The organism is Streptomyces sp. NPDC057623 (assembly GCF_042800355.1).
Taxonomy (GTDB): domain Bacteria; phylum Actinomycetota; class Actinomycetes; order Streptomycetales; family Streptomycetaceae; genus Streptomyces.
In genome coordinates this window covers 1-55,920 of the sequence record NZ_JBHVGZ010000048.1, presented here as the reverse complement: position 1 = coordinate 55,920, position 55,920 = coordinate 1, and the positions used below count along the sequence as shown (strand labels likewise).

Genomic DNA, 55,920 nt, shown 5'->3' with positions numbered 1-55,920 from the left:
ACGAGGGCACCGCAGCCCGCTGGGCCGCGGCCTCCATGGAGCTCGGCGCGCTGGTGTGCACCGCGAAGAACGAGGCGTGCCACCGCTGCCCGATCACCGCGCGGTGCGCCTGGCAGCTGGCGGGCAAGCCGGAGCACGAGGGCCCGCCGCGCCGGGGCCAGACGTACGCCGGAACCGACCGTCAGGTGCGCGGCAAGCTGCTCGCCGTCCTCCGCGACGCCCATGTGCCCGTCCCGCAGGCGGCCCTGGACCGGGTGTGGCACGAGCCGGTGCAGCGCGCCCGCGCCCTGGACGGCCTGGTCGCGGACGGGCTGGTGGAGCCGCTGCCGGGCGGGATGTACCGGCTGCCGCTGAGCTGAGCGCGCGAGCTGACGCTCAGACACATCACAGCGGCAGGGCCTCCGCAACACACGAGGCACAGCCGCCACAGAGTTACAACACGGACAAATCATCCCATAGCCACCTCAACTCCTCTGTCGTTTAGTCCGTTTCCTTCTTCCGTTACACAACCGACGGACAGCCGAGCGCTAGCCGAAGGCTGCTTCGGACAGCCCCGTGACAACGCCTCCGTAGCTTCATTTCCGTACCCGGCAGACGGGGACGACTACGAACCACAGGCAGTCACACCGACGGCGAACAAGCCGATCGGGAACGGGGAATCGGGAGGCGGTCAACATGGCGCAGGGAGAGGTGCTCGAGTTCGAGGAGTACGTTCGCACCCGGCAGGACGCGCTGCTGCGCAGTGCCCGCCGACTGGTCCCGGACCCGGTGGACGCCCAGGATCTGCTGCAGACGGCGCTGGTGCGGACGTACCACCGCTGGGACGGCATAGCGGACAAGCGACTCGCCGACGCCTACCTGCGCCGCGTGATGATCAACACGCGGACCGAGTGGTGGCGGGCGCGCAAGCTGGAGGAAGTGCCGACCGAGCAGCTCCCGGACGCCTGCGTCGACGACTCCACCGAGCAGCACGCGGACCGCGCCCTGCTGATGGACATCATGAAGGTTCTGGCGCCGAAGCAGCGCAGCGTCGTGGTGCTGCGACACTGGGAGCAGATGTCCACGGAGGAGACGGCCGCCGCCCTCGGCATGTCGGCCGGAACGGTCAAGAGCACGCTGCACCGGGCGCTCGCCCGGCTCCGCGAGGAGCTGGAGAGCCGCGATCTGGACGCACGCGCGCTGGAGCGTGAGGAGCGGGAGCGTTGCGCGGCCTAGGCACGACGACGGGCGGCACCGGGCACACGGACAGGGGCGACAGGGACACGGACGAGGACTCCGGGTCCGCGGACATGGGCCCCGCCCAACCCGGACCCGCGCAGGTCCGGGGCATTTTTCAGGCGGCGTTCACGGCGGTGGCCGTGGTCGTCGCCCTCGCCCTTTTCGCCTCCGCGTGCGCCACCGGCGGCACCGGCGCCCGCGACGAGGGCCCCGCCCACGCCGACTCGGTGAGCGGCGCGGACGTCTCGTCGTCCTTCGCTCCCACGCCCGCCGCCTCGGCCCCGGCCTCGGCGGTCCCGGACCGGACGGAGGCCGTCCGCCTGGTCAAGGCGGACCCCGTGGTCTCGACGGAGGTCAAGCGCGATCTGAAGCCGTGTGTGGCGGACGAGTACCCCGTCGACGTGTCGTACGGCGATCTGACCGGCGGACCGGCGGACGACATCGTGGTCAACGTCCTGTCCTGCGGCGACGCGGTCGGCATCGCCTCGTACGTGTACCGGGAGCAGGGCGGCGCGTACCACAATGTGTTCAAGACCGAGGAGCCTCCGGTCTACGCGGAGATCGACCGCGGCTACCTGGTGGTGACAAAGCAGGTCTATGCCAAGGATGATGCGCTGTCGAACCCGTCCCGCGAGAACGTGCTCTCGTACCAGTGGGTCTCCGGCGGCTTCGTCCAGCGGTTCGACACGCGCACCGACTACGGCAACCTCGGCGGCGGTGACGAGTCGGCGGCGCCCGACGGCTGAGAGCCGGCCGCGGCGGCAGTGAACGCATCGCCCGATCCACGCGTCCCTCAAGTGGACACCTCCGACACACCCCTGACAAAGACGCACCCCCAGCAGAACACGAGGACTGAGAGCACCGGGATGGCAGACCAGACCCATGTCCTGTTCGTCGAGGACGACGACGTCATCCGCGAGGCCACCCAGCTCGCCCTGGAGCGGGACGGCTTCGCGGTCACCGCCATGCCCGACGGGGTCTCGGGCCTGGAGGCGTTCCGGACGAACCAGCCGGACATCGCGTTGCTCGACGTCATGGTCCCGGGCATGGACGGCGTCAGCCTGTGCCGCCGTATCCGCGACGAGTCGACGGTGCCGGTGATCATGCTGTCGGCGCGCGCGGACTCGATCGACGTGGTGCTGGGCCTGGAGGCGGGCGCGGACGACTATGTGACCAAGCCGTTCGACGGTGCCGTGCTGGTCGCGCGGATCCGTGCGGTGCTGCGCCGGTTCGGGCACGCGAGCGGCGGCGAGCGCGGCGTGGACGACGCCGGTTCGGCCGCCACCGGCGGGGTGCTGGCCTTCGGGGACCTGGAGGTCGACACCGAGGGCATGGAGGTGCGCAAGGCCGGGCAGCCGGTCGCGCTCACGCCGACCGAGATGCGGCTGCTGCTGGAGTTCTCCTCGGCGCCGGGCACGGTGCTGTCGCGGGACAAACTGCTGGAGCGGGTGTGGGACTACGGCTGGGGCGGGGACACCCGCGTCGTCGACGTCCATGTGCAGCGGCTGCGGCAGAAGATCGGCCAGGACCGCATCGAGACGGTCCGCGGCTTCGGCTACAAGTTGAAGGCCTGAGCGGGGCGGGCATGCGGGGGATGTTCAGACGCCCGGCTCCGTCCGGGGTGGCACGCGCGGCGGGCCTCGCGGACGCGACCGACGTCGCGGCCGTGGGCCGGGGATCAGGTGTCCGTGGGGGACCGGGTACGGGCGGTGGCATGGGTGACCGTACGGGCGGGGGCCCGGGCAGGCGGGGGCGCACCGGCATGCGCGTGCTCCGGCGCGCGGGCAGCCGCGTGAGCAGTCGCATGGCCATCCGCACGGGCCTGCGCTGGAAGCTGAGCGCGGCGATCGCGCTGGTCGGCGCGCTGGTGGCGATCGTGCTGAGCCTGGTGGTGCACAACGCGGCCCGGGTCTCGATGCTGGACAACGCGCGCGACCTCGCCGACGAGCGGATCCAGATCGCCCAGCGCAACTACGAGCAGTCCAAGCGGCTGAACTTCCCGAACGCCACGATCGACGACCCGGAGCTGCCGGCGGCGCTGCGGGAGAAGGTCGAGGAGGGCCGCCGGGCCACCTATGTGACCGACACGGCGAGCGGCACGCCCGACATCTGGGCGGCCGTGCCGCTCAACAACGGGCGGGTCATGTCCCTGCACACCGGGTTCACCGACCGCAGCGAGGACATCCTCGACGACCTCGACCAGGCCCTGCTCATCGGCTCCATCGCGGTGGTCCTCGGCGGCAGCGCGCTCGGTGTCCTCGTCGGCGGGCAGCTCTCACGCCGGCTGCGCAAGGCGGCGGCCGCGGCGCACCAGGTCGCGAGCGGGGAGCCGGACGTCCGGGTGCGGGACGCCATCGGGGGTGTCGTACGGGACGAGACCGACGATCTGGCGAGCGCGGTGGACGCCATGGCGGACGCGCTGCAACAGCGGCTGGAGGCGGAGCGGCGGGTGACGGCGGACATCGCGCACGAACTGCGCACGCCCGTGACGGGTCTGCTGACGGCGGCGGAACTCCTTCCCCCCGGCCGGCCCACCGAACTGGTCCTGGACCGGGCCAAGGCCATGCGCACGCTCGTCGAGGACGTCCTGGAGGTGGCCCGCCTGGACAGCGCCTCGGAGCGGGCCGAGTTGCAGGGCATCATGCTGGGCGAGTTCGTCAGCCGGCGGGTCGCGGTGAAGGATCCCGCCATCGAGGTGCGGGTCGTCCACGAGTCGGAGGTCACCACCGACCCGCGGCGCCTGGAGCGGGTGCTGTTCAACCTGCTGACGAACGCCGCGCGGCACGGCAGGCCGCCGATCGAGGTCACGGTCGAGGGCCGGGTCATCCGGGTCCGCGACCACGGCCCCGGCTTCCCCGAGGGCCTGCTCGCGGACGGGCCCAGCCGGTTCCGCACGGGCAGCAGCGACCGGTCGGGCCGCGGCCACGGCCTCGGCCTGACGATCGCGGCAGGTCAGGCCCGGGTCCTGGGCGCCCGTCTGACCTTCCGCAACGTCCGCCCGGCCGGCGCCGCGGACCACGTCCCGGCGGAAGGCGCGGTAGCCGTCCTCTGGCTCCCTGAGCACGCGCCGACGAACACGGGGAGCTACCCGATGCTGCCGTAGCGGCGCCGGGCTCACTCGAACGACTTGGAGAAGTCCAGCTCCTCACTGCGCTCGGTCAGCGAGTACCAGTTGCCGTTGTCGTCGCGGAAGATCGCCTCGATGCCGTACGGCCGCTCCTGCGGCTCCTGGATGAACTCCACCCCGCGCGCCCTGAAGGTCTCGTAGTCGCCCCGGCAGTCGTCCGTCCGGAACGCCCCGGCGCCGATGACCCCCTTCCCGACCAGCGTCTTCAGCGCTTCGGAGGATTCGGGATCGAGCCCCGGCCCGTCCAGGCTCATCAATGCGAGCTCGACATCCGGCTGGTCCTTCGCGCCCACGGTGACCCACCGCATATCGCCCATCGAAAGATCGTTCCGCACCTCGAAGCCGATCTTCTCGGTGAAGAACGCCTTGGTGCGCTGCTGGTCAAACGTCCATACGGTGGTGATGCCGAGACCCTTGATCATGACCTGTTCTCCCGTGTTCCGGCTCTGTTCCCTGCCGTCACGGTAGGCGCAGGCTCCTTCACGGCGCTTCTCCAGAGTTGCTCTCCTGCGCCTGCTCCGCCGCCTCCCGACGCATGAAGCCCCCGGCCCACAACATCGCGTAGCACCCCGGTATCAACGCCGCCCCGCGCCCGACGTGCTTCTCCCGGTACTCGGTCGGCGTCAGCCCGGTCCGCGCCTTGAACTTCGCCGAGAACGTCCCGAGGCTGCTGAAGCCGACCAGATGACAGATCTCCGTCACGCTCAGATCGGCGCCCCGCAGATACTCCTCGGCCCGCTCGATCCGCCGATGCGTCAGATACTGCCCCGGCGTCTGCCCGTACGCCGCCTTGAACGCCCGTACGAAGTGATGGCGCGAATACCCGGCGTGCGCGGCGACACCCTCCAGATCGAGCCCGGGATCAGCCCAGTCCCGATCCATGGCGTCCTTGGCCAGCCGCAGCAGCCGCACCTTGTCCATGGAGCCGATGGTGGCACGCCCCACGCATTCTCAGCCCGTCCGGCGTTTGAGGACGAGGCCCTTCGGGCCGACAGCGGGGGTCCAGGGGGCGGCAGCCCCTCGGCGGGGTCGAAGGGGCGGAGACCCTTCAAGGGATGGGACGGGTAGGGGCGGCGGGGGCGAGAAAAAACGCGAAGCCCCCGGGCGCGACACCCGAGGGCTCCGACAAGCTCCGCCCGCTCAGACGGCCTCCACCACGGCGACCTGGGCCGACGCACCGTCGTCGGCTTCAGCGTCCCCCTTCGGCCCCGCGCCCCTGAGCGGCACCTCCTTGACGAACACCGCCGCCACCAACGCCACCACGGCGACCGCGGCCCCCAGCAGAAACGCCGAGTGCGTCCCCGCCGACACCGCGTGCTGGTACGCCTCCCGCACAGCCGTCGGCAGCTGCGCCAGGCTCGCCGCGTCCAACTGCGCCGACTGCTCGGTCACCTTCGCCCCCAGCTGCCCGCCCCGCTCGGCCATGACGTCCTGGACCCGGCTGTTGAACAGCGCGCCCATGATCGCGACACCGAACGAGGAGCCGAGCGTACGGAAGAGCGTGGTGGACGAGGAGGCGACTCCCATGTCCTTCATCTCGACGCTGTTCTGCGCGACCAGCATGGTGATCTGCATCAGACAGCCCATGCCGAACCCGACCACGGCCATGTACAGCCCGGACGTGAGCCGGCTCGTGTCGGTGTCCATCAGCGACAGCAGATACAGCCCGACGACCATCAGCACGCTGCCGATCACCGGGAACACCTTGTACCGCCCGCTGTTCGTGGTCACCCGCCCCGCGACCATCGAGGTGACCAGCATCGCGCCGAGCATCGGCAGCAACAGCAGCCCGGAGTTCGTGGCGGAAGCCCCCTGCACCGACTGCTGGTACAGCGGCAGGAACAGCGTCGCACCGAACATCACGAACCCGGTGATGAACCCGATCACGGACATCAGCGTGAAGTTCCGGCTGCGGAATATGTGCAACGGAACCACCGGCTCCGCCGCCTTGGTCTGCCAGAACACGAACCCTACGAGCGCCGTGACCCCGATCCCGATGAGCTCCATGATCATCGCGGAGGTCCACGCGTACTCCGTACCGCCCCACGTGGTCACGAGCACGATCGCGGTGATGCCGACCGTCAGCAGGGCCGCGCCCAGATAGTCGATCCGCGCCTGTGCCCGCTTCTTCGGCAGATGCAGGACGACACTGATCGCGGCGAGCGCCACGACCCCGAGCGGCAGGTTGATGTAGAACGCCCAGCGCCAGCCCCAGTGGTCGGTGATGGTGCCACCGACCAGCGGCCCGGCGATCATCGCGAGCGCCATCACGCCGGCCATCATGCCCTGGTACTTGCCGCGCTCCCGCGGCGGAATCAGATCACCGATGATCGCCATGACGCCGACCATCAGACCGCCGGCGCCCAGTCCCTGCACGGCCCGGAACGCGATCAGCTGCCCCATGTCCTGGGCCATACCGCTCAGCGCGGACCCGATCAGGAACAGCACGATGGACGCCATGAAGACGCCCTTGCGCCCGTACATGTCACCGAGCTTGCCCCACAGCGGAGTGGAGGCCGCGGTCGCCAGGGTGTAGGACGTCACGACCCAGGACAGATGCTCCAGCCCGCCCAGCTCACCCACGATCGTCGGCATCGCGGTGCCCACGATCATGTTGTCGAGCATCGCGAGCATCATCGTGATCATCAGCGCGAGCAGGACGACCCGTACGCTCTTCGGCTGTTTCTTGTCGTCGGGCTCCGCCGCCCCTGAACCGACTGTCTTCGCGTCCGCCATGGTTCCCACTCCCCCGGCCACTCCCCGGCCACTTGCTTTCACTTACTTGCCGCCCGGCTAGTTGTCTACACTCGGGAAGGTAGGCGCGTAACTAGCCGGGCGTCAAGTAAGTTTTATGGAAAGCCGAGGAGTACGAGGATGGGCGGCACCATGGACGGCACCAAGCAGCGGCGCCGCGGGAACACCCGCCAGCGCATCCAGGACGTGGCCCTCGAACTCTTCGCCGAGCAGGGCTACGAGAAGACCTCACTGCGCGAGATCGCCGAGCGCCTGGAGGTCACGAAGGCGGCCCTGTACTACCACTTCAAGACCAAGGAAGAGATCATCGTCAGCCTCTTCGAGGACCTGACGAAGCCGATCGAGGACCTGATCGACTGGGGCAGGCGGCAGCCGCACTCACTCGAGACCAAGCAGGAGATCGTACGCCGCTACAGCCAGGCCCTGATCGACGCGGAACCGCTGTTCCGCTTCATGCAGGAGAACCAGGCGACGGTCCGCGAACTGAGCATCGGCGAGATGTTCAAGAACCGCATGCTCGGCATGCGCGACATCGTCATCGATCCGGACGCCGACCTGGTCGACCAGGTCCGCTGCATCAGCGCCCTGTTCACGATGCACGCCGGCATGTTCGTGATGAAGGACGTCGAAGGCGACCCCGAGGAGAAGCGCAAGGCCATCCTCGAGGTCGCCATCGACTTGATCACCCAGGCGCACAAGGGCGCCTGAACGGCTCGGTGTCTCAGATCTTCAGGCCCTTGGCACGAAGGAAGGACACCGGGTCGACCGCGGAACCGTAGTTGGCGGTCTTGCGGATCTCGAAGTGCAGGTGCGGCCCGCTGGAGTTGCCGGTGTTGCCGGACCTGGCTATGTCCTGACCGGTCTTGACGACCTGGCCGGCCTTCACGTCGATGCGCGACAGGTGGGCGTACTGGGAGTACGTCCCGTTGCCGTGCTTGATGACGATGGCATTGCCGTACGCGGGGCCGTCACCGGCGCCGTTGCCGCCGGCCTTGACGACGGTGCCGCCGTGCGCGGCCACGACCTGGGTGCCGCTCGGGACGGCGAAGTCCTGCCCGCTGTGGGTGGACTGCCACATGCCGCCGGCCTGCGCGAAGCTGGCGGACTTCGTGTACTTCTTCACCGGGCTGACCCAGGAGGCGGCCTTCTTGGCGGCGGCCTTCTTCACGGCGGCGCTCTGCGCCTGCACGGCGGTGGAGGTGCCGGGGGCGGAGCTCATCTCGGCGGCGACCGCGCCTCCGGCGCCCAGCACGACCGAGGCCCCCAGGCCGGCGGCCAGCACAGCGGCACGGGTGCGGAACGTGGACGTACGGGACGAACGGAAGGAGAAGCGCGGGGACATACGAAACCTCATGGGGAAGACGACAAGGAAATCCACCCGACGCTCAGGCATTCGCCGGATGGCCATCCCTTGGTAACCCCGGTACCGCCGCTGACCAAAACCCTCCAACTACGACGGACGCTAGTACTCCCCCATAAAAATCACCGCATCTTGACAGAGCGGCCATTCCGGACGAACCAGCACGGATACCGAAACCTACGCATGATTTCGGCGAAGAACGTCCCTTTTGTCCACCAGGTCGTTTCCACTATTCCCACTAGTAACGGACAAATCGCCTGTGCGGCATGTCACCGCTGAGCGCAATCGCGGGACCTCGGAATGTGACGGGCGCTACGCCGCGATTCCGCCGGACCGGCGGCCGAATGGATGCGGCCTGCCGCGCCCCGGGCGAATCCGCACGGCGTCATGTGACGCACGTCTCTGGCCACTTACCACCCAGTAACCCTATCTTTCCCCTCACGCCATCCCCACCCACGAACATGCACGCGACAACAACACAGCGCACGTGACGTGAGAGGACCCCCCACATGACGCTTCGCCGCCCCTGGGCACGCCGTATAGCGGTCAGCACCGTCTCCGCGGCCGCCCTCGTGGCCCTCGCGGTCCCCGCCGATGCCGCGACCACGGCCACCGCGACGAGCACCTCCACCGCCACGGCAGCCGCCGAGGACGTCAGCTACGACACCTGGCAGAAGGACTGCCAGGCGGTGATGGACCAGGCGCTGCCCTATCTGAAGCAGCGGATCGCCAACACCAAGCCGGGTGAGAAGCAGGCGATCGTCTTCGACATCGACAACACCACCCTGGAGACGGACTTCGGCTTCAGCTACCCGCAGCCGGCCAACAAGCCGGTCCTGGAGGTCGCCGAGTACGCCCAGCAGCACGGCGTCTCCCTGTTCTTCGTGACCGCCCGCCCGGGCATCATCGCCTCAGTGACCGACTACAACCTCAAGCACGTCGGCTACCAGGTCTCCGGCCTCTACGTCCGCAGCTTCGGCGACCTGTTCAAGGATGTCGCCGAGTACAAGACGGCCCAGCGCGTCGGCATCGAGAACAAGGGCTACACGATCATCGCGAACGTCGGCAACAGCGCCACCGACCTGTCGGGCGGCCACGCCGAGAAGACGTACAAGCTGCCTGACTACGACGGCCAGTTGTCGTAGTCCGACGGCATGCCGAAGGGGCCGGTGCTCGAAAGCACCGGCCCCTTCAGTGGTTGACGCTTACGCGTCCTTGCTCAGGTTCGGGCCGCCCGGCCCGGCCGCCTGCTCGATCGGCGGGACGTCCGGCAGCGCCGACTTCTCCTCACCCCGGAAGGTGAAGGTCTTGGCGTCGCCCTCGCCCTCGGTGTCCACGACCACGATGTGACCGGGACGCAGCTCGCCGAAGAGGATCTTCTCCGACAGCGAGTCCTCGATCTCGCGCTGGATGGTCCGGCGCAGCGGCCGGGCGCCCAGCACGGGGTCGTAACCCTTCTTGGACAGTAGCTCCTTGGCGGACTGGGAGAGCTCGATGCCCATGTCCCGGTCCTTCAGGCGCTCGTCCACCTTGCCGATCATCAGGTCGACGATCCGCAGGATGTCGTCCTGGGTCAGCTGCGGGAAGACCACCACGTCGTCGACGCGGTTGAGGAACTCGGGACGGAAGTGCTGCTTGAGCTCGTCCGAGACCTTGTTCTTCATGCGCTCGTAGTTGGTCTTCGTGTCACCCGAGGCCGCGAAGCCCAGGTTGAAGCCCTTGGAGATGTCCCGGGTGCCGAGGTTGGTCGTCATGATGATGACCGTGTTCTTGAAGTCCACGACCCGGCCCTGGGAGTCGGTCAGGCGACCGTCCTCCAGGATCTGCAGCAGCGAGTTGAAGATGTCCGGGTGGGCCTTCTCGACCTCGTCGAAGAGGACGACGGAGAACGGCTTGCGGCGGACCTTCTCGGTCAGCTGGCCGCCCTCTTCGTAGCCCACGTAGCCGGGGGGCGAACCGAAGAGACGCGAGACCGTGTGCTTCTCGCTGAACTCCGACATGTCGAGGGAGATCAGCGCGTCCTCGTCACCGAAGAGGAACTCGGCGAGGGCCTTGGACAGCTCCGTCTTACCGACACCGGACGGGCCCGCGAAGATGAACGAACCACCCGGACGCTTCGGGTCCTTCAGACCGGCACGCGTACGACGGATCGCCTTCGACAGCGCCTTGACGGCGTCGACCTGGCCGATGACCCGCTTGTGGAGCTCGTCCTCCATGCGCAGCAGACGCGAGGACTCCTCCTCGGTCAGCTTGAAGACCGGGATGCCGGTGGCGGTCGCGAGGACCTCGGCGATCAGCTCGCCGTCGACCTCGGCGACGACGTCCATGTCGCCGGCCTTCCACTCCTTCTCCCGCTTGGCCTTGGCGGCCAGGAGCTGCTTCTCCTTGTCGCGGAGGGAGGCGGCCTTCTCGAAGTCCTGCGAGTCGATCGCGGACTCCTTGTCGCGGCGCACGCCCGCGATCTTCTCGTCGAACTCACGCAGGTCCGGCGGCGCGGTCATCCGGCGGATGCGCATCCGGGAACCGGCCTCGTCGATCAGGTCGATCGCCTTGTCCGGCAGGAAGCGGTCCGAGATGTACCGGTCGGCCAGAGTGGCGGCCTGGACCAGCGCCTCGTCGGTGATGGAGACCCGGTGGTGGGCCTCGTACCGGTCGCGCAGACCCTTGAGGATCTCGATCGTGTGCGGCAGGGACGGCTCGGCGACCTGGATGGGCTGGAAGCGGCGCTCGAGGGCCGCGTCCTTCTCCAGGTGCTTGCGGTACTCGTCCAGCGTGGTCGCACCGATGGTCTGCAGCTCACCACGGGCCAGCATCGGCTTCAGGATGGAGGCCGCGTCGATGGCGCCCTCGGCGGCACCCGCACCGACCAGCGTGTGGAGCTCGTCGATGAACAGGATGATGTCGCCGCGGGTGCGGATCTCCTTGAGCACCTTCTTCAGGCGCTCCTCGAAGTCACCGCGGTAGCGGGAGCCGGCGACCAGCGCGCCGAGGTCCAGGGTGTAGAGGTGCTTGTCCTTGAGGGTCTCGGGCACCTCGCCCTTGACGATGGCCTGGGCGAGGCCCTCGACGACGGCGGTCTTGCCGACGCCGGGCTCACCGATCAGGACCGGGTTGTTCTTGGTACGGCGGGACAGCACCTGCATGACCCGCTCGATCTCCTTCTCGCGCCCGATGACCGGGTCGAGCTTGGACTCACGAGCGGCCTGGGTGAGGTTCCGGCCGAACTGGTCGAGGACCAGGGACGTCGAGGGGGTGCCCTCGGCAGGCCCGCCGGCGGTGGCGGTCTCCTTGCCCTGGTAGCCGGAGAGCAGCTGGATGACCTGCTGCCGCACCCGGTTGAGATCAGCGCCCAGCTTGACCAGGACCTGGGCGGCGACGCCCTCGCCCTCACGGATCAGGCCGAGCAGGATGTGCTCCGTGCCGATGTAGTTGTGGCCCAGCTGAAGGGCCTCGCGGAGCGACAGCTCCAGGACCTTCTTGGCACGGGGGGTGAAGGGGATGTGCCCGGACGGGGCCTGCTGCCCCTGCCCGATGATCTCCTCCACCTGCTGGCGGACCGCCTCGAGCGAAATCCCGAGGCTCTCAAGGGCCTTGGCGGCGACACCCTCACCCTCGTGGATCAGGCCCAGGAGGATGTGCTCGGTGCCGATGTAGTTGTGGTTGAGCATCCGGGCTTCTTCCTGAGCCAGGACGACAACCCGCCGCGCGCGGTCGGTGAACCTCTCGAACATCGTTAATCGCTCCTCAGAGCGGTCAGGCAGTGGGGGGAACTTCCCCTCCCTGTCCTTCCGCAGCTTAGTCCCGCAAGCGGGGACCGCTCATTCCAACTGCCGACACCGTCGATGGCCTCCTGACCCCGAACGCCGACATCTGCTCCAACCCGATGGTGCGAGACGATGTTCCCGCAGGCCAGGTGGTTACCCTCACCATCACTACGCCGATGGCGAACGTGAGACCCACTGTCCTGCGTGTCGCCCCCTCCCACTAGGGATGTCTTACCCGCTGGGACTGACACTCCATGCCGCGCCCCCCGGTTCCCTCCGCTACGGGCGAACAACCTTGCGCCACCTCACACCCCCGCACGCCCCCGCCTTCGGCACTCTGCGCATTCAGGAGAGCACCCAGCGTAACCAGTAGGCCTTTTCAGTGGTTCCCTTGGCATGGCTGGCACACGCCCCGCGTTCGTCACGGACTCCGCCACGATCCCCCTCCCCCGTCGGCCGCTCGATCCGAGCGATCAGGTCCGCCGGTGGTACGAGAACGAACTGGGCTGGCCGACGGTGCCCGGGACACCCGGATCCCCGCTGCGCCTTCGCGTCGGTCCGCGCTTCGACGTCCTGGACGTCCCGGCCGGGGCGGGCCACGCGGCTCTGCGCCATCTGACGCCGGCCTCTCCGGTGGCCGTCCAGGGCGACCGGATGCGGCTGCTCATGGCAGCGGGCAGCGCGGAGGAGGTGCCGGGGGTGCTGGACTGGCTGGAGTGGGGCGCACTGCCCCTGGACCTGACGGCACTCGGCGAAGGCGACCTCATGGAGGCTCCCCTGCCACCCGAGCCGGGGTCGGTCACAGCCGTACGGCGCCCTGTCGATCCGATGCCGAGGGGGGCCGTACGACGTCCTGGCCCGCAGGACACCTGCGGAACGCGGCCGCTCCCCCTGGACCGCTCCGCTTCAGTGCAGGGGGCCGCCGTGTGGCTGCGGCCCCCCGAGCCCGATGGCGAGGTCGAGGCCTCGCTGCCGACACTGTCGGCTTTGGGGGGCGGTGGGGGCGCCCCCGATCTCGTGCGGGTTCTGAACACGGTGGCAACGCAGTGCCACCGCCTGTGGCTGCGGCGCGTGTGCGCCCAGTCGTCGGCTGCCTGTCCGTAGATCAGGCGTTGGCCTTCTCGTATGCCTCGCGAATGGTCGCCGGGACGCGGCCGCGGTCGTTGACCTCGTAACCGTTCTCCTTGGCCCACGCGCGGATCTGCGCGGTGTCCTGGCTGCCACCGGAAGCGGCGCGCGCCTTTCCACGCCCACCCGAAGCGCGACCTCCGGTACGACGGCCACCCTTCACGTAAGGCTCGAGAAGGCCACGGAGCTTGTCCGCATTGCCAGTCGTGAGATCGATCTCGTACGTCTTGCCGTCCAGCGCGAACGTCACGGTCTCGTCCGCCTCGCCACCGTCGAGGTCGTCGACAAGAAGGACCTGAACCTTCTGTGCCACCGGATTTCCTTTCATCGATAACTTGAGGGCCGGGGGTCTGCGGCATCCGCCGTTTCCCGCCCCCTGTTATATGCAGTACAGCAGTACGTCGGAAAGCAAACCGCTTTTGCCGGAAAAACACAAACCCTCGGGAGAGACCACTGTCAGACTGCGGTCCGGAAACGTGCGCGTTTCGGACATAGGGCACCTGGGCATGGACTGTCCGACGGAATACGCCTCCGGGAAGCCGATCCTCGGCGATCACAGATGCAGAAGCATCCGGCTGTTGCCCAAGGTGTTCGGTTTCACTCGTTCGAGGCCGAGGAACTCCGCCACACCCTCGTCATAGGAACGCAGCAGCTCCGCGTAGACATCGGTGTCCACCGGTGTCTCACCGATCTCGACGAAGCCGTGCTTGCCGAAGAAGTCCACTTCGAAGGTCAGACAGAAAACTTTGCGAACGCCGAGCCAGCGCGCGGTGTGCAGCAACTTCTCCAGCAACTGATGACCGACACCGACACCCTTCAGGCCGGGCTTCACGGCGAGAGTGCGGACTTCCGCCAGGTCTTCCCACATCACGTGCAGGGCACCGCAGCCGACGAGCTCGCCGTTGTCGTCCCGTTCCGCGACCCAGAACTCCTGGATGTCCTCGTAAAGCGTCACCGTGGCTTTGTCGAGCAGGATGCGGCGCCGGACGTACTCGTCAAGGAGACGACGCACCGCCGGGACATCGCCGGTACGGGCCCGCCGGACGGTGATGGCTTTAGCGGTGACTTCCGGGCTCTCCGCCGCGGGGCTCTCGGCCGAGTGACTCTCTGCTGACATGTGCGGACGCTATCGTCCGCCAGGCTGCTGCGCCGAGCCGGGGTTCTCACGGGCGGTATCGGGGCGGGTATCCGGGCCGGTATCGACGCTGGTATGAGGGGACGTATCGGTGCCGGTATCGGCGCGGTCGGTATCGACGCCGCTGGTATCCGTACTGTTGGTATCGGTGCTGTTGGTATCCGTGTTCGTAACGCGGCGCGTATCGGGCGGTTCCGTGGGTTCGGGCGTTTCCGGGCCCTGGACGATGCGTACGGCGTCCCGGAGGGCCTGGCGCTGCTCGTCGCTCATCATGCCGAAGAAGGCGACGAGCGCGGCGGCGGGGTTGTCGCTCTGGGACCAGGCGTCGTTCATCAGGGCCGCGGCGTAGGCGGCTCGGGTGGAGACCGCCTCATATCGATAGGCCCGGCCTTCCGCTTCGCGGCGTACCCAACCCTTCTGATGGAGATTGTCCAAAACGGTCATCACCGTGGTGTACGCGATGGACCGTTCCTGCTGGAGATCTTCCAGGACTTCTCGAACGGTCACCGGGCGGTTCCACTTCCACACCCGCGTCATGACCGCGTCTTCGAGTTCTCCCAATGGGCGAGGCACAACTCAGCACAATAGTGGGAGATCTGGGTGTTGGCGTGCCGGACGGGCACTTTCTCCGGAAAACAGGAACAAAAAGGGCGTACGACTCGGAAAGCGTTGCGGCTTGGAGTCGTACGCCGGGTTCAGGCCTCCGGGCCTGGCGTCCGGGGTCTAGGCGTCCGGATTCGGGGAGGCCTGGCGGGGGGCCTCCACGCGCGCGAGGGCGGCGTCCACGGCCGCGTCCTCCTTGGCCTTGTTGGCTCCGCCCTGGGTCTTCACGATCACCCTGATCACACCGATGAAGAACACGGCCATGACGACCGGGGGGAGGAGTGCGGAGACGTAGTCCATGCGTCCAGGGTAGCCAGGGGGCGGGGTGCGGTACCGCGCGGGTCTCAGCCCGCGGCCAGCTGCTGGGGCGGGTTCCCGGGTGGCGGTGTCGGTTTGCGCCGGGGGAAGACCTCGCCGGGGGTGGGGATGGGGCGGTGCGGCTTGGGGGCGGCGGGGGTGGGCTCGGGGCCGGGGGCCGGGGCGGGCTTGGGGGCGGCCGGCCTTTCTGCGGGCTTCTTGCGGGGCTGCCCCGGGGGAGTCTGGCCGGCGGCCTGGGCTGGGAGGTCGACCGGGGTGCGGGGGGTGCCGCCGGAGAGGCCTCCGGGCAGGGCCAGCAGGCGCGTACGGGACGCGGGGATGGCCGGCTTGGCAGGCGTGGCCGGGCGGGTGGCGCCGGGCGCGAGGCGGGCTTGCACGTCCTGGAGGAGGGCGGCCGCGGCGGGGTCGCCGCGCAGGGTCCGCAGGGCGGTGAGGTCGTCGGGGTCGGGGTGGTACCCGGCGCCCAGGGCGTCCTCCAGGAGGGCGAGGTAGCCGGCTGCGGTGCCGGGGAGCGCGGCGCGGTAGCGGGCGAGGTCGGCCACCAGGAAGGCACGCAGTCGGGCACCCTCGCGGATCGCCTCGTCGAGGGACTCGGCGAGGCGGAGACAGGCCCGGACCTCCTCGGGTGAGGCGGGGCGGGGGTGAAGGGCGAGGGCGAGAGCGCGGCGGAGCACACGCAGCTCCTCCGCGCCGAACGCCATGGCGCCGCGGGATCCGTATGGCGTGGGCATGCGGCGACGATACGCGCTAATCAGACAAACGCGACATAGGGGGTGGGTGTGGCGTGGGGTGCCACTCGGGTGGGGGTGCGCGTCTGTGCCTGCGGCGCGTGCGGCTTCGGGGGGTGCGCGTTTATTCCTGCGGCGCCTGTGCGGGTTCGGTGGGGGCTCGTGGAGCGCGGGGGCGTGAGGTTGTGGGTCGGGAACGCGTCGGGGGGTGTCCGTCCTCGGTCCGGTGCGTTGGGCTTTTGCCAGGAGGTGCCGTGTCTTGACACCGGACTCTGCGGGCGGACACCCCCCGACACGTCTCCTTGCCGCCGTACGCGGCCGCCGGGCCCGTGGGTGGCATGCGCCATCCCCCGACGCTGCCCCTCGCCGCCGTCGGCGTGTGCGGGTCGGCCCCTGGGTATGCGCCGTCCACCGGCGCGTTCCCACGCCGCCGGTGTCTCCTTCGCCGATGCCGGCACCACCCGCTGCGGGCGGCGTCGGCGAAGGGGATGGCCGGCGGGGTCACATACGGGAGACGTTGCGTTCGTAGACCAGGCGGAGGCCGATCAAGGTCAGCCAGGGCTCGTGTTCGTCGATGACCGAGGATTCGCCGAGGACCATGGGGGCCAGGCCGCCCGTGGCGATGACGGTGACCTCGTCGGGGTCGTCGGCGAGTTCGCGGGCCATGCGGCTGACGACTCCGTCGACCTGGCCCGCGAAGCCGTAGATGATGCCCGACTGCATGGCCTCTACGGTGTTCTTGCCGATGACGCTGCGCGGGCGGGCCACCTCGATCTTGCGGAGCTGGGCGCCGCGGACGCCGAGGGCCTCGACGGAGATCTCGATGCCGGGGGCGATGACGCCGCCGATGTACTCGCCGCGCGCGCTCACCGCGTCGAACGTCGTCGCGGTACCGAAGTCGACGACGATCGCCGGGCCGCCGTAGAGGTCGACGGCCGCCACCGCGTTGATGATGCGGTCGGCGCCGACCTCCTTGGGGTTGTCCGTGAGGATCGGGACGCCGGTCTTCACGCCCGGTTCGACGAGGACGGCGGGGACGTCGCCGTAGTAGCGGCGGGTCACCTCCCGGAGTTCGTGGAGGACCGAGGGGACCGTGGCGCAGATGGCGATTCCGTCGATGCCGTCGCCCAGTTCGTCGCCCAGGAGCGGGTGCATGCCCATCAGGCCCTGGAGGAGGACCGCCAGTTCGTCGGCGGTGCGGCGGGCGTCCGTCGAGATGCGCCAGTGCTCGACGATGTCCTCGCCGTCGAACAGGCCGAGGACGGTGTGCGTGTTGCCTACGTCGATCGTGAGGAGCATGCCCGTTCCTACTCCGCCGCTCGCAGGTCCAGGCCGATGTCCAGGATCGGCGAGGAATGGGTGAGGGCCCCTACGGCCAGGTAGTCGACGCCCGTGTCCGCGTAGGCCCTGGCGTTGGCGAGGGTCAGGCGGCCCGAGGCTTCGAGGGCTGCCCGGCCGTGCACGATCGCGACCGCTTCCTCGCACTCGCCCGGCGTGAAGTTGTCCAGGAGGATCAGGTCCGCGCCCGCGTCCACCACCTCGCGGAGTTGGTGGAGGGTGTCGACCTCGACCTCGATGGGGAGGTCGGGGAAGGCTTCGCGGACCGCCTTGAAGGCCTGGGCCACGCCGCCCGCGGCCACCACGTGGTTGTCCTTCACCAGGGCCTGGTCGGACAACGACATGCGGTGGTTCACGCCGCCGCCGCAGCGCACCGCGTACTTCTCCAGCGCGCGCAGGCCCGGGGTCGTCTTGCGGGTGTCGCGGACCCTCGCCCTGGTGCCTTCCAGTACGTCCGCCCACGCGCGCGTGGCCGTCGCGATGCCCGAGAGGCGGCAGAGGATGTTCAGCGCGCTGCGTTCGGCCGTTAGGAGGTCGCGGGTGCGGGTGGTGATGGAGAGCAGTTTCTGGCCCTCCTCCACCTTGTCGCCGTCCTCCACGTGGCGCTCCGCCTCGAACTCGTCCTCGCAGACGATCGAGACCACCGCTTCGGCGACCCTGAGGCCCGCCACGACGCCCGCCTCACGCGCGACGAAGTCGGCGGTGGCGGTCGACTCCTCGGGGATCGTCGCGACCGTCGTCACGTCCACGCCGTGGGCGAGATCCTCCTGGATGGCCACGTTGGCGATGTCCTCGATCTCGACCGGGTCGAGACCCGCGTCGGCCAGGAGCTGGGCGAGCGCGGGGTCGAGGCCGCACTCCAGGTACTCCTCACCGGCACCGCAGGCGCAGTCGTCGCCGCAGCCGCCGCTCGGGGCGAGGGGAAGGTCGGGGGTGGTCACTTCTGTCACTGCTCCTGGGGCCGGGTCGGGGGGAAGTCTGCGGTGTCGGTGGTGTGCACGGCCAGTGTGCGGTCCGGATTGAGGCGTACGACGATGTGGCGGCGCCAGTCCGTGTCGTCGCGGTCGGGGCTGTCCTCGCGCCAGTGGCAGCCCCGGGTCTCCTCGCGCTGCCGGGCGGCGGCCACCAGGACCCGGGCCACGCACATGAGGTTGGTGGCCTCCCAGGTGTCGACGCCCGGCTCGGCCGTCTTGCCGTTCTCGGTGAGGGCGTCCCGGGCCTCGGTGTGCAGCTGCTGGATCTGCTCGGCGGCCCTGGCGAGGGACTCGGCGGAGCGCAGGACGCCGGCGCCGTTCGTCATGATCCGCTGGATCGCGAAACGGGCCTCGGGCGCGAGCAGGGGGTGCTCGGGCGTCTCGGGGTACGGCACGGGGTGCGGCACGCGCGCGTGGAGGCCGTTGGCGGCGCGGGCGGCCGCGATGTCCGCCACGATGCGCTCGGCGTAGACCAGCCCTTCGAGGAGTGAGTTGGAGGCCAGCCGGTTGGCGCCGTGCACGCCCGTGCAGGCGACCTCGCCGCACGCGTACAGGCCGGGGACGGTCGTACGGCCGTGGGAGTCGGTGCGCACGCCGCCGGAGGCGTAGTGGGCCGCCGGGGCGATCGGGATGGGGGCGGTGACCGGGTCGATGCCGTTGGCGCGACAGGAGGCGAGGATCGTCGGGAAGCGCTGCGCCCACATGTCGGCGCCGAAGTGGCGGGCGTCGAGGAACATGTGCTCCGCGTCCTGCTCCTGCATGCGGCGCATGATGCCCTTGGCGACGATGTCCCGTGGGGCGAGCTCGGCCAGTTCGTGCCGGCCCAGCATGAAGCGCACGCCGCCCGCGTCGACCAGGTGGGCGCCTTCGCCGCGGACCGCTTCGGAGACCAGGGGCTGCTGGCCCTCCGCGTCCGGGCCGAGGAACAGGACGGTGGGGTGGAACTGGACGAATTCGAGATCGCTGACCTCGGCGCCCGCGCGCAGCGCGAGGGCTACGCCGTCGCCGGTCGACACGGACGGGTTCGTCGTCGCCGAGAAGACCTGGCCCATGCCGCCGGTCGCGAGGACCACGGCGGGCGCGTGGACCGCCCCTACGCCGTCGTGCTGGCCCTCGCCCATCACGTGCAGGGTGACGCCCGCCGTACGGCCCTCGGCGTCCGTCAGGAGGTCGAGGACGAGCGCGTTCTCGATCGTGCGCAGGCCACGCGCGCGTACCGCTTCGACGAGGGCTCGGGAGATCTCCGCGCCGGTCGCGTCGCCGCCGGCGTGGGCGATGCGGCGGCGGTGGTGGCCGCCCTCGCGGGTGAGTTCCAGGCCGCCTTCCTCGGACTCGTCGAAGTGGGCGCCGGTCTCGATGAGGCGGTGTACGGCGTCGGGCCCCTCGGTGACGAGGATGCGGACCGCGTCCTCGTCGCACAGGCCCGCGCCCGCGACGAGGGTGTCGTCGAGGTGCTGTTCGGGGGTGTCGCCCTCGCCGAGGGCCGCGGCGATGCCGCCCTGGGCCCAGCGGGTGGAGCCGTCGTCGAGGCGGGCCTTGGTGACGACGACGGTCGTCAGGCCGGCGGCCTCGCAGCGCAGGGCCGCGGTGAGACCCGCGACGCCGGAACCGACGACGACGACGTCCGCGGAGATGGACCACCCGGGCGCGGGCGCGTGCAGTCGTATGCCTGTGCTGGTCACGAGGCGGCTCCGAAGGTGAGGGGAATGTTGTCGATCAGCCGGGTCGTCCCGACCCGGGCGGCGACGGCGAGGACGGCCTCGCCGGTGAAGCCGTCCTCGATCTCGGTGAAGTCGGCAGGGTCGACGAGGGCGAGGTAGTCCAGTTCCAGCGGCGGATCCAGGCGGGCGGCCTCGTCGAGGACCAGACGGGCGGCGGCGCGGACGGCCGCCGGGGCGCCGGGCACCGCCTTGGCCACGGCGTGCGCGTCGGCCGCCGCGCGCGACTCCCCTATGGCGCTGAGCGCCTCCGCACGCGCGCGGGTGGCGGGTACTTCGCGGGCCCGCGCGCGCAGCGCCTCCTGCGCCGCGTGCCGGTCGCGGCCGGCGAACAGCGACTGGGACAGCGCCAGTGCCGTGCGCCGTTCCTTGGGCGCGAGGTAGCGGTTGCGGCTGGACAGCGCGAGGCCGTCCTCCTCGCGCACGGTCGGGACGCCGACGATCTCGACGCCGAAGTTCAGGTCGCGCACCATGCGGCGGATCAGGGCGAGCTGCTGGGCGTCCTTCTGGCCGTACAGGGCGACGTCGGGGCGGGTGAGGTGGAGCAGCTTGGCGACGACGGTGAGCATGCCGTCGAAGTGGCCGGGGCGGGAGCCGCCTTCGAGGCGCTCGCCCATGGGGCCCGCGCTGACGCGGACCTGGGGCTCGCCGCCCGGGTAGACCTCGTCGGCCGAGGGGGCGAACACGACGTCGGCGCCCGCCTGTTCGGCGATCTTGAGGTCGGCCTCCAGGGTGCGCGGGTAGCGGTCGAGGTCCTCGCCCCTGCCGAACTGCAAGGGGTTCACGAAGACGGTGACGACGACCTCGCCCCGCGGCCCGGCGATCGAGCGCGCGGTGCGGACCAAGGTGGCGTGGCCCTCGTGCAGGGCGCCCATGGTCATCACGACGGCGCGGCGGCCGGCACGCGTTCGTGCGTGCAGTTCGTCGGCGGTGCGCAGCACGGTGGTCATCGGGCCTCTCCCTCGGCGCCGTCGGTCCCGTGGGCGAGTACCCCGAGAAGGTCCTCGGCGAGCTCCGGCTTCAGCAGCCCGTGGGCGAGCGCCCGGTCGGCGGTCGCGCGCGCCATCGCGAGATAGCCGGCGACAGCCTGCGGGGCGTGCCGCCGCAGCTCGCTCACGTGCGCGGCGACGGTGCCCGCGTCCCCGCGCGCGACGGGGCCGGTCAGGGCCGCGTCGCCGGAGCGCAGAGCGTTGTCGAGGGCGGCGCCGAGCAGCGGGCCGAGCATCCGGTCGGGGGCCGCGACGCCCGCCTCGCGCAGCAGCTCCATGGACTGGGCGACGAGCGTGACCAGGTGGTTGGCGCCCAGCGCGAGCGCCGCGTGGTACAGCGGGCGCATGTCCTCGGCGACCCACTCCGGTTCGCCGCCCATCTCGATGACGAGGGCCTCGGCGGCCAGCCGCAGTTCCTCGGGCGCGGTGACGCCGAAGGAGCAGCCGGCCAGGCGCTGGACGTCCACGGGCGTGCCGGTGAAGGTCATCGCCGGGTGCAGGGCCAGCGGCAGCGCGCCCGCGCGCAGGGCGGGGTCCAGGACCTTCGCGCCGTATCGCCCGGAGGTGTGCACCAGCAGCTGCCCCGGCCGTACGGCCCCGGTGTCGGCCAGGCCCTCGACCAGTCCGGGCAGGGTGTCGTCCGGGACGGTCAGCAGCACCAGTTCGGCGCGCGCGAGGACTTCGGCGGGCGGCACGAGCGGCACGTCGGGGAGCATCTGCGCGGCCCGCCGCCGGGAGGTCTCGGAGACCCCGGACACGGCCACGGGGCGGTGCCCGGCGAGCTGGAGGGACGCGGCGAGCGCGGGGCCCACACGGCCGGCGCCGACGACACCGACGGTGAGCCGCGCGGGGCGGTCCCTGGGATCTGGCTGTTGGCTTGTACTCACTCGACGACGGCCTTCCCGTTCCAGTCCGCTCTGGGTACCGGACGATTTCTCGTCATGTTAACGCGATTGGTTCGAGGGGCGTCCGGTTGTCCACAGGCTGTGGGTTATCGCACGCCGTGCGCACGAAGGGCGGGAGCGGCCTCCCGGCGCCTGTGGACGGGAGGCCGCGGCGGCCGAAAATACAGGTGCTCGCGCGCGTAGGCGCACGGCATGATCCCGCGCATGAGCGATACGGCGGAACAGCCCGGGCGACACGACGAGCCCTCCGAGGAGTCGGAGCCCCTGTCGGACGCCGAGGAACGCAAACGACGCCGGGAACGGCGCATAGCCGCCTACCGCGGCGCGCGACGGGTTCTGGCGCGCCCCGGATACCTCGGCACCCTCCGCGAACGCCTGGCGCTGCTGGAGGAGGCACGTGAACTGGATCTGTACGACCTGGACGAGCTGGCGGACCTCTATGGCAACGGCATCGTCGGCGCCCTGGAGGAGAAGGTCGCGGGCCTGCTCGGCAAGGAGGCGGCCGCGTTCTTCCCGACGGGCACCATGGCCCAGCAGGTCGCCCTGCGCTGCTGGGCGGGCCGCACCGGCGACCCGACCGTCGCCCTGCACGCGCTGGCCCACCCCGAGATCCACGAACGCGACGCCTTCAGCCAGGTCAGCGGGCTGCGCCCGGTCCGGGTGACGAGCGCGCCCAGGCTGCCGACCGCCGCCGAGGTGCGTGACTTCGACGAGCCCTTCGGGGCGCTGATGCTCGAACTGCCCCTCAGGGACGCCGGTTTCGTGCTGCCCTCCTGGGAGGAACTCACCGAGGTCGTCGAAGCGGCCCGGGAGCGCGACGCGGTGGTGCACTTCGACGGCGCACGCCTGTGGGAGTCCACCGTCCACTTCGGCCGCCCGCTGGAGGAGATCGCGGGTCTGGCGGACAGCGTGTACGTGTCGTTCTACAAGTCCCTCGACGGTTTCGGCGGCGCGGTGCTCGCCGGCCCGCAGACGCTGGTGGACGAGGCGAAGGCCTGGCGGCACCGCTACGGCGGCATGGTCTTCCAGCAGTTCCCCACCGCGCTGTCGGCGCTCGCCGGGCTGGAGCGGGAGCTGCCCCGGCTGCCCGAATACGTGGCCCACGCGCGCGTGGTGGCCGCCGCGCTGCGCGACGGCTTCGCGGCGGCCGGGGTGCCGTGGGCGCGGATCCACCCCGAGCCGCCGCACACGAACGAGTTCCAGGTCTGGCTGCCGTACGACACCGGCGTCCTCACCGAGGCGGCGCTCCGCCAGGCCGAGGAGACGAAGACCGTGCTGTTCGGCCACCCTTGGGACGCCAAGGCCCCGGGCCTGGCCTGCACCGAGGTCTCCGTGCGTGCCGCCGGCCTGGAGTGGACGGCCGGTGACGTGAAGACGGCGGTCGCGGAGTTCGTGGCCCGGCTGACCGAGGAGGTCAGCGAGGAGGTCAGCGAGGAGGTCAGCAAGTAGGACGACGCCGCGGACGCGGCCACCGGGCCAGGGCCCGCCGTATCCGCCCACGGGCCGGACGTTCCGCCAGGACGGCCCGGAAGTGCCGCTGGTCACGCCACTCGCGCACGACCTGCCAGTCGTGGGCGCCCGGCGCCGGAGGAGCGGGCTCGCCGAGCTGCCGGGCGCGGTAGAGGTGGAGGAGGTGGTACTGCGTGACGCTCATGACGGATCGCCTTCTCGGGACGTAGGAGACATGACGTGTGGATCGGGCTCCGCGGCTGCCCCGGTGGTCCCAGGCTGCGCCGGGGGTGGCGCTCACGTCGCGTCGATTGACGGCCGCCGTCAATCCACGGCCGCGTTGTCAGTGGCGGGGTGCACCATGAGGACATGAGCGTGACCATCGACATCGCGGGGCTGCGGCCGGAGAGGCTCGCCGTCGTGCCCTCGCCCCTGGCCGAGCTCGGCATGGCGCTGCACGCGCTGTCGGAGCCGGGGCACCACCCCGGCCTCCAGGGCTGGGTGACGGGCGTGACGGCCCGGTTGGACTCACACCTGGCCGACCGGATGTGCGAGGCCGACTTCCTGTGGCGGTCGACGTTCTCCGACCTCTTCCTGCCCTTTGCCGGCATCCCGGGCCGCAGCACCCTCCCGGGCGCGACTCTGGCGGAGGAGCTTGACCAGCTGGACAAGCTGACGGACGAGCAGTTCGTGGACGCGGCCCTGGAGTTCACCTGCGCCCTGCCGTACAGCACGCGCGGGGCCGACGTGCTCTCCGACGCGGACGTGCGGCGACGCGCGCTGGACCTCGCTGCGGCGCGCGGGCCGCAGCAGATGCGGTTCAGCGAGCGGCTGCTGTTCGATCCGCCGCGGATCCGGGCCTGGCTGCGGCAGTTCCTCCAGGACTGTGACGAGGCGTTCTTCGCGGAGGCGTGGTCCCGGCTGCGCCACCAGCTCGCGACGGACGCCCGCCACAAGACGGACCTCCTGCGGCGCAAGGGCCTCGCGGAAGCACTGGCCGCGGTGTCCCCGGCGGTGACCCTCGACGAGGGCGCCGCGCGGATCACGATCGACAAGCTGGGCGAGGGCCACACCACCGTGGGCGACGGCGGCCTCCTCCTCGTTCCGACCAGCCTGGGCTGGCCGCACCTGATGGTCCTGCACCGCTACGCCTGGCAGCCGGTGCTGCACTACCCGGTCGGCTCCCCCGAGCTCGCCGCCCCGCCCACGCTGGAGCAGCTGACCCTGCGGATGACCGCGCTCTCCCACCCCGTACGGATGCACATCTGCCGCAACCTCGCCCGCAGCGCGTACACCACGGGCGAGCTTGCGCAGGTGCACGGCATGACGGCGCCGGAGATATCCCGGCACCTGGGCGTGCTGAAGAAGGCGGGCCTGATCACCACCCGCCGCCGCGGGCGGTACGTCCTGCACCAACTGGACGTGACGATGGTGGCGCGGCTGGGCAGCGACTTCCTGGAGGGTGTCCTGCGCTGAGCGCCCCGGTTCAGTCGAACCGGATGTGCCTGATCCCCACGCCCGCCTGCCGCAGCCGCGTCCGCAGCGCGCCCTCGTTGTTGGGCCGGAGCCTCAGCCCGGCCAGGACGGCGATCCGGTCCGCCGTCTTCGGCACGGTCGAGTGGTCGGTCCACAGATGCTCGGCGAACTCCGGCTCGCTCAACCGCTCCAGACAGTGGTCGAGCTGCTGTACGGCCCAGCTCTCCCGGCGCAGCCCGGCGTTCTTCCCCGCGACGAACCGCGCGAGGTGCCCGAAGCCGCGCTCACGCAGCCGTTTCAGGACGGTTTCGCGCTCGGCGAGGAGGGTGAAGTGCCGTACGTCATGGCCGAGTTCGCCCAGCCGGCCGGCCGTCTCGGCGAAGTAGTCGGAGTTCGTGACCGTCATGGGGACGATCACCACGCCGTCGTGCTTGGCGAGGGCGAGGTCGAGCACCTCGACGACGCCCTGCCGCCAGGACGTCAGGTCCTGGAAGTCTCCGCGCAGCTCCGCGGGGAGCATGCGCCGCAGGCCGAAACCGGGGTGCTCGGGGTCGCAGATGACGCTGCCGGGCAGACGGCGCTGGATCTCGTGTGCGGTCTGTGTCTTGCCGCCCCCGAAGGGGCCGTTGATCCACAGGAGCATGCGCAGACCCTAGTGGCCTCCGGTCACACCCGTGTCACGCGCCCTGCCCGCCCGGCCGGCTCAGCCGTGCCCGCCGGCCCGGACCAGCCCCGTCTCGTAGGCCAGGACCACGACCTGCACCCGGTCGCGCAGCCCCAGCTTGGTCAGGATGCGGCCGACGTGGGTCTTCACCGTCGCCTCGGACAGGACCAGCCGGGCCGCGATCTCGCCGTTGGACAGGCCCTGGGCGACCAGCACCATGACCTCGCGCTCGCGGTCGGTGAGCCGCTCCAGCTCCTTGTGCTGCTGCTCCTGGCCGGTGGAGGGCAGCATGGGCGCGAACCGGTCCAGCAGACGCCGGGTCGTCGACGGGGCGACCACCGCGTCGCCGCTGTGCACCGCGCGGATGGCGGCGAGGAGTTCGCCGGGCGGCACGTCCTTGAGCATGAAGCCGGAGGCGCCCGCCTTCAGCCCGGAGAACGCGTACTCGTCGAGGTCGAAGGTGGTCAGGATCAGCACCTTGGGCGGCTCGGGGTCCGAGCAGATGCGGCGGGTGGTCTCCACGCCGTCCAGCTTCGGCATGCGTACGTCCATCAGTACGACGTCGACGGGGGTCTCGCGCAGCACCTGGAGGGCCTCGACGCCGTCGCCCGCCTCCGCGACGACCTCCATGTCCGGCTGGGCGGCGAGCACCATCCGGAACCCGGTGCGCAGCAGCACCTGGTCGTCGACGAGCATCACGCGGATCGCCATCGGGTCCTCTTCCGTGTCTTCCGTATCCGTCTACGGGGGCGTTACAGGTGTCAACAAAGGGCATGCGCAAGCGTCAGTGTGCTGGTTTGAGCGGCAGCAGCGCACTGATGCGGAATCCTCCGCCGGGGCGTGGCCCCGCGTCCAGGGTGCCGCCGACCATGCCGACCCGCTCGCGCATGCCGATCAGGCCGTGCCCCTCGCCGTCGGCGCCGCCGTCCTCGTACAGCTCGTGCGGGGCACCCTTGCCGTCGTCCTCGACGAGCAGGCCGAGACCGTCGTCGAAGTAGACCAGGCGCACGCTCGCGCCGGCGTTCGGCCCACCGTGCTTGCGGGTGTTGGTGAGCGCCTCCTGCACGATCCGGTACGCCGTCAGCTCGACGCCGCTGGGCAGCGGGCGCGGGGTGCCCTCGACCTTGAAGTCGACCGGAAGGCCGGAGGTGCGGCACTGCTGGATGAGGTCGTCGATCTGCTCGACGTCGGGCTGCGGGACGTACTCGCCGCCCTCCTGGTGCTCGCCCGTGCGCAGCACCCCGAGCAGGCGGCGCATCTCGGCGAGGGCCTGCCGGCCGGTCGAGGAGATGGTCTCCAGGGCGTTCTTGGCCTGGTCCGGTGCGGAGTCGAGGACGTAGGCGGCGCCGTCGGCCTGCACCACCATCACGGAGACGTTGTGCGCGACCACGTCGTGCAACTCGCGTGCGATCCGGGCGCGTTCGGCGGCGACCGCGACCTTGGACTGCGCCTCGCGCTCCTTTTCGAGCCGGGTCGCGCGCTCCTCCAGCTGCTCGTAGTAGGCGCGGCGGGTGCGGATCGAGTCGCCGAGCACCCAGGCGAGGGCGAACGGCACCGTCAGGAAGATCATCAGGGCCACACGACCGACGGCGCTCGAGTCCTGCTGCGGCCAGCGCAGCTGTGCCAACGGCGCCGCGCACAGGCCGAGGGCGAGCGAGAGCCGTGAGGCCCAGCGGGCGCCGCTCACGGCGACGGTGTAGGTGATCACCAGGAAGGCGAAGTTGGCGGCGGTGGTCGCCACGTCCAGCACCAGCTGCGCCAGCCCCACACCGATGGCCAGCAGCAGCATCTTCTCCGGCATGCGCCGGCGCAATGCGATCACCAGGCACAGCAGGAGGACGATCGGGACGATGACCGCTTCGGAGCGGTTGCCCGGAAGGTCCTGCCCGCCTTCCTCCTGGACGGCCACGGTCAGCACAGAGATCCCGAACAGGACGACGGCCCAGAAGCTGTCGACCCCTGTCGGGTGCCTGCGGAGGAAGTCATAAAGGCGCTGCACGTAACCCAGCGTAGGGAAGCGAGATGCGTGCAGGGGTCAACCGGAGGGCCGATCCGTATGGCCCGCGTGTACTCCGCAAGGTGGAGGCTGCGTTCCACTGTGCGCTTAGCCTGGGCCGGTGACAGCAGAGGTGACGGGCGAGTGGCGCGGGTGGCGGGCAGCGGCGGAAGCCGCTCTCTACGGGCCGGGCGGCTTCTATCGCCGCCCCGAGGGCCCGGTCGGCCACTTCCGTACGTCCGTCCACGCGTCGCCCCTCTTCGCCGGTGCCGTGGCGCGGTTGCTGTGCCGGGTGGACGAGGTTCTGGGGCGGCCTGCCCCGCTGGACTTCGTCGACATGGCGGCGGGGCGGGGTGAGCTGGCCACCGGCGTGCTGGCCGCCCTGCCCGCCGACGTGGCGGCACGCACGCGTGCGTGTGCCGTCGAGATCGCCGACCGCCCGCAATCCCTGGATCAGCGGATCGAGTGGCTGCCGGAGCCGCCGCGGCGAATCACGGGGCTGCTGTTCGCCAACGAGTGGCTGGACAACGTCCCGCTGGAGGTCGCGGAGGTGGACCCGGCGGGCGTGCCACGCCTGGTGCTCGTGCGAGTGGACGGGACCGAACGCCTCGGGGAGCCGGTCGCCGGTGCGGAGGCGGACTGGCTCGCACGATGGTGGCCGCCGGGGCGGGCGGCGGGGACGCGGGCCGAGATCGGGCTGCCGCGGGACGAAGCCTGGGCCGGGGTGGTCGGGGCGCTGGAGCGGGGACTCGCGGTCGCCGTGGACTACGCGCACACGGCGCGCGCACGGCCGCCCTTCGGGACGCTCACCGGCTTCCGCCAGGGGCGCGAGACAGCGCCCCTGCCGGACGGCTCCTGCGACATCACGGCACACGTGGCGCTGGACGCGTGCGCGACGGCGGGATCCCTGCCCGGCACGCGCCTGCTGACGCAACGCGGTGCCCTGCGCGCCCTGGGCGTCACCGGCGCACGCCCCCCGCTCCAGCTGGCCTCCACCCGGCCCGCCGAGTACGTACGCGCCCTCGCGACCGCGGGCGCGGCCGCCGAGCTCACCGCCACGGGCGGGCTCGGGGACTTCGGGTGGCTGGTCCAGCCGGTTGGAATTCCGGACGTGCTCGCGGACGCAGTGGCGGACTGAGCGGTCGAGTCGGCGGAGCCGACAGGAGCCGGTTGGAGCCGGTTGGAGCCGGTTTGAATTCCGGACGGACCCTACTTGTCGATGTCCCCGACCACGAAGAACATCGACCCCAAGATCGCCACCATGTCCGCGACCAGCGTCCCCGGCAGGAGCTCGACCAGCGCCTGGATGTTGTTGTACGAGGCCGAACGCAGCTTCAGGCGGTACGGCGTCTTCTCGCCCTTGCTGACGAGGTAGTAGCCGTTGATGCCGAGCGGGTTCTCGGTCCACGCGTACGTGTGGCCCTCGGGCGCCTTCAGCACCTTGGGGAGCCGCTGGTTGATCGGTCCGGGCGGCAGGTCGGCGAGCCGGTCCAGGCAGGCGTCGGCCAGGTCGAGGGCGTTGTGGCTCTGCTCCAGGAGGCACTCGAACCGGGCGAGGCAGTCGCCCTCCTCGCGGGTCACCACCTTCAGGACGTCCCCCAGCTCGCCGTACGCGAGATAGGGCTCGTCCCGGCGCAGGTCGAAGTCGACGCCCGAGGCGCGCGCGATCGGCCCGCTCACGCCGTACGCGTGCACGGCCTCCGGCGAGAGGGCGCCCACGCCCCGGGTGCGCCCACGGAAGATCTCGTTGCCCAGGACCAGGTCGTCGAACCGGTCCATGCGGGAGCGCACGTCGGCGACGGCGGCACGCGCGCGCGTGGTCCACCCGGCCGGCAGGTCCTCCTTCAGGCCGCCGACCCGGTTGAACATGTAGTGCATCCGCCCGCCGGAGACCTCCTCCATGACGTGCTGGAGTTCCTCGCGCTCGGTGAAGGCGTAGAAGATCGGCGTGATCCCGCCCAGCTCCAGCGGGTACGACCCGAGGAACATCAGGTGGTTGAGCACCCGGTTGAGCTCCGCGAGAAGCGTCCGGGTCCACACCGCCCGCTCGGGCACCTCCATGCCGAGCATGCGCTCCACGGCGAGGACGACGCCCAGCTCGTTGGAGAAGGCCGACAGCCAGTCGTGGCGGTTGGCGAGCATGATGATCTGGCGGTAGTCGCGGGCCTCGAAGAGCTTCTCGGCGCCGCGGTGCATATAGCCGATCACCGGTTCCGCGCGCGTGATGCGCTCGCCGTCCAGGACCAGCTTGAGGCGCAGCACGCCGTGCGTGGACGGGTGCTGGGGCCCGATGTTGAGCACCATGTCGGTGCTCTCCGCGGCGCCGCCGATACCGACCATGGTCTCCGTCGTAGGAGTCATGTACACAGTCTCCCCTACGTACGCTGGCCTCATGGAGACGGGGAGCCCGGAGAACACGGGGACAGCGGGGGACGATCAGGCGGCGGCCGAGCCGGGGTGGACCGGGCTGCCGCCGGGTCTGCTCCGCATGCGCCGACTGCTGCTGGTGGTGTGGCTGGGGCTGCTGGCCGTCGGGATGGGGCTGCTGCTCGGCCTGCTCGCCGGCCCGGGCTGGGCCGCCTTCGCGCTGCTGCCGCTGGCGCTGATCGCATGGGGCTGGGTGATGCTCGGCCGTAACTGGCGATCGTGGCGGTACGCCGAGCGCGCCGACGACCTGCTGATCAGCCGGGGCGTGCTGTGGCGCGAGGAGACGGTCGTGCCGTACGGCCGTATGCAACTGGTCGAGGTCACCTCGGGTCCGGTGGAGCGGCACTTCGGACTGGCCAGCGTGCAGCTGCACACGGCCGCCGCCGCTACCGACGCCACGATCCCCGGCCTCGACCCGGCGGAGGCGGAACGGCTGCGCGACCGGCTCACCGAGCTGGGCGAGGCCCGATCGGCGGGGTTGTGACGGCCCCGGGCGTCGACGGCGCCGTACGCGAGAGGAGGCCCGTCACCGAACGGCGGCTGCACCCCGTGACGCCGCTCAGGCGGGCGTGGGCGCCGGTCGCCGTGCTGATCGGCTGGGCGGTGCACGACCCCGACCAGGCGCAACGCCAGCTGACCAGACTGACGACCACCACGCTGCTGCTCGCCCTCGCCGTCCTGGTCCCCGCAGCTGCCCTGTACGGCTTCCTCACCTGGTGGTTCACGCACTTCGCCGTGACCGACAGCGAACTGCGCATCCGAACCGGGCTGGTGTTCCGGCGCACCGCGCACATCCGGCTGGAACGCATCCAGGCCATCGACATCACCCAGCCGCTCCTCGCGCGCGTGGCGGGCGTCTCGAAGCTCAAACTCGACGTCATAGGTGCGGACAAGAAGGACGAACTCGCCTTCCTGGGCGCGGACGAGGCGCGTGCGCTCCGCGCGGAACTCCTCGCGCGCGCCGCCGGGTTCGCGCCCGAGACGGCGCACGAAGTGGGCGAGGCGCCGGCCCGGCAGCTGCTGCGCGTGCCGCCCGGCGTGCTGGCCGTCTCCCTCGTCCTGACCGGCGCCACCTGGGGAACGCTGGCCGCGGCGGTCGTCGTACCGACCGTCCTCTGGCTGGCCACGGAGAGCGTGTGGACGGTCCTCGCGTCCGCGGTGCCTCTGTTCGGCGCTGCGGGGGCGAGCAGCGTGGGGCGGTTCGTCGCGGAGTACGACTGGACCGTGGGCGAGTCCCCCGACGGGCTGCGCCTCGACCACGGCCTGCTCGACCGCGCGCACGAGACGGTGCCGCCGGGCCGCGTCCAGAGCGTTCGCATCGTGGAGCCGCTGCTGTGGCGGCGGCGCGGCTGGGTGCGGGTGGAACTGGATGTGGCGGGCTCGTCCAACTCGGTCCTGCTGCCGGTCGCCCCGCGCGAGATCGCCGAATCGGTCGTCGCGCGCGTGCTGCCCGGTGCGACCGTCCCGCCGCGCGCCTCCCTGTCGCGTCCGCCCCGGCGGGCGGGCCGGTGCATGCCGGTGTGGTGGCGCGGCTACGGCCTCTTTGTCACGGACGCGGTCTTCGCCACCCGGACCGGCCTCTTCCGGCGGAGCCTGGCGCTCGTCCCGCACGCGAAGGTCCAGAGCGTACGGCTGGCTCAGGGGCCCTGGGAGCGGCTGTGGGGCGTCGCCGACGTGCATCTGGACACCGGGGCCAACAAGACGGTGACCGCCCGGCTGAGGGACGCCGAGGAGGCGGCGGAGCTGCTGCGGGGGCAGGCGGAGAGGTCACGCACGGGCCGCAGGGACGCACGGCCGGACCGGTGGATGGCGTAGGAGCCCTCTGTGCGCAAACCCCCGCCGTCCGCCCGTAGGGCGGCGCAGGCGGGGGTTTGCGGGCTCTCAGGATCCGTCACCACGGGACGGCAGGACGGCGGGCCAGACGGCAGCCTCGGGGCGGCATGGCGGCGCGGCGCGCCGCCGATCCGGAAGTGGCGTGGGCCGTCAGGAAACGGCGCTGCGAAGCCCCGCCACATCGATCTGTTCCGTCTCGTCGTGAGCCGTCAGATCGATGACCTGGCCGATGCCCCGTGACTCCTCGTTCGCCGGCTTGAACTCCGCCTCGGACTCGGCCTTGTGGAGGGCGAGGGCCTCCTGGCCCACGACGTCCGCGAGGTCCTCGTTCTGGACGGACTCCAACGCGGCGGGCGCGGCACCCTGCTTCGTGCCGAAGAAGTCGAAGCCGCCCTGGATCGCCGGACGCCGTACGGGCGTCGCGGGTACGACGGCCACGGCGGTCGGCGCGATGAAGTGCCCCGCCTGCTGCTGGGCCGGAGGCAGGGCGGGCTGGGCTGCCGGGGCGGCCGTGCCTGCCGGGGTGATGGCGGCCGCGCGCTCGTGCCCGTCGACCGCCTCGGGCTTCCCCCGCGCGTCGTCCTCCAGCGCGGGTTCCGTCTCGGACGCGCCGGTGCCGACCGCCTCGGGGGCGCGGACCTCGGCGGCGGCCGAACCGGCCTTCACGGACCCGTCGTCGGAGGGACGGTCGCCCTTCGGCGGGTCGTTCTTCGGGGGCTCGTCCTTCGGGAACTCACTCTTCGACTTCTCCGACGTCTTCGAGCTCTCCGAGGTCTTCGGGGCCTCCGAAGTCTCCGAGCTCTTCGGCTCCCTCGGTTCGTCCAGGGGCTCGCCGTCCTCCGCAGCGCCGTCCGCCTCCGGGGCCGCCACCGGGGCCTCGTCGCCGTCGAACCGCGCCAGCGCCTCCTTGGCCCGCAGGAACAGCCGGGAGCCCTCCGGGGAGAAGACCGCGGCAGCCACCGGCTTCTCCTCGGCGACCTCGGCCGTCTCCTCCACTCCCGAAGCGGAAGCAGAAGCGGAACCCGCGGCGTCGACCGGAACCGGCGGCAACGCGCGCGCGGGCGTGGCCGCCTCTATCTCCAGAACCCGGCGCTCCTCCAGGACACTCGCCCGCTCGGTCTCCGCGGTGGCGTACCTCCGCAGCAGCGCCGCATGCTCGTTGCGCAGTCCGGCGAGCTCGGTCCGCTTGGCCCGCAGCCGCTGCTCCAGCTTCATGCGCAGCTCGCGCGACTCCTCGAGGTCGGTCTCCAGCTCCGCGACCCGCTCCTCGTACCGCCACTCGTCGCTCGCACGCGCGCGCGTGAGGTCGGCGACCCGCTTGCCCGCGTGCGTGTCCCAGCGACGCATGACAACCGCGCCGACGACCGCCGTCGCCGCGGCGGCCGCGGCGAGGCCGCGCAGCACCACGGGCTCGGTGAACACCCACGGGGCAAGGGCGCAGACGACGGAGACGCCTGCGATCGCCGACGGGGGCAGCAGCCTGTGCAAGGGCGGGGAATGACGGTGACGTCCACGTGGCATGGCCAGAAACTTACCGCGCGTAGGCGAATCTTGGCGCCCCGCCCCGTAAAAACACAGCCATCCCGAGCCGTTCACGCGGCATCACGAATCAGATCCGTCATCGGAATAACCAAGAACCAAGATCACAAAGTCGTCGCGGGCCGGGTCACCTGCCGCCCAGCCGCCCGCTCATCCACTCCAGCGTCCCCGGAATCTCCCGCCGCCAGGTGTTGAAGTTGTGTCCTCCGCTTTCGAGGATGATCGACGAGATCCGCGTCAGCTTCGTGGCCTTCACGCGTTCAATGAACTTCAACGTGGCCTTGTAGTTGGATTCTCCAACTTTGCTGCTGCTGACAAGCAGTGAAGTGTCCGGAGCCGGCATGTGCTTGAGGTACCACCACAGGTTCGCGCGATCGCGCAGTCCCTCGTCCCCCTGGAACAGATCGCCCGTAGTGGGGTCGACCGGCGCGTTGTAGTAGGCGGAGAGCCCCGCCCCCGCGGCGTACACCCGGGGATGGTGCAGCGCGAGCTTGAGCGCGCAGTAGCCGCCCGTGGAGTCCCCGATGATGCCCCAACCGCCGCGCTCACCGCGCACCCTGTAGTGGCCGCTCACCGCGTCGGGCAGATCCTTGGCGAAGAACGTCTCGGTCTGCGGGCCACCGGGAATGTCCACGCACTCCGTGTCCCGCGGCGGCGCCACGGTCGGCCGCATCATCACGAGGATCATCGGCCGCATACGGCCCTCCTCGACAAGTCTCGCGGCCGTACGCGGATAGTCGAGTTTGTCCACGAGCGCCTCGGCCGTACCCGGATATCCGGTCAGAACGACCGCAGCCGGGAACGTACGCGTGCGGTACTCCGGCTGAAAATACTCGGGCGGCAGATACACGTACGCGGGTGTGGCGATGTGTGTCCTGCGGCCCACGACGGCGATCTTCTGGATCTGCCCGCCCCACTGCGGCCGGGAGGCGGCCGCACCCGGCACCCGCCGGGTGTCGACGACCTTCAGCGGCCCGCCGTCCGGCGTGTGGTCCACGACCACGCCCTGGTCCTTCTCCTGCCCGAACAGGTCGGCCCAGCTCGCGTAGAACCCGAAGGCCTGGTTGGCGGCGAGACCGACCGCCATGAAGAGCAGCAGCTGTGTGGAGAGCAGCAGGCCGACGCGCCCGCCGACGGCCCGCCAGCCGCGCCGCGCCAGCCGCGGCCACAGCCACACCGTGCCGACGAACAGCCCTACGGCGGCCAGTACCGCCAACGCCAGCATCTTGTCGCTCGTGAGACCCATCGATGGTTACCTGTCCGCGCTTTCCGCCCGGTCCGCGCTTCCCCCGCGCTACCTCCCCCGCTCCTTCGCAAGGGCTTGCCCCGGACTTTCCTTGGCCTTTGAAACGGTTTTGGGAAGCTGAGTGAACCTCTCCCCTCAAGACACCGTCCTAGAGGGCGCAATGTCGCCGGATGCCCGAATCGGCACCGGATCCAAGGTCTCTCGCAGAACTAATGGGATGCGATGTCTGTCAGGACAGATGTGGAAATGTCGGGTGGGGTTCCCCAACGATCAAGCCAGGCGCGGCACCTGCCGGGCCGAGTACGGCATCTGCTCCGCGGCCCGCGCCCGGAGGCCGTTCCGGTCCTCGTCGGCAGGGCCTGCGCCCTGGTGGGCCTGCTGGACATCGCCGCGGGCGTCTTCCCGCGCTTCCGGCACAGCCGTATGCACGCCATCGCCGAGGTGCTGCCGGGCTCCACGGGCCCGTTCGCGGCCGCGCTGTCACTGAGCGCCGGCGTGCTGCTGCTCCTGCTCGCCCACGGCCTCAAGCGGGGCAAGCGGCGGGCCTGGCGAGCGGCCGTCGTCCTGCTGCCGGTCGGCGCGGTGGCGCAGTTCACGTACCGCCACTCCGTGGTGGGCGTCCTCATCTCGCTGGCGCTGCTGGCCCCCCTGCTGCGCCACCGCGACCAGTTCGCGGCCCTGCCCGACCCGCGCAGCCGGTGGCGGGCGCTGGCCAACTTCGTCCTCATGGGCGCCGGTTCCCTCGCCCTCGGCCTGGTCATCGTCAGCGCCCACCCGAACACCCTGGTCGGCGACCCGAGCCTGGCCGACCGCATCACCCACGTCCTGTACGGCCTGTTCGGCTTCGAGGGCCCCGTCGACTACCAGGGCAACACCTCCTGGACGGTCGCCTTCTCCCTCGGCGCCCTCGGCTGGATCACGGCGGTCACCACGATCTACCTCGCCCTGCGCCCCGAACACCCCGCCGCCCGTCTCACCGAGGACGACGAGGTACGCCTGCGCGCCCTGCTGGTCAAGCACGGTGCCCGCGACTCCCTCGGCCACTTCGCGCTGCGCCGCGACAAGGCCGTCGTCTTCTCCCCCAGCGGCAAGGCGGCGGTGACGTACCGCGTCGTCTCCGGCGTGATGCTCGCCAGCGGCGACCCCATCGGCGACGTCGAGGCCTGGCCCGGCGCCATCGAGCGCTTCATGGACGAGGCCCGCGCCCACTCCTGGACCCCTGCCGTCATGGGCTGTTCGGAGACCGGCGCCGAGGTGTGGACCCGCGAGACCGGCCTCGACGCCCTCGAACTGGGCGACGAGGCGGTGGTGGACGTCCCGGATTTCTCCCTCACCGGCCGCGCGATGCGCAACGTGCGTCAGATGGTCAAGCGCATCGAGCGCGCCGGTTACGAGACCCGGGTACGGCGCGTCCGTGACCTCGGCGAGACCGAGCTGGAGCGCATCCGCCGCGCCGCCGACGACTGGCGCGGCACCGACACCGAGCGCGGCTTCTCCATGGCGCTCGGCCGCATCGGCGACCCCACCGACGGCGACTGCCTCATCGCCACCGCCCACAAGGCGGACGAGGAACCGGGACCGTACGGCGACCTCAAGGCCATCCTCCACTTCGTGCCCTGGGGCACCGACGGGGTCTCCCTGGACCTGATGCGCCGCGACCGCTCCGCCGACCCCGGCATGAACGAACTGCTCATCGTGGCCGCCCTCCAGGCCGCCCCGAAGTTCGGCATCGCGCGCGTGTCCCTCAACTTCGCCATGTTCCGCTCGGCACTGGCACGCGGCGAGAAGATCGGCGCGGGGCCCGTCCTGCGCGCCTGGCGGGGCCTGCTGGTCTTCCTCTCCCGCTGGTTCCAGATCGAGTCCCTGTACAAGTTCAACGCCAAGTTCCGCCCCCGCTGGGAACCCCGCTTCGTCGTCTACCGCGCCTCCGCCGACCTGCCCCGCCTCGGCTTCGCCGCCATGCAGGCGGAAGGCTTCGTCAACCTCGCGCTGCCCCTGCCGCGCTTCCTGCGCCGCCGTACGACCACCCCGCGCCCGTGTCCCCACGCGGCGGCGGAACGCAACGTACGCGCGGCGTGAGGCGGCCGCCCAGGACAGGCCCGAGCGGGCCCCCACCCTCCGCCCCCGTCCCGGAGGCTCCCGCTCGGGCCACCGCACGTCGCGGCCCCTCCGTGGGCCTACGCTGAACATATGAGCAAGCAGAGCGGACGCGGGCGCGTCACCGGCCTTCCGCAGTGGGACCGCTGCGCGGTCATGGGAGTCGTGAACGTCACTCCCGACTCCTTCTCCGACGGCGGCCGCTGGTTCGACACGACGTCCGCCGTCAAGCACGGCCTCGCCCTGGTCGAGGAGGGCGCCGACCTGGTCGACGTCGGCGGCGAGTCCACCCGCCCCGGCGCCACCCGGGTCGACGAGGACGAGGAACTGCGCCGTGTCGTCCCCGTGGTGCGCGGCCTCGCCGCCGAGGGCGTCACGGTCTCCGTCGACACCATGCGCGCCTCCGTCGCCGAGCAGGCCCTCGCCGCCGGCGCCGCCCTCGTCAACGACGTCAGCGGCGGCCTCGCCGACCCCGCGATGATCCCGGTCGTCGCGGACGCCGGCGCCCCCTTCGTCGTCATGCACTGGCGCGGCTTCCTCGAGGGCGGGAACGTCAAGGGTGCCTACGGCGACGTCGTCGCCGAAGTCGTCGACGAACTGCACGCGCGCGTGGAGGCCGTGCTGGCCGGCGGCATCGCCCCCGACCGCATAGTCGTCGACCCCGGCCTCGGCTTCTCCAAGGACGCCGAGCACGACCTCGTCCTCCTCGCCCACCTCGACCGCCTTCTCACCCTCGGCCATCCCCTGCTCGTCGCCGCTTCCCGCAAGCGCTTCCTCGGCCGTGTCCTCGCCGGCCCGCAGGGCGCCCCGCCGCCCGCCCGCGAGCGCGACGCCGCCACGGCCGCCGTCTCGGCGCTCGCCGCGCAGGCCGGCGCGTGGGCGGTGCGCGTGCACGAGGTGCGCGCCACGGCGGACGCCGTGCGCGTCGCACGCGCCATCGAGGGAGCGCACACTCCCGGGAACACCCCCGGCGCGGATACCGCGGAAGGCACCCGGTGAGCGCCCCCCACACCGATGTCGAGCAGGTGGAGGCCGCCAACACCGCCTTCTACGAGGCGATGGAGCGCGGCGACTTCGAGGAGCTGTCCTCGCTCTGGCTCACCCCGTCCGACCTGGGCGTCGACGAGACGTACCACGACCCGGCCGACACCGGCGTGATCTCCTGCGTGCACCCGGGCTGGCCGGTGCTCACCGGACGCGGTGAGGTCCTCCGGTCGTACGCGCTGATCATGGCGAACACCGACTACATCCAGTTCTTCCTCACCGACGTGCATGTCTCCGTCACGGGCGACACGGCACTGGTGACCTGCACCGAGAACATCCTCAGCGGCGGTCCCGCCCCCGACGGCGCCGACGAGCTCGGCCCGCTCGTGGGCCAGCTCGTGGTCGCCACGAACGTGTTCCGGCGCACACCCGACGGCTGGAAGCTCTGGTCGCACCACGCATCGCCGGTTCTGGCCGAGACCGACGAGGCAGAAGGGGACGACACCCCCTCTTGAGTGGGTAGGCGACCAGCAGGGACCGTCACGGAACGCCGACTGGAGCACCCGAACCATCCGAATCCACCCGCAAGAGTCCTGAGAGAGCCCCTCCGGGACCAATGAGTGGTTGGAATCACGCCTCCCCGGGTAGGCGCCGCTACCAACCCATGAGCCGCCGGGTTCCCCAGGGGAAACACGCGATGAATCCTCCTGGCCCCGGCCCGGACCCACGCCCCGTGGCCCGGCCCTGTCAGTGCCCGCAGGTAGATTCGTTCGAGGCCGGTGTGCCGCCCGCACACGGCATCGACCGGCCGTCACCGACGATTGCAGGAGTGATTCGCGTGGATCGTGTCGCGCTGAGCGGCCTGAAGGCCCGCGGGTACCACGGCGTGTTCCCCGAGGAGCGCGAGGAGGGCCAGACCTTCGTCGTGGACCTCGTCCTGGGCCTGGACACCCGACCGGCCGCCGCCGACGACGACCTGACCAAGACCGTGCACTACGGCGTCGTGGCGGAGGAGGTCGTGGCCGTCGTGGAGGGCGAGCCGGTCAACCTCATCGAGACGCTCGCCGAGCGCATCGCCCAGGCCTGTCTGAAGCACGAAGGGGTCCAGGAGGTCGAGGTCCGCGTCCACAAGCCGAACGCGCCGATCACGGTCCCCTTCGACGACGTGACCGTCACCATCACCCGGAGCCGAGTATGACCGCGTCCTTCACCGAGGGTCACAGCGACCCGACCGTACAGCCGGTACCCGCCTCCGTCGTCGAGCAGGTGGACGCCGCCGACACCACCCTCAGCAACCCGAAACGTGCCGTGATCTCCCTCGGCTCCAACCTGGGCAACCGCCTGGAGACCCTGCAAGGTGCCATCGACGCCCTGGAGGACACCCCGGGCGTCCGCGTCAAGGGCGTCTCCCCGGTGTACGAGACGGAGCCGTGGGGCGTGGAGCCGGGAAGCCAGCCCTCCTACTTCAACGCGATCGTGGTCCTCAAGACCACCCTCCCCCCGTCCTCCCTCCTGGAGCGGGCGCACGCGGTCGAGGAGGCCTTCCACCGCGTACGGGACGAGCGTTGGGGCGCGCGCACCCTCGATGTCGACATCGTCGCCTATGCCGATGTCGTCTCCGACGACCCGGTCCTCACGCTCCCCCACCCGCGCGCCCACGAACGGGCCTTCGTCCTCGCCCCCTGGCACGACCTGGAGCCCGAGGCCCAACTGCCCGGCCGCGGCGCGGTCGCCGACCTTCTCGGCACCGTCACCCGCGACGGCATCGCACCGCGCCAGGACCTGGAACTCCAGCTGCCCGAATAGTCGTTAAGGTCAAGACGACCCACACTCCGTGGGCACTCGGGGGAGCTGAAGGGACACCGTGAGAGAGCTGCGCATCAGGATGCTGGCCGGCGTGTTCGTCGTCGCAGGCGTCCTGTCCTGGGCGGGCGCCCGCCTGTGGAACTCCGTCGGGACCCTGCCCAGCGTCCCCTTGGCCGCCCCCATCGTCCTGGCGGTCATCGCCGTGGTCCTGCTGGCCACGGCACTGTCGATCCGCGCCCGTCTCAAGGCGCAGCGCGAGCGCCGCCCCGAGGCCAAGGGCGTCGACCCCATGATGGCCGCCCGCGCGGTCGTCTTCGGTCACGCCAGCGCCCTGGTCGCCGCCCTCGTCGCCGGCATGTACGGCGGCACGGGCGTCTTCCTCCTGGAGTCCCTCGACATCCCCGCCCGCCGCGACCAGGCGATCTACGCCGGCTTCTCCGTCCTGGCAGGCATCGGCGTGATAGCGGCGGCCATCTTCCTGGAGCGCGTCTGCAAGCTCCCGGAGGACGACGAGCACAACGGCGCGGGGACTGCGCCGACCGTCTGAAGCTTCCACCCGAGGCAAGGCTGAGGCGGGCCTGGAGTGGGCTTGGTGTGGGCCTGGGGCAGGATCAGCGCCCCGCGCCCGCGTCTCACCGCACCCGCCAATCAGTGAGCCATGATCAGACTCATCGCCTCGTTGCGCGTCGCCGCGTCCCGCAGCTGACCGCGCACCGCCGACGTTATGGTCTTCGCGCCCGGCTTGCGGATGCCGCGCATCGACATGCACATGTGCTCGCACTCCACGACGACGATCACGCCCCGCGGCTCCAGGATCTCCATCAGGGAGTCCGCGATCTGCGTAGTGAGACGTTCCTGCACCTGCGGCCGCCGGGCGTAGACATCCACCAACCGGGCCAGCTTGGACAGCCCGGTGATCTTGCCTGACGTGGCCGGAATGTATCCGACGTGAGCGACGCCCCGGAACGGCACCAGATGATGCTCACAGGTCGAGTACACCTCGATGTCCTTCACCAGCACCATCTCGTCGTGCCCGATGTCGAACGTCGTCGTCAGCACGTCCTCGGGCTTCTGCCACAACCCCGCGAAGATCTCCTGGTAGGCCCGCGCCACCCGCCCCGGCGTCTCCCGGAGCCCCTCGCGATCCGGATCCTCCCCGACGGCGATCAGCAGTTCGCGTACGGCGTTCTCTGCGCGCTTCTCGTCGAACTCGCCGACACGGCCCTCGCCGTCCAGTGTCACGGGGTCGGTCATGTGGTGCCTCGTTCCATCGCGGGTGGCGCGTGTGGGTCACACGTCTGAACTGCGGGCATGGGAAATGCCGCGCCCCCCAGGCTAAAACCTGGGGGGCGCGGCATCCATTCCGGGCCCGGTGGGGTCACCGGGGTCCGTGCGTCAGCTCTCGGGACGCTCCTCGGGGGCCGGCTCGACCGCCGGGGCGGGCTCCGTCAGAGTCGACTTGGCGGTGCTGATCGCCGGAGTCGCGCCGTTGGCGCCGTTCGTCAGTGCGAGCTCCTTCGGGGAGAGCACCGGCGGACGGGTGGACGGCGTGCGACGGGAGGAGCCGGTCCAGGCCGGACGCGGCGGACGCTTGACGATCGGGGCGAAGATCTCGGCGATCTCCTCCTTGCCCAGCGTCTCCCTCTCCAGCAGCTGCAGCACCAGGTTGTCGAGGACGTCGCGGTTCTCGACCAGGATCTCCCAGGCCTCGTTGTGCGCGTTCTCGATGAGCTTCTTGACTTCCTCGTCCACCAGCGCGGCGACCTCTTCCGAGTAGTCGCGCTGGTGAGCCATCTCACGGCCGAGGAACGGCTCGGTGTTGTCGCCGCCGAACTTGATCGCGCCCAGACGCTCGGTCATGCCGTACTGCGTGACCATCGCGCGGGCCGTGGTGGTGGCCTTCTCGATGTCGTTCGCAGCGCCCGTGGTCGGGTCGTGGAAGACGAGCTCCTCGGCCGCGCGGCCGCCCAGCATGTAGGCCAGCTGGTCCAGCATCTCGTTGCGCGTCGTGGAGTACTTGTCCTCCTCCGGCAGCACCATCGTGTAGCCGAGGGCACGGCCTCTCGACAGGATCGTGATCTTGTGGACCGGGTCGGAGTTCGGGGAAGCCGCCGCGACCAGGGCGTGTCCGCCCTCGTGGTACGCGGTGATCTTCTTCTCCTTGTCCGACATGATCCGGGTCCGCTTCTGCGGGCCCGCCACGACGCGGTCGATCGCCTCGTCCAGCATCTGGTTGTCGATGAGCTTCCGGTCCGAGCGAGCCGTGAGCAGCGCGGCCTCGTTGAGGACGTTGCTCAGGTCCGCGCCGGTGAAGCCCGGAGTGCGGCGGGCGACCGCCGACAGGTCGACGTCCGGAGCGACCGGCTTGCCCTTCTGGTGGACCTTGAGGATCTCCAGACGGCCCTGCATGTCCGGGCGGTCCACCGCGATCTGGCGGTCGAAGCGGCCGGGGCGCAGCAGTGCCGGGTCGAGGATGTCGGGCCGGTTCGTCGCGGCGATGAGGATCACGCCGCCCTTGACGTCGAAGCCGTCCATCTCGACGAGCAGCTGGTTCAGCGTCTGCTCGCGCTCGTCGTGACCACCGCCGAGGCCGGCGCCGCGGTGGCGGCCGACCGCGTCGATCTCGTCGACGAAGACGATCGCCGGGGCGTTCGCCTTGGCCTGCTCGAACAGGTCACGGACTCGGGAGGCACCGACACCGACGAACATCTCGACGAAGTCGGAACCGGAGATCGAGTAGAAGGGGACGCCCGCCTCGCCGGCGACGGCGCGCGCGAGGAGCGTCTTGCCGGTACCAGGAGGCCCGTAGAGCAGTACGCCCTTGGGGATCTTGGCGCCCACGGCCTGGAACTTCGCCGGTTCCTGGAGGAACTCCTTGATCTCGTGGAGTTCCTCGACGGCCTCGTCCGAGCCGGCGACGTCCGAGAACGTCGTCTTCGGGGTGTCCTTGGTGATGAGCTTCGCCTTGGACTTCCCGAAGTTCATGACTCGGGAGCCGCCGCCCTGCATCTGATTCATCAGGAACAGGAAGACGACCACGATGAGGACGAAGGGCAGCAGGGAGAGCAGGATGCCGACGAACGGGTTCTGCTTGGACGGCGAGACCGTGTAGCCGTCGGGGATCTGCTTCTGCTGGTACTTGTTCTGCAGCGTGTTGGCGATGTCCACGCCTTGGTCGCCGATGTAGCTCGCCTGGATCTTGGTGGCGCCCTCGACCTTTACGCCGTCCTTGAGCTGCGCCTTGACGATCTGTTCGTCGCCAGTGGTCAGCTTGACCGACTCGACCTTGTTCTCATTGATCGCCTGAACGACCTGGCCGGTGTCAACCGTCTTGTAGCCGCCGGACGAGCCGACGACCTGCATCAACACGACCACGGCAAGGACGGCCAGCACGATCCACATGACCGGCCCACGGAAGTATCGCTTCACGTCCATCCATACGGAGCGATGTCGCCCCGTCCCTCCTGCCATAGTGAGTTTGATAAGACAGTTCTTCTGACGGTACCCCAGCTTCGGCGACCGAAGCCGCACGGGAGGGCTGGCAAGCCCGTCTGCATGCTCCAACGGCGCGAGGCCCGCCGGGGTTCCCGATCTTCGTACGGCGCTTGGGCCCTTCGGGTCCGGTTCCCCGGACCGGCGGACTCAGCCCCCGTAGACGTGGGGCGCGAGCGTACCGACGAACGGGAGGTTGCGGTACTTCTCGGCGTAGTCGAGGCCGTAGCCCACGACGAACTCGTTGGGGATGTCGAAGCCCACCCACTCCACGTCGATGGCGACCTTCGCGGCCTCGGGCTTGCGCAGCAGGGTGCACACCTTGAGGGAGGCGGGCTCGCGCGAGCCGAGGTTGGAGATCAGCCAGGACAGGGTCAGGCCGGAGTCGATGATGTCCTCGACGATCAGGACGTGCCTGCCCTTGATGTCGGTGTCGAGGTCCTTGAGGATCCGCACGACCCCGGAGGACTGGGTGCCCGCGCCGTACGACGACACGGCCATCCAGTCCATGGTGAGGGGGGTGGACAGCGCCCGGGCGAGGTCCGCCATCACCATCACCGCGCCCTTGAGGACACCGACGATGAGCAGGTCCTTGCCCGCGTACTCCGCGTCGATCTTCGCGGCCAGCTCGGCCAGCTTCGCGTCGATCTCTTCCTTGGTGATGAGCACCTGTTGGAGGTCGGCACCCATGTCGTTCGCGTCCACCCGCATCACTTTCGGTCGTCCCACCGGCCGGTCCGGCCGCTCCCGCGTCCCCGCTCGGGGGCCGGTGGGAGGTCCGGTTTTCAGCCTTGCCGAATCACCAGTCTGCCACCCTGACGCTGGGCGACGACTTTGCCGGGGAGATTGATGGCTCCCTGGCCGCGCCAGCCGGTGATCAGGCGGTCGACTTCCTCGATGTGGCGGGCGAACAGCGCACCGGCGGGCGCACCGGCCTCGATGGCCGCGCGGCGCAGGATCCGGCGGCGTACGGCGGGCGGCAGCGCATAGAGCTTGGCGCACTCCAGAAGGCCGGCCGCGTCGCGTACGGCGGCCTCGGCCTGGCGGGCCCAGGCGTCGAGCGCGTCGGCATCGTCGCGGGAGAGCTGGGCCGTACGGGCGAGGGCCTCGACGACGCCCTTGCCGAGTGCCTTCTCCAGGGCGGGCAGGCCCTCTTGGCGCAGGCGCGAGCGCGTGTACGCGGGATCGGCGTTGTGGGGGTCGTCCCAGACCGGGAGCGCCTGGACCATGCAGGCCTTGCGGGCGGTCTGCCGGTCGAGCCCGAGGAAGGGGCGGCGGTAACGGCCGTCGGCCCCCGAGACCGCGGCCATTCCGGACAGGGAGCGGATGCCGGAGCCGCGGGCGAGTCCGAGCAGGACGGTCTCGGCCTGGTCGTCGCGGGTGTGGCCGAGCAGGACGGCGACGGCGCCGTGCCGGGCGGCCGCGTCGTCGAGGGCGGCGTAACGGGCGTCGCGGGCGGCGGCCTCGGGGCCGCCCGCACGGCCGACGGTCACGGCGACGGACTCGACCGGTTCGAGGCCGAGTTCGCGCATGCGCAGGACGACTTCCTCGGCGCGCAGGTCGGAGCCGGGCTGTAGACCGTGGTCGACGGTGATGCCACCGGCGCGGATGCCGAGCTTGGGGGCCTCGAAGGCGAGGGCGGAGGCGAGGGCCATGGAGTCGGCGCCGCCGGAGCACGCCACGAGCACGAGCGGGGAGGGGGGTCGCTCGTGCTCGGTGGTGCGCGGGGAGTCCTGCGGGAGTGCGCCGGGGAGCTCGTACGACGGTTCGACGGCCGTGTCGTACGCGGCGGGCGTGCCGCCGGTCGAGGGCACGGGCAGCAGCGCCACGGACGGTGTCACGTGCGCGATCCCGTACGAGGTCGCGCGTGAGCGGCCGGGCGCGAGGGCGTCGGCGGGACTGTGTTCGGTGAGGATGTCGTGGAGGACGCGGCGGACCGCCAGGCGTATCGCCGCGACCGCAGGATGGGGACCCATGTCCGGTTCCCTTCATGAAATTGTCGGGGGGTGAGCCCGAGTTCGGTCACTCAGAGTGTGTAGATGGTGACAGAACCGGGCCGTTCCCCGAGCATTGCACGCCTACCCATGGCTCACGGTCCCTCGGACGGGTGATTGCAGGGGCGTTCGCCTGCCGTCGGCCGGATTCGGTTCACGACCTTCGTATGATCTGCACGCCTCGGCGCGTGATTCACGACTCCGCCTTGCGGTGCACCCGCCCGATCCAGTCCGCGGGTTTGGCGATCTCCGCCTTGGTGGGGAGGGTGTTGGGGGACGTCCACACGCGGTTGAAGCCGTCCATGCCGACCTGGTCCACGACGGCCCGTACGAAGCGTTCGCCGTCGCGGTACTGCCTGAGTTTGGCATCGAGACCCAGCAGTTTGCGCAGGGCCATGTCCAGTCGGGAGGCGCCCTTGGCGCGCCGCTGCTGGAACTTCTCCCGGATCTCCGCGACGGTCGGCACGACCTGGGGCCCCACCCCGTCCATCACGAAGTCCGCGTGGCCCTCCAGGAGGGACATCACGGCGGTGAGGCGCCCGAGGATCTCCCGCTGGGCCGGCGTCTGCACCAGCTCCACGAACGACCGTCCGCCGTCGTCCTCCTCGGCCTCGGGCCGGCCGCCGGCGAGGGACTGCGCGGCCTCGCGGATACGTTCGAGGACGGTCATGGGGTCGACGTCGGTCTCCCCCAAGAAAGACTGGATTTCACCCTCCAGGTGGTCCCGCAGCCAGGGCACGGCGCTGAACTGCGTGCGGTGCGTCTCCTCGTGCAGGCACACCCACAGGCGGAAGTCGTGGGGCTGTACGTCGAGTTCGCGCTCCACATGCACGATGTTCGGGGCGACGAGGAGCAGTCGGCCGCCGCCGTTCTCCCCCGCCGGGAGTTCGCGGGTGGCCGGGGCGAACGTCTCGTACTGGCCGAGGACGCGGGAGGCCAGGAAGGAGAGCAGCATCCCGAGTTCGACGCCGGTGACCTTGCCGCCGACGGCGCCGAGGACCGCGCCGCCGGTGCTGCTGCTGCGGCGCTCCTGCATCTTTTCGAGCAGTGGCTTGAGGATCTGGCGGAACCCCGCGACGTTCGCCCGCACCCAGCCGGGGCGGTCGACGACGAGGACGGGGGTGTCGTGGATGTCCTCCGTGCCCATCCGGGTGAAGCCCCGGACGTGTTCCTCCGAGGCCTTGGCATGTCGGCGCAGCTCGGCGACGACGGCCCTGGCCTCGTCGCGGCTCACCTCGGGGCCCGGCCGTACGAGCCGGGTCGCGGTCGCCACCGCGAGATTCCAGTCGACCATCTCGGCACCACCGATGCTCGTCATGTGTCAACCGTACGTGAGCGTTCCCACTTGGGGCAGGCCGTGGGGGTGGGCGGAGCGACGTGCGCTCGGAGGGTGCCCGGCGCCCCGGGCCGGGCCGGCCGTGCGGCTAGCCGCAGCCGCACGACGCCAGCGCCGTCGCCGTGCGGTCCAGCGCCGCCCGGGCCGTCTCCGTGTTCCCGCCCGTCGACAGGAACGCGAAGGCGAGCAGGCGGCCGTCCTGGTCCACGACCGTGCCGGCCAGGGAGTTCACGCCGTTCAGGGTGCCCGTCTTCGCCCGGACGACGCCGGCCGCGCCATCGGTGTAGCGGCTGCTCAGGGTGCCGGTGAAGCCGGCCACGGGGAGGCCGGTCAGAACCGGGCGGAGTTCGGGGTGGCTGGGGTCGGCGGCCTTGGCCAGGAGGGCCGTGAGCAGATCCGCCGTGAGTTTGTCGTCGCGGTCGAGGCCGCTGCCGTCCTTGAAGTCGACGCCCGTCACCGGCAGCCCGAGCTTCTTCAGCCGATCCCCGATCGCCTCGCCCGCGCCGTCGAAGTCGGCGCGGGCGCCGCTCGCCACGGCGGTCTGCCGGGCGAGGTGCTCGGCGATGTCGTTGTCGCTGTTGGTGAGCATGCGCTCGACCACGGAGGACAGCGGCGGCGAGGTGACCTCGGCGAGCGATTCGGCCCGGTTCGTCGCCTTGGACGGGCCCGGCGCGGTGGTCTTGACGCCGCGCTCCGCGAGAAGGGCCGCGAACTGCGTCGCCGCGTCCTTCGCCGGGTCCTCCGTCCGCTTCACCGGCCCGCTGGTGGAGTCGTTCGTGCGGGCCTCGTCGACCATGAGGGCGCTGACCGGGGCGAGGTTGGGGTTCTGCCCGATGGGGTGCAGTTCGGGGCCGGCGTAGAGCGTCTTGTCGTACGAGAGGGTGACCTCGCGTACGTCCCGCTTCTTCAGCGCCTTGGCCGTCCGGTCGGCCAGCTCGCGCAGGCTCGCCCAGCCGTCGGCGTCCTTGTGCGCCGTCAGTGTGGGGTCGCCGCCGCCGACCAGGACCAGTTCCCTGGTGTCGGGCTCCAGGGCCGTGCGGGTGGTGAGGCGGTGGTCGGGGCCCAGCGCGGTGAGGGCGGCCGCGGCGGTGGCGATCTTCGTCGTCGAGGCGGGGGTGAGGGGCTCGGACGCGCCCTCGCCGTAGAGACGCCTGCCGGTGGCCACGTCGACGATCGCCGCCGTGCTGTGGGCGCCGAGCTCCGGGGCGTCCAGGAGCGGACCCAGGAGACCGGCGAGGGCCTTGCCGTCCGGTGCGGCCTGCACGGTGCCGACACCGCCGCCCAGGCCGGGGAGGACGGAGGCCGCGCTGGGGGCGGGCCGGGGCCCCTCGGCGGCCGTATCGGACGTATCGGCATCACGGCCGTGATCTGCGCCACCCGTGCGCTCCTGGGCGGCCGCCCAGTCCCGCTCGGCCGTACGCTGACCGGTGGAGTCCCAGGGGCCGGCGGCGGTCACCACTCCGGCGGCCAGCGCCAGTCCGGCGGTGGCGGCGCCGGCGGTGTACTGCCAGGTCTTCGGCTTCGTGATCCGCGCGACCTGCGGGGAAGCGGCTCGCGCGAGCCGTACGACCTGCGGTTTCGCGGCCGTCGCGGCGCGTGCGAGACGTGGCCGTACGGCGCCCGCGACCCGTGCCAGACGGGGTCGTACGACGCCCGCGACCCGCGTCACATGCGGTCTCGCGGCTCGCCACGGCCTCAGCTCTGGCACGACCACCAGCCCCTTTCGCGATCACACACCTGCGTGAGGGACACTTAACCACCAGAACTATGTGCTGATCATGGAGGAGCCACCGGTGGAGTTCGACGTCACGATCGAGATTCCGAAGGGTTCGCGGAACAAGTACGAGGTGGACCACGAGACCGGTCGGATCCGCCTGGACCGTCGACTCTTCACCTCGACCGCCTACCCGACCGACTACGGCTTCGTCGAGAACACCCTCGGCGAGGACGGCGACCCGCTGGACGCGCTGGTCATCCTGGACGAGCCGACCTTCCCGGGCTGCCTCATCAAGTGCCGGGCGATCGGCATGTTCCGGATGACGGACGAGGCCGGCGGCGACGACAAGCTGCTGTGCGTCCCGGCGACGGACCCGCGCCAGGAGCACCTGCGTGACATCCACCACGTCTCCGAGTTCGACCGCCTGGAGATCCAGCACTTCTTCGAGGTCTACAAGGACCTGGAGCCCGGCAAGTCCGTCGAGGGTGCCGACTGGGTGGGCCGCACCGACGCCGAGGCCGAGATCGAGCGGTCGTACAAGCGCTTCAAGGACCAGGGCGGCCACTGAGCCACCGGTTGAGTCACCATCGGCTCTCAGCCATGTGAACGGGCTGCACGCGTGCGCGTGCAGCCCGCCCGCCCGTCGCCCGGCCACCGCCCCTCAACGAGGCGCTGCGCGCCACCCCTTCTCGACTGTTTGTGCGCATACTGAGTGCTGCAGGAGGTGTCTTACAGGGAGTGCTACGCACGTGACGGACGCGGAGGACCGCAAGCCGCAGTCGGACGAGGCGAGGATGGCCTTCACCCCGCCCGTCGGGGTCGAGGTGGGGGACAGCGAGTCGGAGACCACGTCCGAGTTCGCCCTTCCCCAGGGGCTGGACGTGCCGCAGCCGCCTGTCCAGGAACCCGAGGGCTCGGCGTTCAGCACGCCGCGCGGCTACAGCGTCGAGGACGCCGTGTCCGCTTTCACACCCGCCGGCGGCATACCGCGGATCAGCCTGACCAAGGACCTGCCCTGGCAGGACCGGATGCGCACGATGCTGCGCATGCCGGTGGCCGAGCGGCCCGCACCGGAGCGGATGCCCAGGGTGGAGGAGGAGGGTCCGGCCGTCCCGCGCGTGCTCGACCTGACCCTGCGTATCGGTGAGCTGCTGCTGGCCGGCGGCGAGGGCGCGGAGGACGTCGAGGCGGCGATGTTCGCGGTCTGCCGGTCCTACGGCCTGGACCGCTGCGAGCCGAACGTCACCTTCACCCTGCTGTCGATCTCGTACCAGCCGTCGCTGGTGGACGATCCGGTGACGGCGTCGCGTACGGTGCGGCGGCGCGGCACCGACTACACGCGTCTGGCCGCCGTGTACCAGCTCGTCGACGACCTCAGCGACCCGGAGAGCCACATCTCCCTGGAGGAGGCCTACGGGCGGCTCGCGGAGATCCGCCGCAACCGTCACCCGTATCCGACCTGGGTGCTGACCTCGGCGAGCGGGCTGCTCGCGGGAGCGGCCTCCGTGCTGGTCGGCGGTGATCTGATCGTGTTCGTCGCGGCGGCGCTGGGCGCGATGCTCGGCGACCGGCTGGCGTGGCTGTGCGCGGGGCGCGGGCTGCCGGAGTTCTACCAGTTCACGGTGGCCGCCATGCCGCCGGCCGCGATAGGGGTGGCGCTGACGCTGGCGCACGTCGATGTGAAGGCGTCCGCGGTCATCACCGGTGGGCTGTTCGCGCTGCTGCCCGGGCGGGCGCTGGTCGCGGGCGTGCAGGACGGGCTGACGGGCTTCTACATCACCGCGGCGGCGCGGCTGCTGGAGGTCACGTACTTCTTCGTCGGCATCGTCGTCGGTGTGCTGGTGATCCTGTACTTCGGCGTGAACCTGGGTGCCAAGCTCACCCCGGACGAGGCGCTGCAGGCCTCCGACCGGCCGTACTGGCAGATCGCCGCGTCGATGCTGCTGTCGCTGACCTTCGCGGTGCTGCTCCAGCAGGACCGGTCCACCGTGCTCGCCGTGACCCTCAACGGGGGTGTGGCATGGGTGGTGTACGGCGCGATGTACTACGCTGGCGAGTTCTCGCCGGTGGCCTCCACCGCCGTCGCCGCCGGGCTCGTGGGCTTGTTCGGGCAGTTGATGGCGCGGTACCGGTTCGCGTCGGCGTTGCCGTACACGACTGCGGCGATCGGGCCCCTGTTGCCGGGTTCCGCCACGTACTTCGGGCTGCTGGCGATCGCTCAGAACCATGTGAACAAGGGGCTGGTGTCGTTGGCCACGGCGGCTTCGCTGGCCATGGCCATCGCCATCGGGGTGAACCTCGGGGCTGAGATCTCGCGGATGTTCCTGCGGATCGGGTCGCCGGAGAAGCGGCGGGCCGCCAAGAGGACGCGGGGGTTCTGACGCCGGTGCCGGCTGGCTCGGGTCCTTCTGCGGGACGGCGGCTGCGGATTGTTCGTGGCTTGTCGCGCAGTTCCCCGCGCCCCCAAGGGCGTTTCAGTAACCCTGGTTCGGGGGGTACTGCTGATTGCCGTACTGCTGCTGGTCACCGTACTGCTGCTGGCCGTAACCCTGCGGGTACTGCTGGGCGTACGGCTGCTGCTGGGGCTGCTGGTCGTAGTACTGCTGGTCGTAGCCGTACTGCTGCTGGCCGCCCTGGTGGCCCTGGTTGCCGTACTGCTGCTGGGGCTGAGGCTGGGGCTGGTCGTCGGACGGGATGCGGCGGAGCTGGGTCGTCGCGTCGTCCATCCTCATGTGCTGCTGCTGAGCCGGAGCCGGGGCGGGGGTCTCGGCCGCCGCGCGCTTCTTCTTGGCGCGCTCGCGCAGGTACTCGATGATGATCGGGACCACGGAGACGAAGACGATCAGGACGAGGATCGCCTCGACGTTCTTGTTGATGAACTTGATCTGACCGAGCCAGTAGCCCGCAAGGGTGACGCCGGTGCCCCAGGCGATACCGCCGATGACGTTGTACGTGAGGAACGTGGCGTACTTCATGCGGCCGGCGCCCGCCACGATGGGGGCGAAGGTGCGCACGATCGGCACGAAGCGGGCGAGGACGATCGCCTTGGGGCCGTACTTCTCCATGAACTCGTGCGCCTTCTCCAGGTTCTCCTGTTTGAAGAGCTTGGAGCCCGGGCGGTTGAAGAGCTTCGGGCCGAAGAACTTGCCGATCATGTACCCGACCTGGTCGCCGATGACGGCGGCCAGGACGATGAGGGTGCAGACCAGCCACAGCGGCTGGCTGATGTACTGCCCCTGCGCCACGAAAAGGCCCGCCGTGAACAGCAGGGAGTCCCCGGGCAGGAAGGCGAAGAGGCCGGACTCGGCGAAGACGATCAGCAGGATGCCAGGGAGGCTGAACGTCTCGATCAGATAGTCCGGGCTGAGCCACTCGGGGCCGAGCGCAAGCGTGGTCACGGGATTGTGGCTCCTGCGGGGAGGGGGCGGCGGGCTGAAGCTGGCTGCTCAAATTATCAACGCTGCACTGGCCGCCCAGGTTCCATGGACCCCCTCAGGATGCACTGTGCCTCCGCTGGGTCAAAGCTGTGATTCATGGGCATCGAAGAGTTCGGCGGCGGACAGGGACCCCAGCCAGACGTTCTGGTGGTGACCACCAACGACGTCCCCGGCCACCGCGTCACAGAAGTCATCGGCGAGGTCTTCGGGCTGACCGTGCGCTCCCGGCACGTGGGCAGCCAGATCGGCGCCGGTCTGAAGTCACTGGTCGGCGGTGAGCTCAAGGGGCTCACCAAGACGCTCGTGGAGACCCGCAACCAGGCCATGGAGCGGCTCGTCCAGCAGGCACGCGCGCGTGGCGCGAACGGCGTGCTGGCCTTCCGCTTCGACGTGACGGAGGCGGCCGACGTGGGCACCGAGGTGTGCGCCTACGGGACGGCGGTGGTCCTGGCCCGGGAGTGAACCGTACGGGCTCCCGGGCCAGATCCTCATGCGGTGTGGCGGTCGGCGTTCGTGCGGATCGCTTCCTTCAAGTGCTCCGCGAGACCCGGGTGCATGGAGTCGTAGAACGCCTTGAAGCGCTCGTCGGAGACGTACATCTCGCCGAAGCACCGGTGCATCTCGTAGGGGACCTCGAAGTAGGTCCTGCTGATGTGCTGCCTGTGTTCCTCGGCGAGGTCCATGGCCGCCTCGCCGGACGGCGGCTCGCCTGCCGCCACGAGGGCCGCGTACCGCCGGCCCCAGTCGTCGACCTCGGCCTGAATGCGTTTCCAGTCCTCCTTGGTGTAGGTGGCGGCGCGGCGCTGTGACTCGGCGTACGCCTCCGTACCTCCCCAGCGCTGCTCCGCCTCCTCGGCGTACTGCTCGGGGTCCTTGTCCCCGAACACCTCGAACCGCTCCTCCGGCGTCAGATCGATCCCCATCTTGCGTGCCTCCATGGCGTGCTCCACGGCCGCCGCCATCTTTCGCAGCTTCTCGATCCGGGCGGTCAGCAGCTCGTGCTGCCGGCGCAGGTGTACGCGCGGGTCCGCGGCCGGGTCGTCGAGCAGGGCGGCGACCTCCTCGAGCGGGAAGCCGAGCTCGCGGTAGAACAGGATCTGCTGAAGCCGGTCGAGGTCGGCGTCGTTGTAGCGCCGGTGGCCCGCGTGGCTGCGCTCGCCGGGTACGAGCAGGCCGATGTCGTCGTAGTGGTGCAGGGTGCGCACCGTCACCGCGGCGAAGCCGGCGACCTGTCCCACGGAGTAGCTCACTTCCGCTCCCTTCGTCTTACGCACTCCACGGTGGGCCCTCACGTGGCGTGAGGTGCAAGCCCGGTTTCCCTCCGGATGTCGCGCCCGTTTTGCCCGTTTATCGTGAGCCCGTGGCCCAGGACACCGTGCAGCCGTTACCCGCCCCGGCAACCCCGGCCCGGGCACTGCTGCCGTTGATCCTCCCCGCTCTCGTGGTGGGCGTGGCGGCGAGTCTGCTCCTTCTCGGGGTGGAGTCCGCGGCCGAGGAGCTCCAGGACGTTCTGTGGCGGAACCTGCCCGACGCGCTGGGGGTGGGCCGGTACTCCGTGCTGTGGATGCTCGTCGTGCTCACCGCCACCGGCGTGGCCGTCGGCCTGGTCGTGTGGAAGGTGCCGGGGCACGCCGGACCCGACCCGGCCACGAGCGGCCTGGACGCTCCGGTGCTGCCGCTCGCCGTGCTGCCGGGGCTGCTGCTGGCGACCGCGCTGATGCTCGCGGGCGGACCGAGTCTCGGCCCGGAGAACCCGATCATCGCCGTGAACGTGGGTCTCGCCTTCTGGCTGGGCCGGCGGCTGCTCCCCCGGGCGCCGGGCGGCCTGTGGGTGGCTCTGGCGGAGGCGGCGACGATCGGCGCCCTGTTCGGCACTCCGGTGGCGGCGGCGCTGCTCCTGTCCGAGGCCCTGGCCGGGCGGCAGCTGAAGGGGGCGCTGTGGGACAACGTCTTCGCGCCGCTCGTCGCCGCCGCCGCGGGTTCGCTGACGACCACCCTGGTGGCGCATCCGACGTTCGATCTGCACCTCCCCGCCTTCGGGCGGCCCGGCTGGGGCGATCTGCTCGCGTCGCTGGTGATCGCGTCCGTCGCCGCGCTGCTCGGCATGGCCGCCGTCCGTGCCTTCCCGTACGTCCACGGCGCGTTCGCGCGGCTGGGGCATCCCATGGTGGCGCTGCCGGTCGGCGGGCTGGTGCTGGGCCTGCTCGGCGCGCTGGGCGGCCATCTGACGCTCTTCAAGGGGCTGGACGAGGTCGGGGAGATCGCGGCCGACCCCGACGGCTGGTCGGCCGGTCAGTTCGCGACGATGACGGTCGTGAAGCTGGCAGCGCTGCTCGTCGCCGCGTCCTGCGGCTTCCGCGGCGGGCGGATCTTCCCGGCCGTGTTCGTGGGCGCCGCCCTCGGGCTGTGCGCCCACGCCCTGGTGCCCGCCGTCCATCCCGCCGTCGGTGTCGCCTCGGGCGTGCTGGGCGTGCTCCTCGCCATCACCCGGCAGGGCTGGGTGAGCCTGTTCACGGCGGCCGTGCTGGTGGCCTCGCCGGCGATCATCGCCCTGCTGTGCATGGCCTCGCTGCCGGCCTGGCTGCTGGTGACGGGACGCCCCCAGATGCAGTTGCGCGACGACGGAACCCCGGTCCGCTGACCCGATCCCCTCAGGAGACTCAGGAGAGAGCCCATGCCGCTGCACAAAGGCCCCCAGGGGCCCGACGAGCGCCCGCTGTCCGTCAACCCCTTCTACGGGGAGGCGAATCCGGTCGGTGGCATGACTCAGGCCCCGCCCAAGCACCGGCTGCCGGACGCCCCCATGTCGCCCTCGACGGCGTACCAGCTCGTCCACGACGAGCTGATGCTGGACGGCAACTCCCGGCTGAACCTGGCCACCTTCGTCACCACCTGGATGGAGCCGCAGGCCGGGGTTCTGATGGGTGAGTGCCGGGACAAGAACATGATCGACAAGGACGAGTACCCGCGCACCGCCGAGTTGGAGCGGCGCTGCGTGGCGATGCTCGCCGACCTGTGGAACGCGCCCGACCCGGCGGCGGCCGTGGGGTGTTCGACGACCGGGTCGAGCGAGGCGTGCATGCTCGCCGGGATGGCGCTCAAGCGGCGCTGGGCGCAGCGTAACGCCGACCGCTATCCCGCGCACGACGTCCGCCCCAATCTGGTCATGGGCGTCAACGTCCAGGTCTGCTGGGACAAGTTCTGCAACTTCTGGGAGGTGGAGGCCCGGCAGGTCCCCATGGAGGGCGACCGCTTCCATCTCGATCCGCAGGCGGCGGCCGCGCTGTGCGACGAGAACACCATCGGCGTCGTCGGCGTCCTCGGCTCCACCTTCGACGGCTCCTACGAGCCGGTCGCCGAGCTGTGCTCCGCCCTCGACGCACTTCAGGAGCGCACCGGACTCGACGTCCCGGTGCACGTCGACGGCGCGTCCGGCGCGATGGTGGCGCCTTTCCTGGACGAGGACCTGGTCTGGGACTTCCGGCTGCCGAGGGTGGTCTCCGTCAACACCTCGGGGCACAAGTACGGGCTCGTCTACCCCGGGGTCGGCTGGGCGCTGTGGCGCGACCGGGCGTCCCTGCCCGAGGAGCTCGTCTTCCGCGTCAACTACCTGGGCGGCGACATGCCGACCTTCGCGCTCAACTTCTCCCGGCCGGGCGCCCAGGTGGTCGCGCAGTACTACACCTTCCTGCGCCTCGGCCGCGAGGGCTACCGGGCCGTGCAGCAGACCACCCGGGACGTCGCCCTGAGGATCGCCGACCGCGTCGCGGATTTCGGCGACTTCCAGCTGCTGACCCGGGGCGACGAGCTCCCGGTGTTCGCGTTCACGACCCGGCCGGAGGTGACGGCCTACGACGTCTTCGACGTCTCCCGGCGGCTGCGCGAGAAGGGCTGGCTGGTCCCTGCGTACACCTTCCCGGCGAACCGCGAGGACCTGTCCGTCCTGCGGGTCGTCTGCCGCAACGGCTTCTCCGAGGACCTCGCCGATCTGTTCGTGGAGGACCTGGGCCTGCTGCTGCCGGAGCTGCGCCGGCAGCCGCGTCCCCTGACGCAGGACAAGGGTGCGGCCACCGGCTTCCACCACTAGGGGGTGTTTCGACAGTCCCGTGCGGTGCCCGCGTCCGCCGCGGCAGCGGCTGGTGTCACAGCCGGTGCGTGCCCTCGGCGTGCCGGACGAAGGCCCTCGTAGCGGAGCTACTTGGGCCTTTAGCCGGTGCGGCGAGGGTGCGTGCCGGGCGCCGCGGGTGCTGTGCGGGACTTTCGCAACACCCCCTAAAGCGCGTTGCAGAAGGCCGTGAGATTGCAGGTCAGGGCCCGCTTACGGCTGTGCTGATCACGCGGTCAGGGCGAGGTTGTGCATGTGGGCGA

54 protein-coding genes (1 of these 54 only partly in view) are annotated in these 55,920 nt (G+C 70.7%); 24 read left to right on the top strand and 30 right to left on the bottom strand.

Features of this window, described 5'->3' with window-relative positions; genetic code table 11:
- The 5 genes from ACFU95_RS35015 to cseC all read left to right on the top strand — a co-directional run.
- A protein-coding gene (locus tag ACFU95_RS35015; protein WP_383836349.1) for an A/G-specific adenine glycosylase crosses the window boundary here: on the top strand, positions 1–359 show its final stretch. It extends 577 nt beyond the left edge of the window; only the last 359 of its 936 coding nucleotides appear in the window; its start codon lies off the left edge, out of view; the stop codon is at positions 357–359.
- 316 nt (positions 360–675) lie between these two features.
- Positions 676–1,215 carry a SigE family RNA polymerase sigma factor gene (locus ACFU95_RS35010; RefSeq protein WP_217211926.1) on the top strand — a complete coding sequence of 180 codons (540 nt, stop codon included), beginning with the start codon at positions 676–678 and terminating at the stop codon, positions 1,213–1,215.
- Positions 1,216–1,289: 74 nt separating this feature from the next.
- Positions 1,290–1,964 carry a hypothetical protein gene (locus ACFU95_RS35005; RefSeq protein ID WP_383836418.1) on the top strand — a complete coding sequence of 225 codons (675 nt, stop codon included), beginning with the start codon at positions 1,290–1,292 and terminating at the stop codon, positions 1,962–1,964.
- Between the two features lie 120 nt (positions 1,965–2,084).
- Entirely contained in the window at positions 2,085–2,792 is a 708-nt protein-coding gene (gene cseB / locus ACFU95_RS35000) for a two-component system response regulator CseB (RefSeq protein ID WP_383836346.1), read from the top strand.
- A gap of 230 nt (positions 2,793–3,022) precedes the next feature.
- Positions 3,023–4,321 (top strand): two-component system sensor histidine kinase CseC, encoded by a 1,299-nt coding sequence (gene cseC / locus ACFU95_RS34995; protein WP_383836343.1) that lies wholly within the window; start codon positions 3,023–3,025, stop codon positions 4,319–4,321.
- A gap of 11 nt (positions 4,322–4,332) precedes the next feature.
- Here cseC and ACFU95_RS34990 read toward each other — a convergent pair whose 3' ends face one another.
- The 3 genes from ACFU95_RS34990 to ACFU95_RS34980 all read right to left on the bottom strand — a co-directional run bounded on the left by ACFU95_RS34990 (position 4,333) and on the right by ACFU95_RS34980 (position 7,081).
- Positions 4,333–4,767 (bottom strand): VOC family protein, encoded by a 435-nt coding sequence (locus ACFU95_RS34990; RefSeq protein ID WP_383836340.1) that lies wholly within the window; start codon positions 4,765–4,767, stop codon positions 4,333–4,335.
- 58 nt (positions 4,768–4,825) lie between these two features.
- Positions 4,826–5,266, bottom strand: a complete 441-nt coding sequence (locus ACFU95_RS34985) for a helix-turn-helix transcriptional regulator (protein ID WP_383836337.1) — start codon at positions 5,264–5,266, stop codon at positions 4,826–4,828.
- A gap of 219 nt (positions 5,267–5,485) precedes the next feature.
- Positions 5,486–7,081: an MDR family MFS transporter gene (locus ACFU95_RS34980; RefSeq protein ID WP_383836334.1), complete on the bottom strand. Its 1,596-nt coding sequence runs from the start codon at positions 7,079–7,081 to the stop codon at positions 5,486–5,488.
- A gap of 138 nt (positions 7,082–7,219) precedes the next feature.
- Between ACFU95_RS34980 and ACFU95_RS34975 the strand changes: the two genes are divergently transcribed.
- A complete protein-coding gene (locus ACFU95_RS34975) occupies positions 7,220–7,807 on the top strand; it encodes a TetR/AcrR family transcriptional regulator (RefSeq protein WP_383836331.1) in 588 nt (195 codons plus the stop codon).
- Between the two features lie 13 nt (positions 7,808–7,820).
- Here the strand turns inward: ACFU95_RS34975 and ACFU95_RS34970 are convergent, their stop codons facing one another.
- Positions 7,821–8,441 (bottom strand): M23 family metallopeptidase, encoded by a 621-nt coding sequence (locus tag ACFU95_RS34970; protein WP_383836416.1) that lies wholly within the window; start codon positions 8,439–8,441, stop codon positions 7,821–7,823.
- A gap of 527 nt (positions 8,442–8,968) precedes the next feature.
- Here ACFU95_RS34970 and ACFU95_RS34965 point away from each other — a divergent pair.
- Positions 8,969–9,604: an HAD family acid phosphatase gene (locus tag ACFU95_RS34965; RefSeq protein ID WP_383836328.1), complete on the top strand. Its 636-nt coding sequence runs from the start codon at positions 8,969–8,971 to the stop codon at positions 9,602–9,604.
- 60 nt (positions 9,605–9,664) lie between these two features.
- On the opposite strand, the gene ACFU95_RS34960 is transcribed toward ACFU95_RS34965, so the two are convergent.
- Complete coding sequence (locus ACFU95_RS34960; RefSeq protein ID WP_383836325.1) at positions 9,665–12,190, bottom strand: ATP-dependent Clp protease ATP-binding subunit; 2,526 nt, start codon at positions 12,188–12,190, stop codon at positions 9,665–9,667.
- Between the two features lie 429 nt (positions 12,191–12,619).
- On the opposite strand from ACFU95_RS34960, the gene ACFU95_RS34955 reads away from it, so the two are divergent.
- Positions 12,620–13,327 carry an SCO3374 family protein gene (locus ACFU95_RS34955; protein ID WP_383836322.1) on the top strand — a complete coding sequence of 236 codons (708 nt, stop codon included), beginning with the start codon at positions 12,620–12,622 and terminating at the stop codon, positions 13,325–13,327.
- Between the two features lies 1 nt (position 13,328).
- On the opposite strand, the gene ACFU95_RS34950 is transcribed toward ACFU95_RS34955, so the two are convergent.
- From ACFU95_RS34950 to ACFU95_RS34905, 10 genes are all read right to left on the bottom strand, one after another.
- Positions 13,329–13,664, bottom strand: a complete 336-nt coding sequence (locus ACFU95_RS34950; protein ID WP_030052757.1) for an Lsr2 family protein — start codon at positions 13,662–13,664, stop codon at positions 13,329–13,331.
- A gap of 240 nt (positions 13,665–13,904) precedes the next feature.
- The gene (locus ACFU95_RS34945) at positions 13,905–14,468 is read right to left on the bottom strand and encodes an amino-acid N-acetyltransferase (protein ID WP_048586914.1); all 564 of its coding nucleotides are present in this window, start codon (positions 14,466–14,468) and stop codon (positions 13,905–13,907) included.
- 9 nt (positions 14,469–14,477) lie between these two features.
- Entirely contained in the window at positions 14,478–15,047 is a 570-nt protein-coding gene (locus ACFU95_RS34940; RefSeq protein WP_383836319.1) for a BlaI/MecI/CopY family transcriptional regulator, read from the bottom strand.
- Between the two features lie 162 nt (positions 15,048–15,209).
- The gene (locus tag ACFU95_RS34935; RefSeq protein ID WP_370262180.1) at positions 15,210–15,389 is read right to left on the bottom strand and encodes a hypothetical protein; all 180 of its coding nucleotides are present in this window, start codon (positions 15,387–15,389) and stop codon (positions 15,210–15,212) included.
- Between the two features lie 44 nt (positions 15,390–15,433).
- Positions 15,434–16,108 carry a hypothetical protein gene (locus ACFU95_RS34930; RefSeq protein ID WP_383836413.1) on the bottom strand — a complete coding sequence of 225 codons (675 nt, stop codon included), beginning with the start codon at positions 16,106–16,108 and terminating at the stop codon, positions 15,434–15,436.
- A 528-nt stretch (positions 16,109–16,636) separates the two neighbouring features.
- A complete protein-coding gene (locus ACFU95_RS34925) occupies positions 16,637–17,434 on the bottom strand; it encodes a type III pantothenate kinase (RefSeq protein ID WP_383836316.1) in 798 nt (265 codons plus the stop codon).
- Between the two features lie 8 nt (positions 17,435–17,442).
- Positions 17,443–18,414 carry a carboxylating nicotinate-nucleotide diphosphorylase gene (nadC, locus tag ACFU95_RS34920; protein WP_383836313.1) on the bottom strand — a complete coding sequence of 324 codons (972 nt, stop codon included), beginning with the start codon at positions 18,412–18,414 and terminating at the stop codon, positions 17,443–17,445.
- 5 nt (positions 18,415–18,419) lie between these two features.
- Positions 18,420–20,129 carry an L-aspartate oxidase gene (locus ACFU95_RS34915; protein WP_383836310.1) on the bottom strand — a complete coding sequence of 570 codons (1,710 nt, stop codon included), beginning with the start codon at positions 20,127–20,129 and terminating at the stop codon, positions 18,420–18,422.
- Positions 20,126–21,115, bottom strand: a complete 990-nt coding sequence (gene panC / locus ACFU95_RS34910; RefSeq protein WP_383836307.1) for a pantoate--beta-alanine ligase — start codon at positions 21,113–21,115, stop codon at positions 20,126–20,128. The genes ACFU95_RS34915 and panC overlap by 4 nt, the downstream gene beginning before the upstream one ends.
- Complete coding sequence (locus ACFU95_RS34905; RefSeq protein WP_383836305.1) at positions 21,112–22,041, bottom strand: Rossmann-like and DUF2520 domain-containing protein; 930 nt, start codon at positions 22,039–22,041, stop codon at positions 21,112–21,114. The genes panC and ACFU95_RS34905 overlap by 4 nt, the downstream gene beginning before the upstream one ends.
- A gap of 222 nt (positions 22,042–22,263) precedes the next feature.
- On the opposite strand from ACFU95_RS34905, the gene ACFU95_RS34900 reads away from it, so the two are divergent.
- Positions 22,264–23,508: a threonine aldolase family protein gene (locus tag ACFU95_RS34900; RefSeq protein WP_383836302.1), complete on the top strand. Its 1,245-nt coding sequence runs from the start codon at positions 22,264–22,266 to the stop codon at positions 23,506–23,508.
- On the opposite strand, the gene ACFU95_RS34895 is transcribed toward ACFU95_RS34900, so the two are convergent.
- Complete coding sequence (locus tag ACFU95_RS34895; RefSeq protein WP_383836299.1) at positions 23,498–23,713, bottom strand: hypothetical protein; 216 nt, start codon at positions 23,711–23,713, stop codon at positions 23,498–23,500. The genes ACFU95_RS34900 and ACFU95_RS34895 overlap by 11 nt on opposite strands.
- Before the next feature lie 164 nt (positions 23,714–23,877).
- On the opposite strand from ACFU95_RS34895, the gene ACFU95_RS34890 reads away from it, so the two are divergent.
- Positions 23,878–24,984: a DUF5937 family protein gene (locus ACFU95_RS34890; RefSeq protein ID WP_383836296.1), complete on the top strand. Its 1,107-nt coding sequence runs from the start codon at positions 23,878–23,880 to the stop codon at positions 24,982–24,984.
- Positions 24,985–24,994: 10 nt separating this feature from the next.
- Here ACFU95_RS34890 and ACFU95_RS34885 read toward each other — a convergent pair whose 3' ends face one another.
- The 3 genes from ACFU95_RS34885 to ACFU95_RS34875 form a co-directional block, all read right to left on the bottom strand.
- The gene (locus ACFU95_RS34885; RefSeq protein WP_383836293.1) at positions 24,995–25,627 is read right to left on the bottom strand and encodes an AAA family ATPase; all 633 of its coding nucleotides are present in this window, start codon (positions 25,625–25,627) and stop codon (positions 24,995–24,997) included.
- A gap of 60 nt (positions 25,628–25,687) precedes the next feature.
- Positions 25,688–26,359, bottom strand: coding sequence for a response regulator (locus ACFU95_RS34880; RefSeq protein ID WP_383836290.1), 672 nt, complete (start codon positions 26,357–26,359; stop codon positions 25,688–25,690).
- 73 nt (positions 26,360–26,432) lie between these two features.
- The gene (locus tag ACFU95_RS34875; protein ID WP_383836288.1) at positions 26,433–27,647 is read right to left on the bottom strand and encodes a sensor histidine kinase; all 1,215 of its coding nucleotides are present in this window, start codon (positions 27,645–27,647) and stop codon (positions 26,433–26,435) included.
- 118 nt (positions 27,648–27,765) lie between these two features.
- Between ACFU95_RS34875 and ACFU95_RS34870 the strand changes: the two genes are divergently transcribed.
- A complete protein-coding gene (locus ACFU95_RS34870) occupies positions 27,766–28,782 on the top strand; it encodes an SAM-dependent methyltransferase (RefSeq protein WP_383836285.1) in 1,017 nt (338 codons plus the stop codon).
- Positions 28,783–28,853: 71 nt separating this feature from the next.
- Here the strand turns inward: ACFU95_RS34870 and ACFU95_RS34865 are convergent, their stop codons facing one another.
- Positions 28,854–30,005: an NADH-quinone oxidoreductase subunit D gene (locus tag ACFU95_RS34865; protein ID WP_383836282.1), complete on the bottom strand. Its 1,152-nt coding sequence runs from the start codon at positions 30,003–30,005 to the stop codon at positions 28,854–28,856.
- A 31-nt stretch (positions 30,006–30,036) separates the two neighbouring features.
- Here ACFU95_RS34865 and ACFU95_RS34860 point away from each other — a divergent pair, with 31 nt between their 5' ends.
- Both ACFU95_RS34860 and ACFU95_RS34855 read left to right on the top strand, forming a co-directional pair.
- The gene (locus ACFU95_RS34860; RefSeq protein ID WP_383836279.1) at positions 30,037–30,555 is read left to right on the top strand and encodes a PH domain-containing protein; all 519 of its coding nucleotides are present in this window, start codon (positions 30,037–30,039) and stop codon (positions 30,553–30,555) included.
- Complete coding sequence (locus ACFU95_RS34855) at positions 30,552–31,886, top strand: PH domain-containing protein (protein ID WP_383836276.1); 1,335 nt, start codon at positions 30,552–30,554, stop codon at positions 31,884–31,886. The genes ACFU95_RS34860 and ACFU95_RS34855 overlap by 4 nt, the downstream gene beginning before the upstream one ends.
- A 168-nt stretch (positions 31,887–32,054) precedes the next feature.
- Here the strand turns inward: ACFU95_RS34855 and ACFU95_RS34850 are convergent, their stop codons facing one another.
- On the bottom strand, positions 32,055–33,425 hold the full coding sequence (locus ACFU95_RS34850) for a hypothetical protein (protein WP_383836273.1): 1,371 nt from the start codon (positions 33,423–33,425) through the stop codon (positions 32,055–32,057).
- A gap of 145 nt (positions 33,426–33,570) precedes the next feature.
- A complete protein-coding gene (locus ACFU95_RS34845; protein WP_383836270.1) occupies positions 33,571–34,689 on the bottom strand; it encodes an alpha/beta hydrolase in 1,119 nt (372 codons plus the stop codon).
- A 246-nt stretch (positions 34,690–34,935) separates the two neighbouring features.
- Between ACFU95_RS34845 and ACFU95_RS34840 the strand changes: the two genes are divergently transcribed.
- The 6 genes from ACFU95_RS34840 (at position 34,936) to ACFU95_RS34815 (ending at position 40,123) form a co-directional block, all read left to right on the top strand.
- On the top strand, positions 34,936–36,768 hold the full coding sequence (locus tag ACFU95_RS34840; protein WP_383836267.1) for a phosphatidylglycerol lysyltransferase domain-containing protein: 1,833 nt from the start codon (positions 34,936–34,938) through the stop codon (positions 36,766–36,768).
- A 111-nt stretch (positions 36,769–36,879) separates the two neighbouring features.
- Positions 36,880–37,785, top strand: a complete 906-nt coding sequence (folP, locus tag ACFU95_RS34835) for a dihydropteroate synthase (RefSeq protein WP_383836264.1) — start codon at positions 36,880–36,882, stop codon at positions 37,783–37,785.
- Positions 37,782–38,285 carry a nuclear transport factor 2 family protein gene (locus ACFU95_RS34830; RefSeq protein WP_383836262.1) on the top strand — a complete coding sequence of 168 codons (504 nt, stop codon included), beginning with the start codon at positions 37,782–37,784 and terminating at the stop codon, positions 38,283–38,285. Before folP ends, ACFU95_RS34830 begins: the two co-directional genes overlap by 4 nt.
- Before the next feature lie 323 nt (positions 38,286–38,608).
- A complete protein-coding gene (gene folB, locus ACFU95_RS34825; RefSeq protein ID WP_062723372.1) occupies positions 38,609–38,968 on the top strand; it encodes a dihydroneopterin aldolase in 360 nt (119 codons plus the stop codon).
- Positions 38,965–39,576, top strand: coding sequence for a 2-amino-4-hydroxy-6-hydroxymethyldihydropteridine diphosphokinase (gene folK, locus ACFU95_RS34820; protein ID WP_383836258.1), 612 nt, complete (start codon positions 38,965–38,967; stop codon positions 39,574–39,576). The genes folB and folK overlap by 4 nt, the downstream gene beginning before the upstream one ends.
- Positions 39,577–39,634: 58 nt before the next feature.
- Positions 39,635–40,123, top strand: coding sequence for a DUF3180 domain-containing protein (locus ACFU95_RS34815; RefSeq protein WP_383836255.1), 489 nt, complete (start codon positions 39,635–39,637; stop codon positions 40,121–40,123).
- A 101-nt stretch (positions 40,124–40,224) separates the two neighbouring features.
- Here ACFU95_RS34815 and folE read toward each other — a convergent pair whose 3' ends face one another.
- The 6 genes from folE to dacB all read right to left on the bottom strand — a co-directional run bounded on the left by folE (position 40,225) and on the right by dacB (position 48,112).
- Positions 40,225–40,830 carry a GTP cyclohydrolase I FolE gene (gene folE / locus ACFU95_RS34810; RefSeq protein WP_383836252.1) on the bottom strand — a complete coding sequence of 202 codons (606 nt, stop codon included), beginning with the start codon at positions 40,828–40,830 and terminating at the stop codon, positions 40,225–40,227.
- Positions 40,831–40,971: 141 nt separating this feature from the next.
- The gene (gene ftsH, locus ACFU95_RS34805; protein WP_383836250.1) at positions 40,972–43,011 is read right to left on the bottom strand and encodes an ATP-dependent zinc metalloprotease FtsH; all 2,040 of its coding nucleotides are present in this window, start codon (positions 43,009–43,011) and stop codon (positions 40,972–40,974) included.
- A 207-nt stretch (positions 43,012–43,218) separates the two neighbouring features.
- Positions 43,219–43,779, bottom strand: coding sequence for a hypoxanthine phosphoribosyltransferase (gene hpt / locus ACFU95_RS34800; RefSeq protein WP_383836410.1), 561 nt, complete (start codon positions 43,777–43,779; stop codon positions 43,219–43,221).
- Between the two features lie 74 nt (positions 43,780–43,853).
- Positions 43,854–45,044, bottom strand: a complete 1,191-nt coding sequence (gene tilS / locus ACFU95_RS34795; RefSeq protein ID WP_383836247.1) for a tRNA lysidine(34) synthetase TilS — start codon at positions 45,042–45,044, stop codon at positions 43,854–43,856.
- A 211-nt stretch (positions 45,045–45,255) separates the two neighbouring features.
- Positions 45,256–46,380 carry a zinc-dependent metalloprotease gene (locus ACFU95_RS34790; RefSeq protein WP_383836244.1) on the bottom strand — a complete coding sequence of 375 codons (1,125 nt, stop codon included), beginning with the start codon at positions 46,378–46,380 and terminating at the stop codon, positions 45,256–45,258.
- 106 nt (positions 46,381–46,486) lie between these two features.
- Complete coding sequence (gene dacB, locus ACFU95_RS34785; RefSeq protein ID WP_383836241.1) at positions 46,487–48,112, bottom strand: D-alanyl-D-alanine carboxypeptidase/D-alanyl-D-alanine-endopeptidase; 1,626 nt, start codon at positions 48,110–48,112, stop codon at positions 46,487–46,489.
- Between the two features lie 79 nt (positions 48,113–48,191).
- Here dacB and ACFU95_RS34780 point away from each other — a divergent pair, with 79 nt between their 5' ends.
- Positions 48,192–48,683: an inorganic diphosphatase gene (locus tag ACFU95_RS34780; RefSeq protein WP_164425123.1), complete on the top strand. Its 492-nt coding sequence runs from the start codon at positions 48,192–48,194 to the stop codon at positions 48,681–48,683.
- Between the two features lie 181 nt (positions 48,684–48,864).
- Positions 48,865–50,496: a threonine/serine exporter ThrE family protein gene (locus ACFU95_RS34775; RefSeq protein WP_383836237.1), complete on the top strand. Its 1,632-nt coding sequence runs from the start codon at positions 48,865–48,867 to the stop codon at positions 50,494–50,496.
- A gap of 93 nt (positions 50,497–50,589) precedes the next feature.
- Here the strand turns inward: ACFU95_RS34775 and ACFU95_RS34770 are convergent, their stop codons facing one another.
- Positions 50,590–51,513, bottom strand: coding sequence for a DedA family protein (locus ACFU95_RS34770; protein ID WP_383836234.1), 924 nt, complete (start codon positions 51,511–51,513; stop codon positions 50,590–50,592).
- Between the two features lie 135 nt (positions 51,514–51,648).
- On the opposite strand from ACFU95_RS34770, the gene ACFU95_RS34765 reads away from it, so the two are divergent.
- Entirely contained in the window at positions 51,649–52,014 is a 366-nt protein-coding gene (locus ACFU95_RS34765) for a YbjQ family protein (protein WP_383836231.1), read from the top strand.
- A gap of 26 nt (positions 52,015–52,040) precedes the next feature.
- Here ACFU95_RS34765 and ACFU95_RS34760 read toward each other — a convergent pair whose 3' ends face one another.
- Entirely contained in the window at positions 52,041–52,802 is a 762-nt protein-coding gene (locus tag ACFU95_RS34760; RefSeq protein ID WP_383836228.1) for a MerR family transcriptional regulator, read from the bottom strand.
- Between the two features lie 110 nt (positions 52,803–52,912).
- Between ACFU95_RS34760 and ACFU95_RS34755 the strand changes: the two genes are divergently transcribed.
- Both ACFU95_RS34755 and ACFU95_RS34750 read left to right on the top strand, forming a co-directional pair.
- Positions 52,913–54,193 (top strand): ion channel protein, encoded by a 1,281-nt coding sequence (locus ACFU95_RS34755; RefSeq protein WP_383836225.1) that lies wholly within the window; start codon positions 52,913–52,915, stop codon positions 54,191–54,193.
- A 33-nt stretch (positions 54,194–54,226) separates the two neighbouring features.
- Positions 54,227–55,639, top strand: coding sequence for a glutamate decarboxylase (locus ACFU95_RS34750; protein ID WP_383836222.1), 1,413 nt, complete (start codon positions 54,227–54,229; stop codon positions 55,637–55,639).
- Positions 55,640–55,920 lie beyond the last annotated feature (281 nt).

What these genes read in the sequence shown, in the direction of transcription:
- cseB (WP_383836346.1), top strand. Translation starts at nt 2,085, where the DNA reads ATGGCAGACCAGACCCATGTCCTGTTCGTCGAGGACGACGACGTCATC.
- ACFU95_RS34850 (WP_383836273.1), bottom strand. Translation starts at nt 33,425, where the DNA reads ATGCCACGTGGACGTCACCGTCATTCCCCGCCCTTGCACAGGCTGCTG.
- ACFU95_RS34930 (WP_383836413.1), bottom strand. Translation starts at nt 16,108, where the DNA reads ATGGCGTTCGGCGCGGAGGAGCTGCGTGTGCTCCGCCGCGCTCTCGCC.
- ACFU95_RS34885 (WP_383836293.1), bottom strand. Translation starts at nt 25,627, where the DNA reads ATGCTCCTGTGGATCAACGGCCCCTTCGGGGGCGGCAAGACACAGACC.
- ACFU95_RS34925 (WP_383836316.1), bottom strand. Translation starts at nt 17,434, where the DNA reads ATGCTCCTCACGATCGACGTAGGCAACACGCACACCGTCCTCGGCCTG.
- ACFU95_RS34750 (WP_383836222.1), top strand. Translation starts at nt 54,227, where the DNA reads ATGCCGCTGCACAAAGGCCCCCAGGGGCCCGACGAGCGCCCGCTGTCC.
- ACFU95_RS34865 (WP_383836282.1), bottom strand. Translation starts at nt 30,005, where the DNA reads ATGACTCCTACGACGGAGACCATGGTCGGTATCGGCGGCGCCGCGGAG.
- ACFU95_RS34955 (WP_383836322.1), top strand. Translation starts at nt 12,620, where the DNA reads ATGGCTGGCACACGCCCCGCGTTCGTCACGGACTCCGCCACGATCCCC.
- ACFU95_RS34840 (WP_383836267.1), top strand. Translation starts at nt 34,936, where the DNA reads ATGTCGGGTGGGGTTCCCCAACGATCAAGCCAGGCGCGGCACCTGCCG.
- folP (WP_383836264.1), top strand. Translation starts at nt 36,880, where the DNA reads ATGAGCAAGCAGAGCGGACGCGGGCGCGTCACCGGCCTTCCGCAGTGG.
- ACFU95_RS34965 (WP_383836328.1), top strand. Translation starts at nt 8,969, where the DNA reads ATGACGCTTCGCCGCCCCTGGGCACGCCGTATAGCGGTCAGCACCGTC.
- ACFU95_RS34945 (WP_048586914.1), bottom strand. Translation starts at nt 14,468, where the DNA reads ATGTCAGCAGAGAGTCACTCGGCCGAGAGCCCCGCGGCGGAGAGCCCG.
- ACFU95_RS34970 (WP_383836416.1), bottom strand. Translation starts at nt 8,441, where the DNA reads ATGTCCCCGCGCTTCTCCTTCCGTTCGTCCCGTACGTCCACGTTCCGC.
- ACFU95_RS34960 (WP_383836325.1), bottom strand. Translation starts at nt 12,190, where the DNA reads ATGTTCGAGAGGTTCACCGACCGCGCGCGGCGGGTTGTCGTCCTGGCT.
- ftsH (WP_383836250.1), bottom strand. Translation starts at nt 43,011, where the DNA reads ATGGACGTGAAGCGATACTTCCGTGGGCCGGTCATGTGGATCGTGCTG.
- ACFU95_RS34880 (WP_383836290.1), bottom strand. Translation starts at nt 26,359, where the DNA reads ATGGCGATCCGCGTGATGCTCGTCGACGACCAGGTGCTGCTGCGCACC.
- ACFU95_RS35005 (WP_383836418.1), top strand. Translation starts at nt 1,290, where the DNA reads ATGGGCCCCGCCCAACCCGGACCCGCGCAGGTCCGGGGCATTTTTCAG.
- ACFU95_RS34980 (WP_383836334.1), bottom strand. Translation starts at nt 7,081, where the DNA reads ATGGCGGACGCGAAGACAGTCGGTTCAGGGGCGGCGGAGCCCGACGAC.
- folE (WP_383836252.1), bottom strand. Translation starts at nt 40,830, where the DNA reads ATGACCGACCCCGTGACACTGGACGGCGAGGGCCGTGTCGGCGAGTTC.
- ACFU95_RS34860 (WP_383836279.1), top strand. Translation starts at nt 30,037, where the DNA reads ATGGAGACGGGGAGCCCGGAGAACACGGGGACAGCGGGGGACGATCAG.
- ACFU95_RS34935 (WP_370262180.1), bottom strand. Translation starts at nt 15,389, where the DNA reads ATGGACTACGTCTCCGCACTCCTCCCCCCGGTCGTCATGGCCGTGTTC.
- folK (WP_383836258.1), top strand. Translation starts at nt 38,965, where the DNA reads ATGACCGCGTCCTTCACCGAGGGTCACAGCGACCCGACCGTACAGCCG.
- ACFU95_RS34990 (WP_383836340.1), bottom strand. Translation starts at nt 4,767, where the DNA reads ATGATCAAGGGTCTCGGCATCACCACCGTATGGACGTTTGACCAGCAG.
- ACFU95_RS34845 (WP_383836270.1), bottom strand. Translation starts at nt 34,689, where the DNA reads ATGGGTCTCACGAGCGACAAGATGCTGGCGTTGGCGGTACTGGCCGCC.
- cseC (WP_383836343.1), top strand. Translation starts at nt 3,023, where the DNA reads ATGGCCATCCGCACGGGCCTGCGCTGGAAGCTGAGCGCGGCGATCGCG.
- panC (WP_383836307.1), bottom strand. Translation starts at nt 21,115, where the DNA reads ATGACCACCGTGCTGCGCACCGCCGACGAACTGCACGCACGAACGCGT.
- ACFU95_RS34900 (WP_383836302.1), top strand. Translation starts at nt 22,264, where the DNA reads ATGAGCGATACGGCGGAACAGCCCGGGCGACACGACGAGCCCTCCGAG.
- ACFU95_RS35010 (WP_217211926.1), top strand. Translation starts at nt 676, where the DNA reads ATGGCGCAGGGAGAGGTGCTCGAGTTCGAGGAGTACGTTCGCACCCGG.
- ACFU95_RS34985 (WP_383836337.1), bottom strand. Translation starts at nt 5,266, where the DNA reads ATGGACAAGGTGCGGCTGCTGCGGCTGGCCAAGGACGCCATGGATCGG.
- hpt (WP_383836410.1), bottom strand. Translation starts at nt 43,779, where the DNA reads ATGCGGGTGGACGCGAACGACATGGGTGCCGACCTCCAACAGGTGCTC.
- ACFU95_RS34790 (WP_383836244.1), bottom strand. Translation starts at nt 46,380, where the DNA reads ATGACGAGCATCGGTGGTGCCGAGATGGTCGACTGGAATCTCGCGGTG.
- ACFU95_RS34975 (WP_383836331.1), top strand. Translation starts at nt 7,220, where the DNA reads ATGGGCGGCACCATGGACGGCACCAAGCAGCGGCGCCGCGGGAACACC.
- tilS (WP_383836247.1), bottom strand. Translation starts at nt 45,044, where the DNA reads ATGGGTCCCCATCCTGCGGTCGCGGCGATACGCCTGGCGGTCCGCCGC.
- ACFU95_RS34895 (WP_383836299.1), bottom strand. Translation starts at nt 23,713, where the DNA reads ATGAGCGTCACGCAGTACCACCTCCTCCACCTCTACCGCGCCCGGCAG.
- ACFU95_RS34765 (WP_383836231.1), top strand. Translation starts at nt 51,649, where the DNA reads ATGGGCATCGAAGAGTTCGGCGGCGGACAGGGACCCCAGCCAGACGTT.
- ACFU95_RS34890 (WP_383836296.1), top strand. Translation starts at nt 23,878, where the DNA reads ATGAGCGTGACCATCGACATCGCGGGGCTGCGGCCGGAGAGGCTCGCC.